The organism is Chelativorans alearensis (assembly GCF_010993735.1).
In the GTDB taxonomy this organism is placed as follows: Bacteria; Pseudomonadota; Alphaproteobacteria; order Rhizobiales; family Rhizobiaceae; genus Chelativorans; species Chelativorans alearense.
This window is the reverse complement of record NZ_WQNI01000001.1, coordinates 286,921-343,590: the sequence shown is the minus strand read 5'-3', so window position 1 is coordinate 343,590 and position 56,670 is coordinate 286,921. Positions and strand designations below refer to the sequence as shown.

The 56,670-nt window shown below is 64.7% G+C and carries 50 protein-coding genes (2 of these 50 cut by a window edge); 22 read left to right on the top strand and 28 right to left on the bottom strand.

The genetic code is table 11. The features are described from left to right. The 12 genes from GPJ75_RS01530 to ytfQ form a co-directional block, all read right to left on the bottom strand. Positions 1 to 396: the beginning of a carbohydrate ABC transporter permease gene (locus GPJ75_RS01530; protein WP_159585476.1), read on the bottom strand. Its footprint begins 477 nt before the window's first position; only the first 396 of its 873 coding nucleotides appear in the window; the start codon lies at positions 394 to 396; its stop codon lies beyond the left edge, outside the window. Positions 397 to 636: 240 nt separating this feature from the next. Further along, positions 637 to 1,944 carry an ABC transporter substrate-binding protein gene (locus tag GPJ75_RS01525; protein ID WP_163264385.1) on the bottom strand — a complete coding sequence of 436 codons (1,308 nt, stop codon included), beginning with the start codon at positions 1,942 to 1,944 and terminating at the stop codon, positions 637 to 639. A 199-nt stretch (positions 1,945 to 2,143) separates the two neighbouring features. Further along, a complete protein-coding gene (locus GPJ75_RS01520) occupies positions 2,144 to 3,097 on the bottom strand; it encodes a sugar-binding transcriptional regulator (protein ID WP_163264383.1) in 954 nt (317 codons plus the stop codon). 35 nt (positions 3,098 to 3,132) lie between these two features. Beyond that, complete coding sequence (locus GPJ75_RS01515; protein ID WP_163264381.1) at positions 3,133 to 4,032, bottom strand: NAD(P)-dependent oxidoreductase; 900 nt, start codon at positions 4,030 to 4,032, stop codon at positions 3,133 to 3,135. Positions 4,033 to 4,105: 73 nt separating this feature from the next. Then, on the bottom strand, positions 4,106 to 5,275 hold the full coding sequence (locus tag GPJ75_RS01510) for an acetyl-CoA acetyltransferase (RefSeq protein ID WP_163264379.1): 1,170 nt from the start codon (positions 5,273 to 5,275) through the stop codon (positions 4,106 to 4,108). Positions 5,276 to 5,316: 41 nt separating this feature from the next. Continuing rightward, complete coding sequence (locus tag GPJ75_RS01505; protein ID WP_163264377.1) at positions 5,317 to 5,790, bottom strand: DUF2269 family protein; 474 nt, start codon at positions 5,788 to 5,790, stop codon at positions 5,317 to 5,319. Continuing rightward, positions 5,790 to 7,079 (bottom strand): SDR family oxidoreductase, encoded by a 1,290-nt coding sequence (locus GPJ75_RS01500; RefSeq protein WP_163264375.1) that lies wholly within the window; start codon positions 7,077 to 7,079, stop codon positions 5,790 to 5,792. The genes GPJ75_RS01505 and GPJ75_RS01500 overlap by 1 nt, the downstream gene beginning before the upstream one ends. 730 nt (positions 7,080 to 7,809) lie before the next feature. Then, positions 7,810 to 8,550: a FadR/GntR family transcriptional regulator gene (locus tag GPJ75_RS01495; RefSeq protein ID WP_163264871.1), complete on the bottom strand. Its 741-nt coding sequence runs from the start codon at positions 8,548 to 8,550 to the stop codon at positions 7,810 to 7,812. Further along, a complete protein-coding gene (yjfF, locus tag GPJ75_RS01490) occupies positions 8,547 to 9,533 on the bottom strand; it encodes a galactofuranose ABC transporter, permease protein YjfF (RefSeq protein WP_163264373.1) in 987 nt (328 codons plus the stop codon). Before yjfF ends, GPJ75_RS01495 begins: the two co-directional genes overlap by 4 nt. Beyond that, entirely contained in the window at positions 9,530 to 10,564 is a 1,035-nt protein-coding gene (locus tag GPJ75_RS01485; RefSeq protein ID WP_163264371.1) for an ABC transporter permease, read from the bottom strand. Before GPJ75_RS01485 ends, yjfF begins: the two co-directional genes overlap by 4 nt. After that, positions 10,561 to 12,084 (bottom strand): galactofuranose ABC transporter, ATP-binding protein YtfR, encoded by a 1,524-nt coding sequence (ytfR, locus tag GPJ75_RS01480; RefSeq protein ID WP_163264370.1) that lies wholly within the window; start codon positions 12,082 to 12,084, stop codon positions 10,561 to 10,563. Before ytfR ends, GPJ75_RS01485 begins: the two co-directional genes overlap by 4 nt. Positions 12,085 to 12,300: 216 nt before the next feature. Next, positions 12,301 to 13,263, bottom strand: a complete 963-nt coding sequence (gene ytfQ, locus GPJ75_RS01475; protein WP_163264869.1) for a galactofuranose ABC transporter, galactofuranose-binding protein YtfQ — start codon at positions 13,261 to 13,263, stop codon at positions 12,301 to 12,303. Between the two features lie 252 nt (positions 13,264 to 13,515). On the opposite strand from ytfQ, the gene GPJ75_RS01470 reads away from it, so the two are divergent. Continuing rightward, positions 13,516 to 14,634 carry a Gfo/Idh/MocA family protein gene (locus tag GPJ75_RS01470; RefSeq protein ID WP_163264368.1) on the top strand — a complete coding sequence of 373 codons (1,119 nt, stop codon included), beginning with the start codon at positions 13,516 to 13,518 and terminating at the stop codon, positions 14,632 to 14,634. Here GPJ75_RS01470 and GPJ75_RS01465 read toward each other — a convergent pair. Next, on the bottom strand, positions 14,592 to 16,301 hold the full coding sequence (locus GPJ75_RS01465) for an alkaline phosphatase family protein (RefSeq protein ID WP_163264366.1): 1,710 nt from the start codon (positions 16,299 to 16,301) through the stop codon (positions 14,592 to 14,594). The genes GPJ75_RS01470 and GPJ75_RS01465 overlap by 43 nt on opposite strands. A gap of 197 nt (positions 16,302 to 16,498) precedes the next feature. On the opposite strand from GPJ75_RS01465, the gene GPJ75_RS01460 reads away from it, so the two are divergent. Together GPJ75_RS01460 and GPJ75_RS01455 are read left to right on the top strand one after the other, a co-directional pair. Continuing rightward, complete coding sequence (locus GPJ75_RS01460) at positions 16,499 to 16,771, top strand: hypothetical protein (RefSeq protein WP_205602438.1); 273 nt, start codon at positions 16,499 to 16,501, stop codon at positions 16,769 to 16,771. Then, positions 16,768 to 18,246 (top strand): methyltransferase, encoded by a 1,479-nt coding sequence (locus GPJ75_RS01455; RefSeq protein WP_163264364.1) that lies wholly within the window; start codon positions 16,768 to 16,770, stop codon positions 18,244 to 18,246. The genes GPJ75_RS01460 and GPJ75_RS01455 overlap by 4 nt, the downstream gene beginning before the upstream one ends. A gap of 15 nt (positions 18,247 to 18,261) precedes the next feature. Here the strand turns inward: GPJ75_RS01455 and GPJ75_RS01450 are convergent, their stop codons facing one another. Together GPJ75_RS01450 and GPJ75_RS01445 are read right to left on the bottom strand one after the other, a co-directional pair. Then, positions 18,262 to 19,011, bottom strand: a complete 750-nt coding sequence (locus GPJ75_RS01450) for a sulfite exporter TauE/SafE family protein (RefSeq protein ID WP_205602437.1) — start codon at positions 19,009 to 19,011, stop codon at positions 18,262 to 18,264. Between the two features lie 146 nt (positions 19,012 to 19,157). After that, complete coding sequence (locus GPJ75_RS01445) at positions 19,158 to 20,882, bottom strand: thiamine pyrophosphate-requiring protein (RefSeq protein WP_163264362.1); 1,725 nt, start codon at positions 20,880 to 20,882, stop codon at positions 19,158 to 19,160. Between the two features lie 218 nt (positions 20,883 to 21,100). On the opposite strand from GPJ75_RS01445, the gene GPJ75_RS01440 reads away from it, so the two are divergent. The 10 genes from GPJ75_RS01440 (at position 21,101) to GPJ75_RS01395 (ending at position 33,236) form a co-directional block, all read left to right on the top strand. Then, on the top strand, positions 21,101 to 22,054 hold the full coding sequence (locus GPJ75_RS01440; protein ID WP_163264360.1) for a TAXI family TRAP transporter solute-binding subunit: 954 nt from the start codon (positions 21,101 to 21,103) through the stop codon (positions 22,052 to 22,054). A gap of 7 nt (positions 22,055 to 22,061) precedes the next feature. Then, complete coding sequence (locus GPJ75_RS01435) at positions 22,062 to 23,978, top strand: TRAP transporter permease (protein WP_163264358.1); 1,917 nt, start codon at positions 22,062 to 22,064, stop codon at positions 23,976 to 23,978. Further along, positions 23,975 to 24,754, top strand: coding sequence for an IclR family transcriptional regulator (locus tag GPJ75_RS01430; protein WP_163264356.1), 780 nt, complete (start codon positions 23,975 to 23,977; stop codon positions 24,752 to 24,754). The genes GPJ75_RS01435 and GPJ75_RS01430 overlap by 4 nt, the downstream gene beginning before the upstream one ends. Before the next feature lie 84 nt (positions 24,755 to 24,838). Then, the gene (locus tag GPJ75_RS01425; protein WP_163264353.1) at positions 24,839 to 25,855 is read left to right on the top strand and encodes an amidohydrolase family protein; all 1,017 of its coding nucleotides are present in this window, start codon (positions 24,839 to 24,841) and stop codon (positions 25,853 to 25,855) included. Between the two features lie 386 nt (positions 25,856 to 26,241). Beyond that, positions 26,242 to 27,138, top strand: coding sequence for a methylenetetrahydrofolate reductase (locus GPJ75_RS01420; RefSeq protein WP_246248862.1), 897 nt, complete (start codon positions 26,242 to 26,244; stop codon positions 27,136 to 27,138). A gap of 35 nt (positions 27,139 to 27,173) precedes the next feature. Beyond that, a complete protein-coding gene (ligM, locus tag GPJ75_RS01415; protein WP_163264340.1) occupies positions 27,174 to 28,571 on the top strand; it encodes a vanillate/3-O-methylgallate O-demethylase in 1,398 nt (465 codons plus the stop codon). 120 nt (positions 28,572 to 28,691) lie between these two features. Further along, complete coding sequence (locus GPJ75_RS01410) at positions 28,692 to 29,435, top strand: GntR family transcriptional regulator (RefSeq protein ID WP_163264338.1); 744 nt, start codon at positions 28,692 to 28,694, stop codon at positions 29,433 to 29,435. A 460-nt stretch (positions 29,436 to 29,895) separates the two neighbouring features. Beyond that, a complete protein-coding gene (locus GPJ75_RS01405) occupies positions 29,896 to 30,855 on the top strand; it encodes an ABC transporter substrate-binding protein (protein WP_163264336.1) in 960 nt (319 codons plus the stop codon). A gap of 14 nt (positions 30,856 to 30,869) precedes the next feature. After that, on the top strand, positions 30,870 to 31,568 hold the full coding sequence (locus tag GPJ75_RS01400; protein ID WP_425483100.1) for a L,D-transpeptidase: 699 nt from the start codon (positions 30,870 to 30,872) through the stop codon (positions 31,566 to 31,568). Positions 31,569 to 32,105: 537 nt separating this feature from the next. Continuing rightward, positions 32,106 to 33,236, top strand: a complete 1,131-nt coding sequence (locus tag GPJ75_RS01395; protein WP_163264332.1) for a hypothetical protein — start codon at positions 32,106 to 32,108, stop codon at positions 33,234 to 33,236. Between the two features lie 91 nt (positions 33,237 to 33,327). Here GPJ75_RS01395 and GPJ75_RS01390 read toward each other — a convergent pair whose 3' ends face one another. Both GPJ75_RS01390 and GPJ75_RS01385 read right to left on the bottom strand, forming a co-directional pair. Then, positions 33,328 to 34,449, bottom strand: a complete 1,122-nt coding sequence (locus GPJ75_RS01390; protein ID WP_163264330.1) for a 5-methyltetrahydropteroyltriglutamate--homocysteine S-methyltransferase — start codon at positions 34,447 to 34,449, stop codon at positions 33,328 to 33,330. Positions 34,450 to 34,551: 102 nt separating this feature from the next. Beyond that, positions 34,552 to 35,244, bottom strand: coding sequence for a TetR/AcrR family transcriptional regulator (locus GPJ75_RS01385; protein ID WP_163264328.1), 693 nt, complete (start codon positions 35,242 to 35,244; stop codon positions 34,552 to 34,554). Positions 35,245 to 35,401: 157 nt separating this feature from the next. On the opposite strand from GPJ75_RS01385, the gene GPJ75_RS01380 reads away from it, so the two are divergent. The 4 genes from GPJ75_RS01380 to GPJ75_RS01365 all read left to right on the top strand — a co-directional run bounded on the left by GPJ75_RS01380 (position 35,402) and on the right by GPJ75_RS01365 (position 39,473). Next, complete coding sequence (locus tag GPJ75_RS01380; protein ID WP_163264326.1) at positions 35,402 to 36,409, top strand: efflux RND transporter periplasmic adaptor subunit; 1,008 nt, start codon at positions 35,402 to 35,404, stop codon at positions 36,407 to 36,409. Positions 36,410 to 36,416: 7 nt separating this feature from the next. Then, positions 36,417 to 37,658 (top strand): ABC transporter permease, encoded by a 1,242-nt coding sequence (locus GPJ75_RS01375; protein WP_163264324.1) that lies wholly within the window; start codon positions 36,417 to 36,419, stop codon positions 37,656 to 37,658. Continuing rightward, positions 37,655 to 38,365: an ABC transporter ATP-binding protein gene (locus tag GPJ75_RS01370; protein ID WP_163264322.1), complete on the top strand. Its 711-nt coding sequence runs from the start codon at positions 37,655 to 37,657 to the stop codon at positions 38,363 to 38,365. Before GPJ75_RS01375 ends, GPJ75_RS01370 begins: the two co-directional genes overlap by 4 nt. Before the next feature lie 424 nt (positions 38,366 to 38,789). Further along, on the top strand, positions 38,790 to 39,473 hold the full coding sequence (locus tag GPJ75_RS01365; RefSeq protein ID WP_163264320.1) for an outer membrane protein: 684 nt from the start codon (positions 38,790 to 38,792) through the stop codon (positions 39,471 to 39,473). A 221-nt stretch (positions 39,474 to 39,694) separates the two neighbouring features. Here the strand turns inward: GPJ75_RS01365 and GPJ75_RS01360 are convergent, their stop codons facing one another. The 8 genes from GPJ75_RS01360 to GPJ75_RS01325 form a co-directional block, all read right to left on the bottom strand. Then, positions 39,695 to 40,678: an alpha/beta hydrolase gene (locus tag GPJ75_RS01360; RefSeq protein ID WP_163264318.1), complete on the bottom strand. Its 984-nt coding sequence runs from the start codon at positions 40,676 to 40,678 to the stop codon at positions 39,695 to 39,697. 335 nt (positions 40,679 to 41,013) lie between these two features. After that, positions 41,014 to 41,775 carry a FadR/GntR family transcriptional regulator gene (locus tag GPJ75_RS01355; RefSeq protein WP_163264316.1) on the bottom strand — a complete coding sequence of 254 codons (762 nt, stop codon included), beginning with the start codon at positions 41,773 to 41,775 and terminating at the stop codon, positions 41,014 to 41,016. Continuing rightward, positions 41,772 to 42,884 (bottom strand): four-carbon acid sugar kinase family protein, encoded by a 1,113-nt coding sequence (locus GPJ75_RS01350; protein WP_163264314.1) that lies wholly within the window; start codon positions 42,882 to 42,884, stop codon positions 41,772 to 41,774. Before GPJ75_RS01350 ends, GPJ75_RS01355 begins: the two co-directional genes overlap by 4 nt. Next, entirely contained in the window at positions 42,885 to 43,886 is a 1,002-nt protein-coding gene (locus tag GPJ75_RS01345; RefSeq protein ID WP_163264312.1) for an ABC transporter ATP-binding protein, read from the bottom strand. It lies immediately after the preceding gene. Then, positions 43,883 to 44,893, bottom strand: a complete 1,011-nt coding sequence (locus GPJ75_RS01340) for an ABC transporter ATP-binding protein (RefSeq protein WP_163264310.1) — start codon at positions 44,891 to 44,893, stop codon at positions 43,883 to 43,885. The genes GPJ75_RS01345 and GPJ75_RS01340 overlap by 4 nt, the downstream gene beginning before the upstream one ends. Continuing rightward, on the bottom strand, positions 44,893 to 45,843 hold the full coding sequence (locus GPJ75_RS01335; protein WP_425483106.1) for an ABC transporter permease: 951 nt from the start codon (positions 45,841 to 45,843) through the stop codon (positions 44,893 to 44,895). Before GPJ75_RS01335 ends, GPJ75_RS01340 begins: the two co-directional genes overlap by 1 nt. Positions 45,844 to 45,851: 8 nt before the next feature. Then, entirely contained in the window at positions 45,852 to 46,808 is a 957-nt protein-coding gene (locus GPJ75_RS01330) for an ABC transporter permease (protein ID WP_163264306.1), read from the bottom strand. 117 nt (positions 46,809 to 46,925) lie between these two features. After that, the gene (locus tag GPJ75_RS01325) at positions 46,926 to 48,557 is read right to left on the bottom strand and encodes an ABC transporter substrate-binding protein (protein ID WP_163264304.1); all 1,632 of its coding nucleotides are present in this window, start codon (positions 48,555 to 48,557) and stop codon (positions 46,926 to 46,928) included. A 302-nt stretch (positions 48,558 to 48,859) separates the two neighbouring features. On the opposite strand from GPJ75_RS01325, the gene GPJ75_RS01320 reads away from it, so the two are divergent. The 5 genes from GPJ75_RS01320 (at position 48,860) to GPJ75_RS01300 (ending at position 53,092) form a co-directional block, all read left to right on the top strand. Further along, positions 48,860 to 49,624, top strand: coding sequence for an SDR family NAD(P)-dependent oxidoreductase (locus GPJ75_RS01320; RefSeq protein ID WP_163264302.1), 765 nt, complete (start codon positions 48,860 to 48,862; stop codon positions 49,622 to 49,624). After that, complete coding sequence (gene pdxA, locus GPJ75_RS01315; protein ID WP_163264300.1) at positions 49,621 to 50,625, top strand: 4-hydroxythreonine-4-phosphate dehydrogenase PdxA; 1,005 nt, start codon at positions 49,621 to 49,623, stop codon at positions 50,623 to 50,625. The genes GPJ75_RS01320 and pdxA overlap by 4 nt, the downstream gene beginning before the upstream one ends. A 2-nt stretch (positions 50,626 to 50,627) precedes the next feature. Then, positions 50,628 to 51,539 (top strand): dihydrodipicolinate synthase family protein, encoded by a 912-nt coding sequence (locus GPJ75_RS01310; protein WP_163264298.1) that lies wholly within the window; start codon positions 50,628 to 50,630, stop codon positions 51,537 to 51,539. Between the two features lie 40 nt (positions 51,540 to 51,579). Next, a complete protein-coding gene (locus tag GPJ75_RS01305) occupies positions 51,580 to 52,803 on the top strand; it encodes a sialidase family protein (protein WP_205602436.1) in 1,224 nt (407 codons plus the stop codon). Between the two features lie 94 nt (positions 52,804 to 52,897). After that, positions 52,898 to 53,092: a type II toxin-antitoxin system VapB family antitoxin gene (locus GPJ75_RS01300; RefSeq protein WP_163264296.1), complete on the top strand. Its 195-nt coding sequence runs from the start codon at positions 52,898 to 52,900 to the stop codon at positions 53,090 to 53,092. Positions 53,093 to 53,167: 75 nt separating this feature from the next. On the opposite strand, the gene GPJ75_RS01295 is transcribed toward GPJ75_RS01300, so the two are convergent. The 3 genes in view from GPJ75_RS01295 to GPJ75_RS01285 are tightly spaced (at most 41 nt apart) and all read right to left on the bottom strand, a layout consistent with a single transcriptional unit that may run on beyond the window. Next, positions 53,168 to 55,183 carry an aldo/keto reductase gene (locus GPJ75_RS01295; protein ID WP_163264294.1) on the bottom strand — a complete coding sequence of 672 codons (2,016 nt, stop codon included), beginning with the start codon at positions 55,181 to 55,183 and terminating at the stop codon, positions 53,168 to 53,170. Positions 55,184 to 55,224: 41 nt separating this feature from the next. Then, entirely contained in the window at positions 55,225 to 56,310 is a 1,086-nt protein-coding gene (locus tag GPJ75_RS01290; RefSeq protein ID WP_163264292.1) for an ABC transporter ATP-binding protein, read from the bottom strand. A gap of 11 nt (positions 56,311 to 56,321) precedes the next feature. After that, on the bottom strand, positions 56,322 to 56,670 hold the 3' portion of the coding sequence (locus GPJ75_RS01285) for a carbohydrate ABC transporter permease (RefSeq protein ID WP_163264290.1). The gene runs 488 nt beyond the window's last position; 349 of the gene's 837 nt are visible here — the last part of the coding sequence; the start codon falls outside the window, past its right edge; its stop codon occupies positions 56,322 to 56,324.

Here is a 56,670-nt window from a genome sequence, read left to right as displayed (position 1 = left end):
GTAGACGGGGTTCATGAACATGTTCTTCCACACCAGCGCGGAAACGGTCGGCATGACGAAGAAGGGCGCGATGACGAGAAGGCGCACGATGCCCTGTCCGAAGAAGGGCTGATCGAGAAGAAGGGCAAGCGCAACGCCGCCGCCGACCGAGATCAGGAGCACGCCTCCGACGAGCAGCAGCGTGTTGACCAGCGCCGTGCCGAAGGCGGGGTCGGTGAGGAAATAATAGTAGTTGTCGAAGCCGCTCCATTCCTCCATGCCCGGCATCAGGAGGTTGTAGCGCAGGAAGGAGAACCAGACGGTCATGCCGAGCGGCACGAGCATCCACAGAAGCAGAAGCACGACGGCAGGCGCCATCATCAGGCGCGCGGTCGACTGGGTGTGCAGCGTGGCCATCGTGCTCTCCACAGGTAGGGTTATCGCATTTGAGTCATTCTTGCCGGCTTCGCCGAACCCCCACCCCTTACCCCTCCCCTCAAGGGGGAGGGGGATTCTGAGACGTCGGCGTCCCCCTCCCCCTTGAGGGGAGGGGTAAGGGGTGGGGGTCCGAGCAAGGACTCAAAATCCATCGACATCGTCCAAGAGTGAAAAAGGGGGCCGCCCCGCGCTACCGAAGGCGGCCCAGGGAGGAGGAGGCTATTTGATGTAGCCGCTCTTCATCATCTCACGCTGGGTGAGCTGCTGGGCGCTTTGCAGCGCCTGATCGACCGTCACCTGCCCGGCAAGGGCCGCCGAAAACTGCTGTCCCACGGCCGTGCCAAGCCCCTGGAACTCCGGGATCGCCACGAACTGAACGCCGACATAGGGCACGGGATCGACCGTCGGGCTGTTCGGGTCGGCCGTGTTGATCGAGTCGATCGTCATCTTGGCAAAGGGGATCTTGGCGTATTCGGGATTCTCGTAGAGCGAGGTTCTCGTGCCGGGCGGCACGTTGGCCCAACCTTCCTTCTCGGCGACGAGCTCGAGATAATCCTTGCTGGTCGCCCAGGCGATGAATTTCTCCGCCGCTTCCGCCTTCTGCGTGCCGGCGGGAATGGCGAGCGACCAGGCCCACAGCCAGTTGCCCCGCTTGCCGAGGCCGTTGTCCGGCGCCAGCGCGAAGCCCACCTTGTCGGCCACGGTGGATTCTTCCGGGTCGGTCACGAAGGAGGCCGCCACGGTGGCGTCGATCCACATGCCGCATTTTCCGGACTGGAACAGCGCCAGGTTCTCGTTGAACCCGTTGGAGGAAGCTCCGGGAGGGCCGGCATCCTTCATCAGGTTGACGTAGAAGTCGAGCGTCTCCTTCCACTGCGGCTGGTCGAACTGCGGCTGCCAGTTCTCGTCGAACCAGCGCGCGCCGAAGGAGTTGGCGGTGGCCGTGAGGAAGGCCATGTTCTCGCCCCAGCCCGCCTTACCGCGCAGGCAGATGCCGTAGATCTCGTTGTCCTTGTCGGTGATCTTGCGCGCCGCATCGGCGACGAACTCCCAGGTCGGCGCCTCGGGCATCTCGAGCCCCGCCTCCTCGAAGAGGTCGGTGCGGTACATCACCATGGAGCTCTCGCCGTAGAAGGGCGCGGCATAGAGCTTGTCCTCGTAGGACAGCCCGGCACGGATCGGCGGCAGGAGGTCGTCGACGTCGTAATCCTCACCGAGGTTTTCCAGCGGCAGGAGCCAGTCCTGCTTGGCCCAGATCGGCACCTCGTAGGTGCCGATGGTCAGGACGTCGTACTGCCCGCCCTTGGTGGCGATGTCCGTCGTCACCCGCTGGCGCAGGACGTTCTCTTCCAGCGTCACCCACTCCAGATCGATGTCGGGGTTCTTCGCCTTGAAGTCGTCCGTCAGCTTCTGCATGCGGATCATGTCGCCGTTGTTGACCGTGGCGATGGTGAGCGTCTCGGCGCCGGCGGTAAGCCCGGAGACGGCAAGAAAGCTTGTTCCAAGGAGCAGGGCCTTGAGTCTCATGATTTCCTCCCACATGAGCGATTGAGCAAATGCTAATGCTATGGGCAATTACTCACAATAGCGCCGCCGAGTCAATGCGGTTTCGTCGCTGCGGCGCAATATTCGCGGAGTGGAGGGGGACAACCGAAGGGGACGGGTAGGGCCCGTAAAACGCGCATTTGCGCCTCGGCTACCCCTCGGTGACACGTCGGAGTGGTGCCTACCGGAGGCTTGGCGTGAGCAGCGCCTCCGCCGTTGCCTCGTCGGTCACCAAGCCATTGATTAATTTGCCTTCCAGCGCGATGCGGATGCCCGGAAGCTTCTTCTTTCCCATGGCGGAGGCGATGACGAGCGAGGTTTCGCGGCTGGGAATAGGCGCGCTGGCAACGCGTTCGTTGGTGATGCCTTCGACCAGCCGGCCCTGCGGATCGAAGGTCCAGCCGATGATCTCCGTCACCGCGCCGGCCCGCCTAAGTGCCTGTAATTCCTCGCGCGTAATGAAACCGTCGACATAAAGCGGCGCCTCGTCGTCGAGTTCGCCGATGCCGATAAACGTAACGTCCGCCTTGGCCGCCAGCTCCAGGGTCGGGCGGATCATCGGCTGCGCATGCAACGTCTCGCGCTCCTTTTCCGAGGAGGCGATAACAGGCAGCGGCATGGGGAAGAAACGTGCCTTCACCTTGTCCGCCATGGTGAAGATGACGTTGTAATAGGCCGCCGAGCCGTCCGGAGCGATGTTGCCCGTAAGCGAAACGATGCGGTGCTGCGGGCACTCCATGGTGCTCAGGTGCTCGACGGCGGCCCGCAACGTGCGCCCCGTGCCGATCCCCATGATGAGCGGCTCCGGCCGCCCGAGCCAGTTTTCGATCTCGGCCGCGGTGGCCTGCGCCACGCCGAGGGTGGTCGAGGTCGAGCCCGGATCCGTCGGCACGACCTCGCAGAAGGAGAGCGAATAGGTTTCGCGCAGCGCCTTCGAAAGGTCGAGGCAATGGGCGATCGGATAGTCGATATGAACCTTCACCAGCCCTTCGGAGACGGCGAGCGAGACGAGCCGCTGGGCCGATTGGCGCGAGACACCCAGCTTTGCGGCGATCTGGTCCTGCGTATTGCCGGCGACGTAGTAAAGCCAGGCGGCGCGCGCAGCCTCATCGAGCTTTCCGCCATTCACGGCCATCCGTCACCTCCCGCCGTCCGCAGCACATGCGCCTTCTATTTCTCGGTAAGGCTGACCCCGTTCAGCTCCGCCACGATGTCGGACAGCATCGGCACGTAGTCCTCGCCGCGCCCGGCGCCGACGGCAAGCGCGAAGGAATTGCGCACGGCCGCGCCCAGGGGATTGGAGAACTCCGCCGCATTGGCGAAGGCGGCGAGGTAGGACATGTCCTTGAGGCCATTCTTCAGCGTGAATTTATGGGCGTCGCGGTCCCGCTCCAGCACCCATTTGAAGAAGGTCTGGTAGAAGGCGCAGTCCATGCGGCCGCCGCTGATGACGCTGTCGAAAACGGCCGGCGTCAAGCCCGCCTTCGCCCCGAGCGCCAGGGCCTCGGAATAGAGGGCGGCATAGCCCATGGAGAGGAAGTTGTTGAGCAGCTTCATCGTGTGGCCGCTGCCCGTCGGCCCGGTCCTGACGATGCGCTCGCCGAAGGCCCCGAGCACCGGCCAGATGCGGTCGACCGCCGCCTCCTCGCCGCCGACCATCACGTCCAGCGTGCCTTCCTCTGCATCCTTCGGCGTGCGGCTGAGCGGGGCGTCGATCAGCGTGATGTCCTGCGCGGCAAGCTCGGCGGCGAGCTTCACCGTGGAGGAGGGGTCGGAGGTGGAGCAGTCGCAGATGAGAAGCGGCTTGCCGGCGGAGGCGAGGCCTTGCGGCCCCTTGACGATCTCTTCAACCTGCGGGCTGCCGGTCACGCAGATGACGACGATATCGCTCGCTTCCGCCAAGGCGCGCGCATTTTCCGCCTCCGCCGCACCGCGGCGTTTCAGGTCTTCGACCGGCTCGCGGTTGCGATGGCCAAGCACGGTCAGCGGCCAGCCTTTCTCGGCGATGTTCTTGGCCATGCCATGACCCATCAGCCCGACGCCGATAAAGCCGATCCGTTCCTTGCTCATTCATCCCTCCTGAAGAATCTGTGCGGTGCCGGACGTTAGTCGGAAATCGGCGGGGCGTCACGTGCCGGGCGTGCTACCTGGCGCGCTCCAGAAGCGAGACGTAGTTGGCGACCGCGGCACCGCCCATATTGAAGACGCCGGCCAGGCGCGCCTCAAGGATCTGCATGTCGCCGGCCTCGCCCATGAGCTGCATGGCCGCCATGATGTGCATGGAAACCCCGGTGGCGCCGATCGGATGCCCCTTGGCCTTGAGCCCGCCGGAGGGATTGACCGGCAGCTTGCCGTCCTTCTGCGCAATGCCGTCGCGCACCACGCGGTGGCCCTCGCCGGGTTTGGCGAGGCCCATCGCCTCGTATTCGATCAATTCGGCGATGGTGAAGCAGTCGTGCGTCTCGACCAGCGACAGGTCGTCGAGCGATGCGCCGGCGTCTTCCAGCGCGCCGGCCCAGGCGCGCCGCGCGCCTTCGAAGGCGGTCACGTCGCGCCGGCTCATCGCCAGGAGGTCGTTCACATGCCGGCGCGCACGGAAGGCGATCGCCCGCTCCAGGCTTGCCGCGGTCTCGGCATCGGCCAGCACCAGGGCAGCCGCGCCGTCGGAGATCAGCGAGCAATCGGTGCGCCTGAGCGGCTCGGCCACATAAGGGTTCTTGTCCGAGACCGTGTTGCAGAAGTCGAAGCCGAAGTCCTTGCGCATGTGGGCGTAGGGATTGGCCATGCCATTGGCATGGTTCTTCGCCGCAATCATTGCGAGCTCTTCCGAGCGGTCGCCATAGCGCTGGAAATAGTTTTGGGCGATGCGGGCGAAGAGGCCGGCGAAGCCGCCATCCACGTCCGCTTCCTCCTTACGGTAGCTGGCGCCGAGCAGGATGTCGCCCACTTGCGCGGTCGGCGTCGCTGTCATCTTCTCCGCCCCCACCACGAGGGCGATGCGGCCGCGGCCTGATTCGATGAAGTCCATGGCCGTATAGATGGCGGCCGAGCCGGTGGCGCAGGCGTTCTCCAGCCGCACCGCCGGCACATGGGCCAGCGCCTCGTTGCCCATGGCGACGAGCGAGCCCTGGAAATCCTGCCTGGAAAAGCCGTTGTTCATGACGCCGACGAAGATGCCGTCCACATCGCCGGTCTCGACGCCGGCATGGTCGAGCGCCGGGGTGGCGACCGAGGCCATCAGCGCCTCGGTGTCTTCCATCTCGGATTTTCCGAAGGGCGCATGCGCCCAGCCGACGATCTGTGCCTTGGTCATCCGACATCTCCTTGTTCATCAGATAGTCCGGCGCCCGTTCCTTACCAGATATCTACAGGACGGGCGATCATCAGCCAGAAAATGCCGAGCACGGCGGCGAAAGCGGGAAAGCCGAAGGCGAACCAGAGGCGGAAGAGGCGGTGGTAGCGTTTGGGCAGCGGGGTACCTTGCTCGGCGGCGGCAGCGGCAAGGCGGCGCATCTCCATCTGCATCCACACCACGGGAAGCCAGAAGGCGCCGGTGAGGAGATAAAGCAGGATCGACAAAACGATCCAGTCTTCGCCGGGGGGATAGCCCAGATGCCAGACGAGCGCCATGCCGGTGACCGGCTGCGCGACGACAGCGGTCGCGGTGAACAGGAAGTCGGCGATGACGACGATGCGCGCCACGGCGGCGATGACTGCGGCATTGCCGGTGCGATGGGCCAGAAGCATGAAGAAGGCGATGCCCGCGCCGGTGCCGAAAAGCACGGCGGCGCCGATGATATGCAGGTATTTGAGGAAGAAGTAGAGCATCAGCGCTCTTCCAGGATGGCGAGTGCCACCAGGTGCAGGACGAGAATGGGCACGACCTTCATCAACGGCCCGAGCGGTTCCCCCCACAGCGACGGCATGAAGAGCGTGCCGGCGGTGACATAGAGGAGGGACAGTGCCATCGCGCCGTAAAGTCCCAGCCGTGCCGTGGGGCGCCAGGCGATGGCGAGACCAACGGCGATGTCCGCAAGCGCGCCGGCGACAACGCCCGGAGCGGCAAGCGTGCCGGCACCCGTCCGCAGGAGCAGATCGACACCCTCGCGGAAGCCGGCAGTGAGCGAGACGATGCCGGTGCCGATCCAGAAGACGGCGAGGACAACGAAGATGATCGGTTTCAGGAAAAAGAGCTTGGCGAACCACCGCTCCTGCACGCCCGCCGGCTGCCTCTCTAGCGCCGTAGCAAGGGCGGTCGGGCGGATCCCCGTCACTTCGCTCCAGCGCGCGGGATCGCCCACGGAGCCGAGCGCGATCTCCTTCTCGGTCGTGCTGCGGATGGCCGGGCGCCAACCGAGCCGGCCCGCGAGGTCGCCCAGGCGATAAAGGAGGTGGGCCGGCGTGTCGGGCAGCGTGAAGCTTCGCGCCGGCCCCCAGCCGAGCCACTTGCGATAGACGGCAACCACCTCGCTCATCGACAGCCGCTCCGGTCCTGCAAGCTCCAGCGCCAGCCGGGAGGGTGCCGACGGGGCGAGGAAGAAGGCGACCGTATCGGCCACCTCGTCGAGCTGCACCACCTGCAACTGACCGGTGTGCCGCATCGCCGGCATGACCGGGAGAGCGGCAAGGCCGCGCATCATGGCGCTGCCGCCGAAGGCGGATCGCCCAAGCACCACCGAGGGCCGCAGGATCACCCAGTCCAGGTTCCGCGCCATGAGCAGGGTGTCGCCTTGGCGCTTGGTGGCCGAGAAGGCGGTTGGCCGCTCCTGGTCCACACCGAGCGCCGAGACATGGATCACACGGCGGACGCCTCCATTCTCACAGGCACGGAACAGGGCGTCCGCGCCGGTGACGTGAACGCCCTGGGTGCTGTCGCGAGGATTGTCCTGGAACACGCCGGCGCAGTTGACCACCGCCCCGACACTCTTCAGGTGCGGCGCCCACGCCTCCGGACCGCCGGCATGCGCCATATCGATCTCGACGGCTTCACGGGCGGCCATGGGCAGCGGGCCGCTTCCCGGCCGTATAGCGGCAACGATCTCGTGACCTTCAGCGGAAAGCCGGGCGCAGACGGCCGAGCCGATAAGGCCGCTGGCGCCTGTAACGAGCACCTTCATATGCCGCCATCCATGCGCCTGAATCCTCGCCAGTCCTAAAAATGCCAAGCACTCACGGATTCCCGGGTTACTGTCAAGCAACGGCCAACGGCGCGACGGAGCTTGACGGGCAGCGGTCGATCACACTGTTTCCGCGGGGATAAACTTCCGCCCCCTCAAAAAAACATTCGTTCCAAAACAATCGCTTATCATTTTTTTGCCCCGCCCAACCGCGCATTTTATCCCCGCTGCCCAAGCCGCCCTTATCCTGTGCCCGTCCCTCCCGCGGGAACGTGGATCGCGACGGCGGTCTCGCGGGGAGGGGCCGGCGCCTCCGGCGGGCCGCTAACGTGGCGGCCGGCCCGGGGAGGCTCCGCCCAAGGGTTCCCCTGCCGCCACTACGGGCGGCGCGTGCCGGACGGTGCACTTTAAAAGGGAGCCGGGGAGACGGGGGCGCGGAGCGCCCTGTCGTGGAAGGCTCAAGGCCTTCCGGATCCGGCTTCGTGGAAGCGGAACGGGCGGAGACTTAAGAACGCCGGACGGGCGGCCCGAGGGTCGCGAAAAAAAAATTGACTGGCGACACGAAGGCCGCCCGTCTTCCCGGTTCTTTGACATAGCCCGGCTTCGGATGAAGCGCGGCAACGGATAAGCATGTCTGTCGCGCCTTCCCAACCCTGAGCTTGCCGAAGGGCAAGCTCCTCGAAGGGGAGGGCGGCATGCGGGGCGCATGGCCTATACCGCCTCGAGGCGCCTAGCCGCCTTTCTCGTCGATCCGGTCGAGCGCCTGGGCGCGGCCGGTCAGGATGACCTCTCTCATGGTCTTGGAGGCCGCCTCAGCGTCGCCGCGGGCAATAGCCTCGGCGATCGCCTTGTGGGAAGCGCCGATCCTTTCCAGCTCACGCGAGGGGACGTTGGGGGAGCTGAGGCCGAAGGCGGCGACGAGGGCCGCCTCGATAAGGGTGCCGACGCCGTACATGAAAGGGTTCTCGGAAGCCTGCAGAACGGCCAGATGGAAGCGCAGGTCGGCCAGGATAAGCTCTTCGTGCGAGGGAGCCGAGGCCATGTCTCCGGCCAGCCGCAGGAGGCGGCGGGCCGTCTCCGGCCCGGCACGTTCCGCCGCCAGCCCCGCCGCATAGGGTTCGAAGGAAAGGCGCATCTCGCTCAAGTGGACGAGAAAGGTGCGGTCGACGCCGCGCTCCAGATGCCAGGTGAGCACGTCGGCGTCGAAAAGGTTCCACTCGCTGCGCTCCGTCACGCGCGTGCCGATGCGCGCCCGCGCCACGATGAGCCCCTTGGCCGAGAGCGTTTTCATCGCCTCCCGCAGAACGGTGCGCGAGACGTGGAAGCGCGCGGCCAGCTCGCTGTCGCCGGGCAGGATGCTGCCAACGGGATAGGTGCCGCCGATGATCGCCTTGCCCAGTTCGTTCACCACATGGGAGTGGCTCGTGCGCCGGGCGCTGCCGGATATGGCGGTTTCAAGCAGACCCATCAGCTTCCATGCGCGTGGTGCAGCGCCGCCGCCTTCCTGGCAGAAAGCCAGAGAATTCCCTTCTGCAGGAAGATGAAGACGAACAAAAGGACTCCGACCACGATCTTCGTCCACCAGCTCGACAGCGTACCGTCGAAGATGATGTAGGTCTGTATCAGACCCATGATCAGAATACCAACGAAGGTGCCGGCGACAAAGCCGCTGCCGCCCGTAAGCAGCGTGCCCCCGATGACGACCGCCGCGATGGCGTCGAGTTCGACGCCGACGGCGGAAAGCGAATAGCCGGCAGTGGTGTAGAGCGAGAAGACGATGCCGGAAAGGCCCGCCAGCAGGCCGGACAGCGCATAGATGCCGATGGTGGTGCGGCCGACGGAGACGCCCATCAACCGTGCGGTCGTGGCGTCGCCGCCGAGGGCATAGATGTTGGCGCCGAAGCGCGTGCGGTGGGCGATCAGGATGCCGACCGCGAAGACGAGCAGCAGGAGCCCGCCGATCAGCGTCAGGCGCCCGCCGCCCGGCATGCGCCAGTAGAACGACTGCAAAGTGTCGTAGAAGGGATGCGTGACGGGGATGGAATCGATCGACAGTACGAAGGCCATGCCGCGCGCCAGGAACATGCCGGCCAGCGTGACGATGAAGGGCGGCATCTCCAGATAGTGGATCACCGCGCCCATTGCCGCGCCGAAGGCCGTGGCGATGAGGAGCGCAAGGGCGAAAACGGCAAGCGGGTGCAGGCCCGTATTCGCCAGAACCACGGCGATGAAGACGCTGGTGAAGGCGATGACCGAGCCGACGGAAAGGTCGATGCCGCCCGAGAGGATGACAAAGGTCATGCCGACGGCGACGATGCCGAGAAAGGCATTGTCGGTCAGGAGGTTGCCGATGACGCGGGTCGACAGCATGGATGGGAACTGCGCGTAGCACAGCGCGTAGGCCAGGACGAAGATGAGGATGGTTGCCGCCAGCGGCAGATAACGGGACTTCATGGTGCCGACCGCTCCTTGCCTTCCGCGGCCATCGGCTCCGCCGTCCGGCCACGCCAGAACACCGTCGCCATGCGCAGGGCCGGCGACTGGATGATAAGGATCAGCATGATGATGACGGCCTTGATGATCAGGTTGAACTCTGGCGGAAAGCCGGAGAGCAGGATGCCCGTGTTGATCGACTGGATGATCATGGCGCCGATCAGCGAGCCGAGGATGGTGAAGCGGCCGCCGAGCAGCGACGTGCCGCCCAGAACGACGGCGAGGATCGCATCGAGTTCCAGCCACAGGCCGGCATTGTTGGCGTCCGCGCCGCGGATATCGGCGGTGACGATGATCCCGGCGATGGCCGCGCACAGGCCCGAGACCATATAGACCGTCACCAGCAGCACACCGCTGTTGACGCCGGAAAGCGTGCTGGCGCGGCGGTTGATGCCGATCGCCTCGATCAGAAGTCCGAGCGCCGTCCTGCGCACGATGAGGGCCGCGGCAATGCCGGTGGCCACCCACAGGAGGACGGGCACCGGCAGGCCGAGAAGCGCGCCGCTGCCGAAGAAGGCGAGACCCGCGTTGTTGAAGGTGACGATGATGCCTTCGGTGATGAGCTGGGCGATGCCGCGTCCGGCCACCATCAGGATCAGCGTTGCGACAATGGGCTGAATGCCGAGCACGGCGACGAGGAAACCGTTCCAGGCGCCGCAGGCCACGCCCACGGCGAGGGCGAAGAGGAGGGCTGTCGCCGCGCTGCCGCCGCCGGCGACGGTGGAGGCCGCCACCGCGCCGCAGATCGCCATCACCGCGCCGACGGAAAGGTCGATGCCCTTGGTGGCGATGACCAGCGTCATGCCGATCGACAGAAGAGCCACGGGCGCGCCGCGATTGAGGATGTCGATCAGGCTGCCGTAAAAGCGGCCGTTCTGCCACGTCAGGTTCAGGAAATTCGGGAAGACCGCCGTGATCAACGCCAGGATGACGAGAAGCGTCAGGACCTGGGGCAGGAAGCGGCGGAGGGCGGCGCTGCTTTCGCCGTTCATCGGGCTTGCTCCGGCTGGCTGTCGGCGGCGATGGCGCGGACAATGTTGTCGGTGTTGATCTCCTCGCCCGTCAGTTCCGACACATGCTCCCGGTCGCGCACCACGATCACGCGATGCGAATAGGCGACCAGTTCCTCCAGCTCCGAGGAGATGACGAGCAGCGACACGCCGTCCTCGCACAGGCGCTCGATCAGCCGGATGATCTCCGCGTGGGCGCCGACATCGATGCCGCGCGTCGGCTCGTCGAGGATAAGGAACTCGGGGTTGGTCGCCAGCCAGCGGGCGAGGATCGCCTTTTGCTGGTTGCCGCCGGACAGAAGCCTGAGCGGCTTCTCGCGGTCCGTCGTGCGGATGTCGAGAGCGTCGATGAAGCGGTCGGCGATCTCGATCTGCTCTTGCCTCGGCAGCGGCCGCGCCCAGCCGCGCCGCGCCTGCAGTGCCAGGACGATGTTCTCGCGCACCGAGAGGTCGCCAACGATGCCGTCGGTCTTGCGGTCCTCGGGACAGAAGCCGAGGCCCGCGGCGATCGCCTTGCGCGGCCCGCTGAGTTCGAGCTGCCTGCTGTTCTTCTCGGCGCTGCCGCTGGCGTGCGGGCGCACGCCGAAGATCGCCTCGGCGGTCTCGGTGCGCCCGGAGCCGAGGAGCCCGGCAACGCCGACCACCTCGCCACGGCGGACCTCGAGGTTGAAAGGCTCGATCGTGCCGGCGCGGCCGAAATCGCGGAAGCGGTAGGCAACCTCACCCTCGCTCTTGTGGGCTGCCCTGTGGGCGATGGTCTCCTGCGAAAGCTCGTGGCCAAGCATCATGGTCACAAGGTCGAGGCGCTCGATGTCGACGGCATTGCGCGTGCCGACCAGCCGGCCGTTGCGTAAAACGGTGATGCGATCGGAAATCTCGAACACCTGGTTGAGGAAATGGGTGATGAAGATGATGCCCAGCCCCCGCTCGCGCAGCGCCCGCACGATGTCGAACACCATGCGCACCTCCTGCGCGTCGAGGCTGGCGGTCGGCTCGTCGAGGATGAGGATCTTGCCGGACAGATCGACCGCGCGGGCGATGGCGATGATCTGCTGGACGGCGACGGAGTAGGAGGAAAGCTCCCGCGTCACATCGATATCGAGGCCGTATTGGGAGAGCAGCGCCTGGGCCCCGGCATTCATCCGCCGCGTGCCAACCATGCCGAAGCGCGTTGGCTGGCGGCCGAGATAGAGGTTTTGCGCCACCGTCAGGTTGGGCAGGAGGTTGACCTCCTGGTAGACGGTGCCGATGCCAAGCGCCTGCGCCTCGAACGTGTCGCGCGGGTCGACCTGGCGCCCGGAAAGCCGGATATCGCCGCTGTCGCGCCGGTAGGCGCCGGTGAGGCACTTGATGAGGGTGGACTTGCCGGCGCCGTTCTCGCCCAGAAGCGCGTGCACCTCCCCCGCCCGCAAGGTGAAGTCGACGCCGTCGAGCGCCAGCGCGCCAGGGAAGCTCTTGGTAAGGCTTGCCACGCTCAGCAGCGGTTCCTGAGGCTTTTCCACGGCATTTCCCCGAAAAGGAACCGAGTGCCCTTAAGGGACACCGGTTGCTGCAGCCGGAAGAGAAGGCGGGCCCGCGAAGGCCCGCCTGTCCCCCCGCCCCCTAGTGATCTGACCCAAACAGATGATACCCATCTGTTTGGAGAAGTCAGCCCACAAGCCATTAATCTGGTGGGGCGATTTGTCCTGACAGATGGACCATCTGTCAGGATCGCACCACTAGTAACCGAGGTTCTTCTTTTCCTCGTAGACCTTCATCGGGTCGTCGGCCTGCGTGTAGAGCTTGGACTCGGTCTGGATCCACTTCGGCGGCGCGGTGCCGTCGGACAGATAGGCTTCCAGCACGTCGAAGGCGGGGCCGGCCATGTTCGGCGTCAATTCGACCGTGGCGTTGGCCTCGCCGGCGGCGAGTGCCTGGAAGATGTCCGGCACGGCGTCGATGGAAACAACGAGGATGTCCTCGCCTGGCTTCAGCCCGGCCTCCTTGATGGCCTGGATGGCGCCCAGCGCCATGTCGTCGTTGTGGGCATAAAGCGCGCAGATGTCGGCGCCGCCATTCTCGGCCTTCAGGAAGCTCTCCATCACCTCCTTGCCCTTGGTACGGGTGAAGTCGCCCGTCTGGCTGCGGATGATCTTGAAATTGTCGTGGCCGGCGATCGCTTCCTCAAACCCCTTCTTGCGGGCAATGGCGGGCGAGGAGCCCGTGGTGCCCTGAAGTTCGACGATCGAGCAGTCTTCATCGCCGGCATTCTCGACCAGCCACTCGCCGGCCACCCGGCCCTCGTGCACGAGGTCGGAGGTGACGGCGGTGAGGTAGAGATCGTCCGAGGCGGCAACGGTACGGTCGAGGAGGATGACGGGGATCTCCGCATCCTTCGCCTCTTCCAGCACGGAGTCCCAACCTGTCTCCACCACCGGTGCGAGCAGGATCGCATCCACGCCTTGGGCGATGAAGGAGCGCAGCGCCTTGATCTGGTTTTCCTGTTTCTGCTGGGCGTCGGCGAATTTCAGGTCGATGCCGCGCGTTTCGGCTTCCTGTCTGGTGACCGTCGTCTCGGCGGCGCGCCAGCCGGATTCGGAGCCGATCTGCGAAAAGCCGACCGTCACGGCGGAGGCGACGGATGTAGTAAGGATAACCGACGCGAGCGCAGTCGCGCCAGCAAGAGCTGACTTGAGCATTATGTTCCTCCCAGTTGCTAGGCTGCGAAGCAGCGAAGGAGAAAAAATCATATAGTATGACTTTTGTAAAGCGGGTGTTGGAGAAGCCTCGGCCGAGCGTGCCGGCCTCCCCCCAGCCCGCCGCGAAGTCCCCGCGGTTCATGCCGTAGCGCGCGGATGAAACCCCTCCTTTACGACAGGGCGGCAACGGTCTACACGCGTCGTTAATGGTGGCCGCCATTGGTCGAAAATCATAGATTTGCGTGGAGAACCGGGATGGAGCTGGGACTGGGGCTGATCGGCTCGGGTTTCATGGGCAGGACGCACGCCTTCGCGTTCAACAATGTCGCCCGCGTATTCGATTTGCCGGTGAAGGTGCGGCCGGTCATGCTGGCCGACGTCGGGGAGGAGCAGGCCGCGCGTGCGGCAGCGGCTTTCGGCTTTGCCGAATCGACGGCCGACTGGCGCCGCCTCGTCGCCGATCCGCGCATCCATATCGTTTCCGTCACCTCACCCAATCTCCTACATAAGGAGATGGCGCTGGCAGCCATTGCCGCCGGTAAGCATGTCTACTGCGAGAAGCCACTGGCGCCGAAGGTGAGCGACGCCGAGGAGATGGTGCGGGCGGCCGAGGCGAAGGGCGTCGTCACCGCGGTCGGCTTCAACTACCTGAAGAACCCGATGATGCGTCTTGCCAAGGAGATCATCGACAGCGGCGAGATTGGCGAAATCCGCGCCTTCAGCGGCGTCCACGCCGAGGATTTCATGATAGATGCCGAGGTGCCGTGGACATGGCGGCTGGACCCGGCCGGCGGCGGTGGGGCACTGGCCGACCTCGGCAGCCACCTGATCGCCGCCGCGCGCTATCTTGTCGGGCCTGTGGCCGAGGTGTGCGGGGAGGTGGCAACGCTGGTCGCCACGCGCCCGGACGGCGCCGGCTCGACTAATCGAAAGCCCGTCGAGGTGGAGGATATCGGCCGCGCCTTTCTGCGCTTCGAGAACGGCTGCAGCGGCGTTCTGGAGGCGAGCTGGATCGCCGGGGGACGCAAGATGCGGCAGGATTTCGAGATCACCGGCTCGCGCGGCTCCATTGCCTATTGCGGCGAACGCATGAACGAGCTCGACCTTTACGTGGCCTCCGATAAGCCGGGCCGCGACGGTTTCCGCAAGATACTGGCCGGGCCCGCCAACGAGCCCTATGGCGCGTTCTGCGTGGCGCCGGGCCACCAGCTCGGCTTCAACGACCTGAAGACCATAGAGGTGCGCGACCTCTTGCGGGCGATCGCCGGCGAGGAGACCGGCCATGCCGATTTCCGCGAGGGGCTGGAGGTGCAGCGCACGCTCGAGGCGATCTACCGCGCGGCGGGAGGCGGTGGCTGGATCAAGGTGTCCTGATTAACGGGACCGGCGCGCGCGCCCGGCATCGTGTCGGCGATGCTTGCCGGCTCGCGAACCTTGTCCGTCACGTCGTGGAACTCATAGATCGTGCCGTCATTCGGGAAGGCGTAGATGCGGTCGGCGAGTAGCGGAAACTTCGCATCGAAATAGGTGTTGAACAGCACGCGGTAGCTGTTCACCGGCGTGATGTCGTCGGTAAGCTGGCGGTACTCTTTCCCGGGAAAATAATAGGCGTTGAGGATGCCGGTCTTGATCCGCAACTCCTCGGCCGGCGCATCCTGCCAGGGGACCCGTGAATCGCGCTGGGGAAAGGGGCCTTCATCCGCCTGCAGCAGGATGATCGGCGGCTCCCGGCCGTCCGCCTGGAGCGTGGTTACGATATCCTCGATGATGCGATTGGCATAGGCGACCTGGTCGACGAAGCCCTGCTTGTCGCCGCGCTTGGCCGCTTCCTTTTGGCTGAGGCAGCGCCCGTCGGCGGCAAAGGCATAAGGGCCGTGCGGCACCAGGAAGTGGGCGAAGACGTAGACCGGCCGCTCACGCGCGCCGATGGCCTTGATCTCCTCCACCTGGGCGGCGACGCGCTGGCACTGAGCATTGTCCCAGTCGAGCCGCATCGTCAGCGCCGTATCGGGCAGGGCGTGGAAGATCGGGCGCAGGATCGTGCGCCGCAGATAGAGCATGGCGAATTCGCTGAAGCCATGCGGCCGGTTCTCGTCGGCAAGCGGGCTGTTGTAGGTGCCGACCCACCAGGCGCCGAACTGGATGAAGTCGTACCCGCGCGACTTCAAGGCCCGCCCCACGCGATGGTCGCCCAGCATCTCGTAGATCGGATGCCAGTTGGCGCCCGTGACCCGCGCATCGTCTTCCAGGAAATCGAGGTAGTTCATATGGAAGGTCGAGGCGACGGAATGGCCGGTCTTCTGGTAGTTGGAGTTGCTGCGACGGGCGACGTAAAAGCCCCGCTCCTCCAGGAAGCGGCCGATGGCGCGGTTGTCGAGGTCGTAGTGGCGTTCGAGGATATCCTCCGAGGTGTAGCGGTCGAACACGAAATGATAGATGTCCGGCGGCCGGGCAGCGCTTTCTTCGGAAGGGAAATACTGTCGAATCTCCGCAAGGGCCTGTTCGGCATCGTAGGCGGCGCGTGCCGCGCCGTTGCGCCATTCGTAGACGCCGACCTGCCAAAGCGGCGTTGCCAACAGAACCAGCGCGACACCGTTGAGAATGCTATGGGCCAGCCGGGTGAGGCCGGGAAGGCGCAGCGCAACGAGCGTTAGAAGCGCCAGGATGGCGAGCGCGAGGGGTAGCGACTTCACCATCGGAAAGCCGCCTGCCACCATGTCGTTGAGGCGGCCGAACAGCCCGAGATAGAAGAGACTGCCGGCAACCCAGATGCTGGCGACCACCGCGCCGGCCGCATCAAAGCGCCGGCGCATCGCCGCGACCGCCAGGTAGACCGCGAGTGCAAAGGCGAGGGAACCCAGGAGAGAGGGCGCGACGTCGGCAAACGAGGTGAAGTTTAGGTTCCTCGCCATGAGGGCGAAGACCGCGGCGGCGGCGAGGAGAAAAGGATGGAGTGGATAGCTCCCGTCCCAGACTTTCCGACGGCGCTCGTGAGGGCGAGGGTCGCCGGCTGTTGCTCCCGCGTCTGAACCCACGGCCATCAAAGCACCTCCGTTCGGCGCGGCGCTCCATGATTCCGGGAATGCGTTCGGGAGCGATCCCAGCCTTCGATCTGCTACCGGTCAGCGTTTATGACAGATTTATGTCACTTTTTTGAAGCAACAAGGAACGTCTTCTGCTCGACCACGTTGACAGCCGTCAACCGCGTTCGTCTCCGGTCCGACGAAAGGGAGCTTCGATGCACGTTAGATTTTTCTCTCGTCTCTTTCCGCTTACCCTCTCTACTTTGTTCCTCGGCATGTCCGCTTCCGGCGCACATGCCTATCTGGATGCCGGCACAGGCAGCATGATCCTCCAGGTGCTTCTGGGGGGTATTGCGGGTCTGCTGATCGCCGGCAAGCTCTACTGGCACAAATTCCTTTCGCTCGTCGGGCTGAGACAAGACCCGCCTCAGACGGACGAGGCGGAGGACGAGCCTGTTGCGGAGTCGCAACCGCGGGCCGATAGGTGAACGAGACCCACGCGCTGAAAGCCGAGGCGCCGAACCGAGCCGAGGCCGGCGGGCCCGGCGGCGCGCCTTCCGATGGAGCGGGCGAACTGGAGCCCGGTTCCTATCGCGATCGCAACGGTGCCGTCTTCTATCGTGACGGGCGGGTGTTCCGCTATGTGAGCGAGCGGGCGCTGGAGAACTGGCGGCACCTGCGGGAAGCGCCTTTCTTCGAAGGCTTCCGCAGCGGGGGCCGGATCATTGAGACGAGCCTGGCCGACCCGCGGAAAGAGAACATCGCCCTTGGCGCCTGGGCGGGCGTTCTGGAGCATGCCCGCGTCCCCTATATCTCCTACCCCTACGAGTGGACCTTCGGCATGCTGAAGGACGCCGCGCTGCTGCATCTCGACCTGATGCGCAGCGCGCTTCGCGCGGACATGATCCTGAAGGATTCCTCGCCCTACAACATCCAGTGGAACGGCGTGCACCCGGTCTTCATCGACGTTCCTTCCTTCGAGCCGCTCAGACAAGGCGAGCCGTGGGTGGGTTACCGGCAGTTCTGCGAACTCTTCCTCTATCCGCTGATGCTCGCCGCCTATAAGGGCATCGACTTCCGCCCCTGGCTGCGCGGGCGCATCGACGGTATCCCTGCAGAAGAGATGCGTGCCCTGATGTCGGCGCGCGATCTCATGCGGCCCGGCGTGTTCCTGCACGTGGCCGCGCAAAGTGCGCTGCAGAAACGCTATGCCGGCGGCAGGCAGGACATGCGCGGCGCGCTTGCCGATGCCGGCTTCGGCAAGGCACTGATCGAGCGGAACGTGGAGAAGCTGACAGCCCTCGTCTCGAAGCTGGAGCCCGCACGCACGAAAACCGAGTGGTCCGAATACGATCGCACCCATTCCTACGAAGACGCGGAGCTTGCGCGGAAAGCCGATTTCGTGCACCAGGCGGCGGCAAGCCGCCGCTGGCGGCTAGCCTGGGATCTCGGCTGCAACACCGGAACCTTCTCGCGCATTGCCGCCGAGCACGCCGACTACGTGGTGGCCATGGACGGCGACTGGATGGCCATCGAGCACTTCTACCGCCGTGAGAAGGCCGGGGCGGCGTCGAAGTCCATCCTGCCGCTGGTCGTCAACCTGGCCGACGCCTCGCCCAACCAGGGCTGGCGCGGCGCGGAGCGTAAGGGCATCGCCGAGCGTGGCCGGCCGGAGCTGACGCTGTGCCTGGCGCTCATCCACCACATCGTGATCACCGCCAACATCCCGCTCGCCGATTTCATCGAGTGGCTGGCGGGGCTCGGGACGGCGGTGGTGATCGAATTCGTCGGCCGCGACGACGAGATGGTGCAGACGCTGCTCGCCAACCGCGAGGACCAGTACAACGACTATCACCCGGAAATCTTCCGCGCGTTGCTTGAAGCCCATTTCGACATCAGGGCCGAAGAGGCGCTGAAGGGCGGCAAGAGACACATCTACTTCGCCGAGGCGAAGGTGAGTTGAACCTATGGTGCCGGTTCAGCCCGCCAGGGCGTCGTAGACCAGCTTCAGCGCCAGCATGCTGAGCAGGACGAGGATGACGCGGTCGAAGTTTTCCTTCGACAGGCGCCTTGCCAGCACTGAGCCGACGGGCATGAAGGCGAGGATCGGGAAGATGGCGGCGAGGCTGATCAGGGCGCCGTGCCCCGACAGGATGCCGAAATAACCGAGTGCGGGAATCTGTAGCACGGTCATGACCGCGAAAAAGATTGAAACGGTGGAGATGAAGACCGGCCTTTCCAGCCGCATCGCATTGAGGAAGGTGATGGAGACGGGCGCCGAGATGCCGGAGGCGCCCTGCAGCACACCGGCGGTGAGGCCAGCTGGCAGGCGCAGCCGGCTGGCCAGCGGGTAGGCGATTTTCCAGTCCGGCCGCGCAAGCCGCAGAAGTACGTAGCCGAAAACCGCCGCCGCCACCATGAGCGAAAGGAGCCTCTGGGAGAAGAAGGCGAGCATCAGCGTGCCGGCGAGGACGCCCGCCGCACCTGCGGCGGCAAAACCCCAGACGAAGGAGGCCGGCAGACGGTGTCGGCGGAAAAGCCACCCCTGCCAGATATTGGTGAGCAGGTTCGGCATGATCATCACCACCACGGCAAACTTCACGTCGAACATCATCGCCAGCGCCGGCACCGCCAGCACCGGTGCACCAGCGCCGGTCGCCCCTTTGAGAATTCCGCCGCCCGCCAGACAGGCGAAGATGATGGCGAGTTGCACCGGTTCGAAAGCCACGTGGCGGGTCCGTTCTTGGGGGATCGTGGTCGGTTTGGGTTCATTACCCGAAAATCGATCTGGTTAAACCAGGAAAGCGTTCAGCGCGGCAACCCTCGGTTCCACCTGGGGGACACATGGTTGGGAAGCGCAATGTGAATCCCATCCTAGTACCTGTCGGAAACGGCGACCTTCAGGTCCAGCACAACCTGCCGCCGCTCCTTGCGGATCACCTCCACCGCTCGCCCAAGCGCGGCAGGCAAGTCCGCGCCGTGCTCCACGCGCTCCGTGTAGGCGCGGCTGGCGGCGGCCACCTGGGTGTAGTCGGGAGAGGGCTCCAGCGATATGAGCGGCATAAGGTTCGCCTTTGCGGCGGCACCACCCGGATAGCTGTTGACGACGGAGCGGCGTACCGCGTTCCACATGCCGTTGTTCTTGACGATGGTGAGCACCGGCAGTTCCAGCGCCTCGGCGATCTGGTGGCAGGCGACCGGATTGGCGAACATATAGGAGCCGTCGCCCATGCAAGCGATGACCAGCCGCTCGCGGTCGGCAAGCTGAGCGCCGAGGGCCGCCGGCAGGGCCCAGCCGAGGCCGCCCGAGTGCGGATTGCTGAAGATGCGGTTCGGCCCTTTCACGCGCATCGAGCCTGGCAGGATGCCGAGTTCGCTGAAGATTACCGCGCTCTCGCCCATGATCGCGGAAACACAATGGCTCATCCATTCCGTGCTTATGGGACTGTTGCAACCCGCCGCCGCGTCCTCGTCCGCCCTCTCCAGCCGCTCCCGGCTCAGCCGCGCGCAGCGGGAACGCCGCTCCTCGCCCACGCCCGCCGCCGGCGCGATGGCGGCCGCAAGCGCTCTGAGCCCGGCGGCGGCATCGCTGGCGATGGCGAGGTCGGCCTGGTAGCCGCGAACGGGCATGCGCTGGAAATTCGGGTCAGGGCCGAGATGGACGATCTTCGTCTCCGTAGCCGGGCGGTGCAGCGATTCGATCCATGGCACGCCGCTGTCGACCACCAGCACCACGTCTGCCTCGGCCAGCGGCTGCTTGATGTCGTAGCCGAGGAACATCGGGTGGTCGGAGGCCATCACGTTGCGGATCGAGAAAGGCTCGACGATAGGAATGGCGAAGGTCTCCGCCAGTTCGGCAAGGGCGGTACCAACGCGTCCATCGGGATCGCCGCGCTGGCAAACGATCAGCGGGCTTTTCGCCACCGAAAGCCATTGCGCGGCTTGTGCGATGGCCACTGGATCGGGGTAGGGCACCGTTGCCGGCATCTGCGGGCGAGCGCCATCGGTGGCGGAGGACGGCACGGTGTCCATCAGCGCCTCGCGCGGCAGGCTGATATAGACCGGACCTTTCGGCTCGCTCATGGCGAGTGCCGCGGCGCGCGCGGCGAGCAAGCCACCTTGCTCGGGATAGCGCATCTCGTAGTGGAACTTGACGACGTCGCTCACCAGCGAGGACTGGTCGTACATCTCCTGCCCGTATTGGATGGGCGAGACGCGGGCGCCGCGCCGCCCGTGCTCGGTAATCGGCGTGCGGCCGGACATGACGAGGACGGGGATGTTGTCGCTGGCGGCGTTGATGACGCCCATGGCGGAATTGGCAAGCCCGACATTGACATGGACCATGGTGGCCTGTGGCCGGCCGGTGAGGAGGTAGTAGCCATGCGCCATGGCCACGCTCGCCGTCTCGTGCGGCACGGTGACGGGCACCGGCACGGCGCTCTCGTCCAGCGCCGCGAAGGCCTCGATGATGGGCGGGAAATCGGTTCCCGCGTTGGCGAAGATGAAATCGATGCCGGCGCGCTTCAGCCCGAGGAGGAGGTCTTCCGCGCCTGTCCGACCTTCCGCTTCCCTCTTTCCTGCCGCCTGGTCGGGCGCCATCGCATCCTCCTTGCGATTCTCATAAATCGATACGGATACCCGCGGTTTCAGCGTCGCCGGCCCGTTTCAGAATATGGAAGGGCCATGGCGGCGGGCGATCCGGACCAGAATGCGCTTGAAAAATCGGCGAGCGCAAGTGCATGATGAAACAATAATCTCATTTTTAGGGATTTATGTCGCCTTTGCCGGCGACCTACAAGCAGCAGCGGAGGAGAATTATGAGACGCTTTATCGCTTCGGCCGTGCTTGCGGCCGGCTTCGCCTTCAGCGGCGCCGCGGCGGCGCAGACGGTGGGCATCGCCACATCCAACCCTGGATCGCTCTTCCACAACATCGGCACGGCGGTCGCCAACGCGGCCAACAAGGGCGGCCTCAACGCCACCATCCAGCCGGCGACCAGTCCCAACCAGTATATCCCCTTCGTGGCCTCGGGCGGCATCGAGTTCGGTGTCGCCAATTTGCAGGAGGTGAACTACGCGCTCGAAGGAGAGGCGTGGTTCGAGGGCAACGCCAATCCGGATCTGAGGGTGGTCGGGCTCATCATGCCGCTCAGGGAAGCGATCTTCGTGCGCGCCGATTCCGACATCGAGACGATCGCCGACCTGAAAGGCAAGCCGATGGTGGACGGATATACGGCGCAGAACACCATCCTGCCGCAGCTCGACGCGATGTATGCCTCAGTCGGGCTGACGCGCGACGACATGCAGCCGGTGCAGGTGCCAAGCGTGGTCGCCGGCGCGGATGCTTTCATCGCCGGGGATTCAGTCGGCTTCATCTTCGCCCATGGCGCCGGCAAGGTGCGCGAGGCCGATGCCGCCGTCGGTGGGCTGAGGGCGCTGCCGGTGGAAAACAACGAGGAGACGCTGGCCGCCATACGCGAGCACTGGCCGGTGGCCTTCCTTGTCGAGGTGGAGCCGGGCGAGGCGCCGGGTGTCTTGGAAAAGGCCCACTACATGGCCTATCCGCAGCTCGTCTTCACCCACGCGAACGCGCCGGAGGACGTCGTCTACGAAATGACCAGGATCCTGCACGAGAGCAAGGAGGTGATGGCCGAGACCTTCCCGCCCTTCAACCAGTTCGACCCGCAGGATATGGTGGGCGACACGGCGCCGACCGAGTACCATCCAGGCGCCATCCGCTTCTATCGGGAAGCCGGCCTCTGGAGCGAGTAGGGACGCGATGACGCCCGGCCTTCCGCCCGGCATCTGGCGCCCGATCGCGGGCGTCCTTTCTGTCTGCCTGACGCTCACGGCGGTGGCATGGTCGCTCAACCTGCCGCGCAGCTTTGGCATGGCGTTCTATCCGCAGCAGTTCCTGGCGGTCGTCCTGGCGTTCGCCCTGCCGATCGTCTTCCTCATGCTGCCGGCGCGACGTGGGGCGGCGCGCGAGGTCGCACCCTGGTACGACTGCCTCCTCGCGCTCGCCGCCTTCGCGGCCGTGGCCTACGTGGCGCTGCGCTATCCGCAGGTGGTCAATTTCATCTTCTCACGGCCGCCCAGCGCCTATGTGCCCGGCCTCGTCATCATCCTGCTTCTACTCGAGGCGCTGCGCCGCACGACGGGGTGGGCCCTTGTCGTGATCATCGCCGTCTTCCTCGTCTATGCCATGTTCGGCGACCATGTGCCGGGGCGGCTTGCCGGGCGCGCCCAGGACTGGCGGATGCTTACCGGCTACATGGCCTTCGATTCCAACGGCATATTGGGCATTCCAATGGCCGTGGCCGCCACCGTGGTGGTGGCCTTTATCCTGTTTGGCAACCTCCTCAGCCTTACCGGAGGTTCGCGTTTCTTCACCGATGCCTCGCTGCTTCTCATGGGGCGCTTTCGCGGCGGCTCCATGAAGATCGCGGTTCTGGCCTCCGGCCTGTTCGGCTCCATCTCGGGCTCGGCCGTGGCCAACGTCACCGCCACCGGCATCGTCACCATCCCGATGATCAAGCGTGACGGCTATCCGGCCCACAAGGCGGGTGCCATCGAGGCAGTCGCCTCCACGGGCGGTCAGCTCATGCCGCCGGTCATGGGAGCGGCGGCCTTCCTCATGGCCGAATTCCTGCAGATCTCTTATGCGCAGGTGGCGCTTGCAGCCCTCGTGCCGGCGCTGCTCTATTATGTGGCACTCTTCATCCAGGCGGATCTCGAGGCAGCACGGCTCGGCATTGCGCCGGTGCCGAAATCCGAGATTCCGCCGTTGAAGCCGGTGCTGGCGGGTCTGCACTTCGTCCTTGCCTTCGTGGTGCTCATCGGCGCGCTGTTCTCGCTGCGCTGGCAGCCGGAGCGTTCCGCGCTCGCAGCCGCGCTCACCGTCGTCGCGACCTCGCTTCTGTTCGGCTATCAATCGGTGCGGCCGGGCATCGGCAGGCTGCTTTCCTCCTTCGAGGAGACCGGCAGGGCGGTTGTTGAGATCATCGTCATTTCGGCCGCCGCCGGGCTGGTCATCGGCGTGCTCAACGTCACGGGGCTCTCCTTCAACCTCACCTATGCGCTGGTGCAGATCGGCGGCGGCAGCGCGCCGGTGCTTCTGGTGCTTTCGGCGGTGGTGTGCATCGTGCTCGGCATGGGGCTGCCGACGCTCGGCGTCTATGTGCTTCTGGCAGCACTCGTGGCGCCGGCACTGGTGGCGGTGGGCATCGAGCCGATCGCCGCACACCTCTTCGTGCTTTATTTCGGCATGATGTCGATGATCACGCCGCCCATCGCCATCGCCGCATTCGCTGCCGCCAGCATCGCTCACGCGCCGGCGATGAAGACCGGCTTCGCCTCGGCCAAGTTCGGCTGGTCGGCCTTCATCGTGCCGTTTCTGTTCGTCTTTTCGCCGACGCTGCTTCTGATCGGTGAGCCGCTGGACATCGTCTTTGCCGTCGTCACCGCGGGTGCGGGCGTGTGGCTTGTCTCGGCCGCGCTCGCCGGCTATGTCGCCACCAGGCTGTCGATGCCGATGCGGGTTCTGTTCGGTCTTGCGGGTCTCATGGCGCTGGTGCCGGCGGGGGCCTTTGCCGGCGCAATCTACAGTGATGTCGTCGGGGTTGGCGGCGGTGCGGCCTTGCTAGCCGTCGAGGCCTACCGTGCCCGCGAACAGAGGAAGAAGGCGCTATCTTGACCGAAAACGCGGGCAACAGTCTCAAGCGCGGCCTGGCCATCCTGGAAGTGTTCTCCGAGGATCGCCTGGAATGGACGCCGGAGGAGCTGATGGAGAAGCTGGGCTACAGCCGGCCGACGCTCTACCGCTACCTCAAGACGCTGCGGGAAGCCGGCCTTCTGAGTTCCTCCGCCAATGCCGGCTTCACGCTGGGTCCCAAGGTGGTGGAGATGGACTTCCTCCTGCGCAAGTCCGACGCACTCATTCTCAACGGCCAAAAGCATCTCAAGAATCTCACGGAAAGATACGCCTGCACCGCACTTCTTGTGCGGCGCTATGGCGGCCGCATCCTGTGCGTGGCCTCGGAACGCTCGGTCGCCAACCCGCGCAGCAGCTATCCGCGCGGCCGGCCCATGCCGCTCGGCCGCGGCGCCATCGCCCGCTCGCTGATGGCCTTCCTGCCGCGCCGCCAGCTTGTCCCCATGATCGAGCGGCACATGGAGGATCTGCGCTCCATCGGTCTCGGCAACACGGTGGAAGAGGTCTACGAAAGCCTGCGGCGGGTAAAGCGAGCCGGCTACGCCGTGGCCTTCGGCGAGGTGACGCCCGGCGTGGTCGGCATCGCCGCGCCGGTCTACGATGCCGGCCGCAGCCCCGTCGCCAGCGTATGCGTGACGATTGCCGGCCACCTCGTCAACGGCAACGACATCGACGAGATCAGCGCCCATGTGCGCCAGGCAGGCCGGGAGATCAGCGAGGCGCTGTCGCTGGAGCGGGAGAATGGGAAGGTTGGCTGACAGTTATCTCATTTAGTGAGATGATTGTTGACTTCACATGGTTCGCCACGCATCCTTGCCCCGGCAACCGGCGAGCGAGGACCCATGAAGAAGATCGACATTTTCAACCACATCTGGCCGAAACCTTTCTTCGAGGCGCTGATCGCGCATGTCGGCGAGATGACCGACATCACCATGCGCTCGGGCGCGGTGCCGATGATGACGGAGCTCGACCGGCGCTTCGAGGTCATGGACATGTTCGGCGAGGACTATCGCCAGGTCCTCTCGCTCGCCTCGCCGCCCTTGGAGAAGATCGCCGGGCCGGAAAAGGCGCTGGAGCTTTCCCGCATCGGCTCCGACTCCATGGCCGAGCTTTGCGAACGATATCCGGAGAGGTTCCCCGCCTTCATCGGCACGGCGCCGATGAACAATCCCGACGCACTGGTTGAAGAATCGAGACGCGCCGTCGAGACGCTCGGCGCGGTCGGCATGCAGATATTCACCAACATCGCCGGAAAGCCGCTCGACCTGCCCGAGTTCGAGCCCTTCTTCGACTATATGGCCTCGACCGGGAAGCCCGTGTGGATGCACCCCGCGCGGGGCGAGAGCTTCCCCGACTATCAGTCTGAGAGCCGTTCCGAATATGAGATCTGGTGGACCTTCGGTTGGCCCTACGAGACGTCCGCCGCCATGGCGCGTCTCGTCTTCTCCGGCATCTTCGACAGATATCCCGGCCTCAAGGTCATTACCCATCACGCCGGCGGCATGGTGCCCTTCTTCGAGGGGCGCGTCGGCCCCGGCTGGGACCAGATGGGCAAGCGCACCACCGACCGCGATCTTGCTGCCGCCTTGAAGGCGCTGAAGCGGCCGCATCTCGACTATTTCAAGGCCTTCTACGCCGACACGGCGTCTTTCGGCTCGCGCAAGGCCATCGAGCACGCGATCGCGTTTTTCGGAGAGGATCACGTGCTCTTCGCCTCCGATGCGCCTTTCGATCCCGAGGGCGGGCCGATGTATATCCGCGAAACGATCGGCATCCTGGACACGCTCGACGTGTCCGAGGCGACACGCAGGAAACTCTACCAGGACAATGCCGTCGAGCTTCTTGGATTGACCATCTGAGGGGAGGGGCGATGGATGCGCCCCGCTACTTGCGGTCCGAAGACACTCTAGAGCATTGATCCGTAACGGATATTCCAGAGATAAGCAGAATCGATCATCCGGTATACTGAAAATCGGCCGGTGAAGCGATCGTGTGCGAGGTCTGGAACTTCGGCGCGGTGTGAAGCGTTTCCGCGTTGGCATATTTTTCAAGCGCGCTCCACTCCAGAAGTCATAGTTACAAAGGAAATTTGGCACTAGAGGTGCTTTAGGACGCACTTGTGGACGGAGTGGTCAACTCTGTTTTCGAGTTCTAAGCACGATTGACAGGGCCTGGGAAGAAATGCAGATTGTATACCGCTAGGATGCATCGGTACCCGACATGTCTTGCAGATGAGGAGCGATTGATGGCGCGGGAGCACGAAGCTGAGGAAGAGACGGCGCTGGCAGCGCTGCTGCAGACTTATTCCGTCGAGGTGACGGCACGCGACGAGCGGTCGCTCGGTGCGGTTGCCGAGATTCTCCGGCCTGGAACGGAAGTGTTCGTCGCCAACCTGCCGAACGAGAGCGCCGAGGTGCTCGTCAGGGCGGCGGCAAGGCTGCGCCGTGCCGGCCTGACGCCGGTGCCGCACATCGTTGCCCGCAACATCGGCAGCCGGCGGGAGTTCAAGGAGATGCTGGCGGGCCTTGCCGGCGAGGCGGAGGTGCAGAAGGCGCTGGTGCTGGGCGGCGACCGCGACCGGCCGGCGGGCGAATTCGACACTGCCCTTCAACTCATTCAGACGGGACTTCTTCAAGAGCACGGCATCCGGCGGATCGCCGTCGCCTGCTATCCGGAAGGTCACCCGCGTATCGCCGACGACGTGCTGTGGCAGGCGCTTCGCGATAAACTCGATGCCGCCGCCGAGGCCGGGCTCGATGCAGCTTTGGTGAGCCAGTTCCTGTTCGATCCGCAACTTGTCGTGACCTTTGCCAAAGCGCTCCGCAGCGCCGGCATTGCGGCCCCCTTGCGTGTGGGCGTCGCCGGACCGGCCAACCGGACAAAGCTCATGAAATACGCCCTTCGCTGCGGTGTCGGCGCCTCCTTGCGCGTGCTCAGGGAACGCGGCAATCTGGCTCGGAACGTGCTTGCGGGTTTCACGCCTGATGAGCTTCTGGGCGAGATCGCGCTTGCCCAGGCGGTTGACCCGTCTCTCGGCATCGCCGGGGTCCACTTCTTCACCTTCGGCGACCCGGCACGCTCCGCCCGCTGGGCCGAGGAGCAGCGGCAGCCCAGCCGCCAGGACGCCATGGCCGGCGCGTAAGGATCATCGAACTCATGCATCGCAGGGAGGAAACCATGCAGAACCTGGAACAGAAATTGAAAAGCGCCGGCAATCCGGTGGAGATGCTGCGCCATTCACGGATCGGCGCCTACATCTATCCGGTGGTGCCGCCCGAGTTCACCAACTGGCGCGACGAGCAGCGCGCCTGGCGCGAAACGGCGGTGCTGTTCGACCAGTCGCATCACATGGCTGAATTGATGATCGAGGGGCCGGATGCGCTCAAGCTCCTGTCGTATCTCGGCGTCAACAGCTTCGCCAATTTCTCCGTCGACAAGGCCAAGCAGTTCGTGCCTTGCAGCCACAGCGGCCACGTCATCGGTGATGTGATCCTGTTCCACCTGGCCGAGAACCAGTACCTCATCGTCGGCCGCGTGCCGGCCATCAACTGGGTCGAGTTCAATGGCAAGACCGGTGGCTACGACGTCAAGCTCGACCGTGACGACCGTTCGCCCGGCCGCCCGATGGGTAAGCCGGTGGTGCGCCGGCGCTACCGCTATCAGATCCAGGGCCCGGCGGCGATGAAGATCCTGGAGAAGCTGAACGGCGGGCCGCTGCCCGAGGTCAGGTTCTTCAACATGGATACCATCCGGATCGGCGGCCGCACGGTGCGCTGCCTGCGCCACGGCATGTCGGGCGAGCCCGGGCTGGAGGTCTGGGGGCCTTACGAGGAGGGCGAGGAGGTGCGCGCCACCATCCTTGAGGCGGGAGCCGAGTTCGGCATCGTGCCCGTCGGCTCACGCGCCTACGCCACCAACACGCTGGAATCGGGCTGGATCCCCTCGCCGCTGCCGGCCGTCTACACGGGCGAGGAGATGAAGGCCTTCCGCGAGTGGCTGCCGGGCGACGGCTACGAAGGCACAGGTTCGATCGGCGGCAGCTTCGTCTCCGACAACATCGAGGACTATTATCTGACGCCATACGAGATGGGCTACGGGCCGTTCGTCAAGTTCGACCACGACTTCATCGGCCGCGAGGCGCTGGAGAAGATCGCCGACAGGCCGCACCGCCGGAAGGTGACCTTCGCCTGGAACGCCGACGACGTGGCCAAGGTCTTCCGCTCGCTTCTGGAGCCTGGTATCGACAGCTATAAATATATCGATCTGCCGCTGTCGAACTATGCCTCGTCGAACTACGACAAGGTGACGAAGAACGGCAAGACCGTCGGCTTCTCCATGTTCTCGGGCTACAGCTACAATGAGCGCTCCATGCTGTCGCTGGGCACGGTCGACCCCGATGTCCAGATCGGCGAGGTGCTCACCCTCGTGTGGGGCGAGGAAGGTGGCGGCACGGAGAAGACCACCGTCGAGCCGCACAAACAGCTGGAGATCCGCGTCAAGGTCTCGCCCGTGCCCTACTCGCGGGATGCCCGCGAAACCTACGCCGAGAGCTGGCGGACCAAGCAGGCGGTGTAGCCCATTTCCCTCCCCTGGAGAGCGTCTAGCCCCAGGGGAGGGAATACGCTTGACAAGCCGTTGTATACAGAAGGTATTCTTGGGCCCACCGAACAAGCTGCGAAGATCAGGGCGAGGGCGATGAGACGCACGGCGGACAAGAAGCGGGACAGCCAGACCTTCAAGGCGCTGCTCGGCGTGCGCGAGCTCGTGCTGGGCGGTGCGGTGCCGCCGGGCGAGCGGCTGTCGGAGGCGGTTCTTGCCGAGCGGCTCGGCATCTCGCGAACGCCGCTGCGCGCCGCCCTTGCGCGCCTTGAGCAAGAGGGGCTCCTGGAGCAAATCCCCTCCGGCGGCTACGCGGCCCGCAGCTTCACCATGGCCGACGTCTTCGACGCCATCGAGCTGCGCGGCGTTCTGGAAGGCACGGCCGCGCGGCTTGCCGCCGAGCGCGGCGTCCCGCCAGCTCGGATGAAGGCCATCAAGCAGCTTGTGTCCGAGCTCGACAAGACCTTTCGCGGCCGCCCGGAGGACATGCTGTTCGACCAGTATGTGGAGCTCAACGCCGAGTTCCACGCCATGCTGGCAACGCTTCCGGGAAGCGAAATGATGCGGCGCGAGGTGGAGCGGGCCGCGCACCTTCCCTTCGCCTCGCCCAGCGCCTTCCTGGAAAAGCAGGAGGATGTGCTCGCCTTCCGCCTTTCCTTGGTGCACGCCCAGCGCCAGCATCGGGAGATCGTCTCAGCCATCGAGATGCGCGAAGGTGGGCGCGCGGAGGCGCTGGCGCGCGAGCACGCGCGGCTGGCGCGCCAGAACATGGAGTTCGTGCTGGACGAGGACCGAAGCCTGATCCCCCGTGTGCCGGGGCTGGCGCTGGTTTCGGCTTGATTTGCAAGAGCCCCGCGCGGGCGAGAGACGAGGAAAGAAGACGCTGAGAAATTGAAGTGGGGGCGGCGCGAAATCGGCGGTTGCGCTGTTCCGACTGGTCCAATCGATGCAACGGCATGGCTCCATGCAGCACGCGAGTTGCCTACCTATCTCGAATATGCATCAGCGTTCTCCTCCCATTTCGCTGATGGTTCCCCTCTGGAGGTTTTCTGACCTTCATCTTGGCCGGGCCGCTGTGCCCGGCTTTTTTCTGCCAGTAAGACAACGTGTTCACAGCCGGCATTTCCCCTTACGGTTGCCACGAGCTTGGGTGCCCGGAGGAGGCTGAGAGCGAGGCGCGCTCCAAACGCGCCGTAGTGAGCTCGCGGCAGGATGAAATGACTTCATTTTGTATACGGGTTATGCTTTTGTATACAGACTATGATTATCTAGGTGGCGAAAATGCCAGAGGGGACAACAGATGCAGTTATGCGGCATCGCCCGAACAGTCTTGACCGCTGCGGCGGTGATCACAACACTTGCTTCAGCACGGGCGGCGGATCTGGTGATCGCAATGCCCAACTGGCCGTCCGGCCAGGCAACGGCCAATATCCTCAAGGTCAGTATCGCAGAGAAGTTTGGACTTGATGCCGAGGTCCGCGCGATGGGCACGCTGTCGGCATTCGGCGGGCTGGATTCTGGCGAAGTGGACATTCATCCCGAGGTCTGGCGTCCCAATCTTGATGACTTGATCAGGAAATATGAGAGCGACAAGGGAAGCGTGATCGTCAGCCTGGTCGGTGTGCCGGCATGGCAGGGTCTTTGCGCGACCCCGGAAGCCGCCACCGAGCTTGGCATCAAGGATGTGGCGGATCTTAGCGACCCGGAAAAGGCGGCCGCGCTCGACACGGATGGCGACGGGCGAGGCGAGATGTGGATCGGCGCGTCGACATGGTCTTCGACAGGCATCGAGCGGGTCAGGGCCAACAGCTACGGCTATGCAGAGACCCTGACACTCGTCGAGGCCGAAGAGGACGTGGGGATGGCCGCGGTCGATGCAGCCGTGGCGACCGGGCAGCCCATGGTTTTTGCGTGCTATGCGCCGCACCACGTTTTCAAGCTCCATGACATCGTCCGGCTCACGGAGCCGGCGCACGACCGGTCGAAATGGAAAATCGCGCCCGCGGATGACCCGCTTTGGATCTCCAAGTCAAGCGCGTCCGTGGCCTGGGGCATCTCGCATTTCCACATCGCCTATTCGACGAAGTTCGGCGAAGAACACCCGGATGTGGCGGCATTCTTGGAAAAGGTCAATTTCAGGTCGGCGGAGGTGAACGCCATGACCTATGCGCTCCAGGTCGAGCGCCAGGATCCGCACGACTATGCGAAGAAATGGGTCGCCGACAATGGGGCGCGCGTCGAAGAATGGGTGAAGCCATGACAGGGAAGAAGGCGATGGAAAAACGCTCCGCGGCTTCCCCCGTTACGCGCAACGCCCATTTGCATCGTCGGATCTTCGCGGCCGTGCTTCTGGTGGCCTTCGGTCTTGGAACCACGCCCACCCATGCCGAAACGCAGATATTCGATCCGCAAACCCGCAAATGGGTGAAATATGACCGGCAGACGGCGACGAGATATTTCGCCCGCAACAAGCAGCCGCCGGAAGCCTTTCGCCGTCAGGTCGTCAAGTTCCGCACCGCGGAGGAACCGGGCACGATCATCATCGACGGCAACCAGCATTTCCTCTATCTGGTTCAGCCCAATCACCAAGCGATCCGCTACGGCATCGGCGTCGGGCGGGAGGGATTCGGATGGGCCGGTATAGTCAGGGTAGGGCGGACGGCGGAGTGGCCGACCTGGACACCGCCGGCGGAGATGGTCGAGCGTGATCCCAATGCCCGGCAATGGGCGGCCGGCATGCCCGGCGGTCCGGACAATCCTCTCGGTGCGCGGGCGCTTTATCTTTATGAAGGCGACCAGGATACAATCTACCGCATCCACGGTACACCCGAGCCTTGGACGATCGGGCTTGATGTATCGTCGGGCTGTATCCGCATGAACAACGACGACGTTATCGACCTGCATTCCCGCATTGCGGTGGGGGCCAAAGTGATTGTGCTGATGCAAGGCGCAGCGCTCTACAAGGGTGTTTGAGAACAAGGACGTTCGAAGGGGACGTCATATTGGAGAGGGGAAACAATGCTGATGTCGCCGCTTCAGTTCAGGGGCCCAGGTGTGTCCGCCACCGGAGTCTTCATGGCAAGCCTGATACTGCTTGCCGGGTGTGCTTCGAGCCCCGAACCCGCGCCACAGGAGATGGCCCGGTCCAGTCATCAGACGGCACCCGCCGACTTACAGCTTTTGTGTGCGAGTGCCGCGGCGAACTCCGTGGGGGTAGAGGGTGCCAGGGTGCTCCCGGTCAGTTCGCAACAGCTTGACGCCGGCAACTACCAGGTCGAACTCGATGCCGCCGGCAGCAGGATGAGCTGCATCATCGATGGCGAGGGAAACGTCACGTCGATCCAGCCTTCGTAGGACAGGCACGCCCGCGCGTACGTCGCTGCCAAACTCGCCGCACCTGAAGTCGGCTTTTGAAACGCATTCAGAACAATTTGTTATTTCGGCGGTTACCTGATCGCGGGTACGATCCCTCGAAGAAGTAGAAGAAAAACGATTCAAGGGAGAGGCATCATGATTTCCCGCATACTCCTCATCGCCGGCTGTGCAACGGCCCTTTCGCTGACGCCCGTCATGACGTCCGGAACCGGCTTTTCGCCCGCCGCGCTCTCGATCGACGCTCATGCCAAGAACGGTGGCAACGGGAACGGCGGCGGCAATGGCGGAGGTGGCGGAAATGCCGGCGGCAAGAGCAGCAAAGCAAGCAATGGCAACGGCCACAAATCTGGCGGCAAAGCGCGCTCGACCGCCGGCATCGAACACCGCTCCACGAAGCGTGGAGGCCAGGGCAGCGGCGGGCCACGGAATCTGGGAGAGTTTGTTGGCGGTGTGTTCGGTGCGGCGCGCAATGCCTTGGGCGTCGGCCGCAAGACGGCGAAAAGTGAAAGCCGTTCGACAGGCAAGGTGCGCGGCAATGGCCCAGCGGCGGGCAACCGCGTACTTGCCCACAAGCCGATCCCGGTACCGCAGCCGAGGCCGGACCATGAGTCGAATTTCCATGCCAAGCTGGCCGGGCTCAACTCGCTCAACCGCAATTACCACGCCTATCTCAACGCCAATGATCCGAAGATGGCCGCCATCCAGGACTACGTCTTGGCTTCAGCCGAGTACGAAATCGCCACCGAGGATCTGGCCGCACTTCAGATCGAGCTCGCCGCCGCCGCGGAGGCTTTCGCCGCGCTTGTCGGCGGCATCGAGCCTTACGATGGTTTCAGCTATGACGACCTTACGGTCGAAGAGCTGCACGACCGGCTGGACGCTCTTCAGACGATCGACACCACGGGGTTGACCGTCGACGAGATCGCCATACTGGAAGCCGAACGCCAAGACCTGCAAACGGCACTCGCCAGCGAGGAGCTGGAGGCTTTCCAGGCGGCCGAAGCCGAAGCGATCGAGCTGGAGACGGACCTGACCGAGCTTGAAGGCGCGGTCACCGATGAGGCGCTCGAGGAAGCTCTGCTTGCCGGCGCCAACCCGAACCGCGTCGAGCAGTATGGTGCGGAGAACTACGTCGACCAGGAGATGCTGGACTGGGCGAAGGATCTCCTCGGCGTCGGCGATGCCCATGGCAAGATCGATGAGGTCCGTACCGTGCTGGAAAGCGAGGAACCGCCGAGGGACGAGGAACTCGTCGCGAGCGAATAAGCACGCCGCCGGTTTACCCTCAATCTTATAAAAGCGCTCTCGTTCGGCTGAATGAGAGCGCTTTTCCACTTTGCCAGCGGAGGGGTGCTGCTCACACCTCTCCCCAGATCGCCTCCGCAGTCTTCACCACCAGCTCCAGCTTGCGCTTCTGGTCGTCCTCGGTGATGAGATTGCCTTCCTCCGTCGAGGCGAAGCCGCATTGCGGGGCGATGCCAAGCTGGTCGAGATCGGCATATTTGCCTGCCTGGTCGAACTTGCGCCTCAAGTCGTCGAGAGGCTCGAGGTCGGGTACCTTGGTGGTGATGAAGCCCGGCAGCACGCGCTTCTTGCCCTTCGGCAAGAGGCGTAGCGGCTCCAGCCCGCCGGCGCGATCCGTGTCGTACTCCATGAAATAGATGTCGACGCCCGTCTTGTTGAATACGGCATCGGCCGCCGGATCGTAGGCACCCTCGGCAACCCAGGTGGACTTGAAGTTGCCGCGGCACATATGCATGCCGATCAGCATGTCCTCCGGCCGATCCTTGATGGCGTCACGCATCATCTTGGCGTACTGGTCGATGAGCCAGTCCGGGTCGAGCCCCTCCGCCTTCTTTTCGGCGCGGATCTTCGGGTCGCACAGATAAGCGAAGAAGATGTCGTCCATCTGCAGATAGCGGCAGCCTGCCTCGTAGAATTTTTTCACCGCCTTGGCATAGGTGCGGGCGAGATCGGCGAAGAGAACTTCGAGATCCTGATATTCCTTCGGGTGGACGTCCTCCTTGGCCACCCGAAAGTGGCAGCAGCTCGGGCCCGGAATGGAGATCTTCGGCGTTACCTTGGCCACCGACGCCAGATACTTGAAATGGTCGAGCATCGGGTGATCGTCGGGAAAGTCCAGCTTGCCGGTGATGGTCGGGAAGATTGGCCGCACGGTTGCGCCGTGGAACTGCAGGCCCTGCTCTCCTTCCCGCTCCTCCAGATCAAGGCCTTCGAGAGCACCCATGAAGTCGAAGTGCCAGAAGGAGCGGCGCAGCTCTCCATCGGTGACGGCCTTCAGGCCTAGGTTCTGCTGCATCTTCACCACGTCGGTGACGGCGGCGTCCTCGACGTCCTTGAGCTCTTCGGCCGAGATGGATTTGTCCTCGTAGAACTTCTTGCGCGCCTCCTTGACGGGAACCGGGCGCAGAAGCGAACCGACATGGTCGGCGCGATAAGGCGGAGTATGGGTCGTCATGGCTTCCTCGATTTTCGGGACTTGGCGAGCGCCTGGGAGCACCCTTTGGATGATGCCCATGTTTACGCCTTTGGCCGCGTGCTGCAAGGCACCGAAAGCGGTTTATGGCCCGGCTTCGAGCAATGCGCGGGAAAATCCGGGCTCGGCCATCCGGATCGTGCCGTCGGGCAGCTTCAGGAGCCGGTCGACGGCAATGCCGTAGTACCGCAGTCGCATGTCGAGCGTACGGACGGCCTCGTCGATCCTGCCGCTATCGGCTTCGCGGAGGGCCTGGTGCATGATTTTTCCCAGCCCCAGGCGCATCTGCAACAGCATGTCGGCGAAAGCGTTCGGATCGGGCGCATCCAGCACGCCTTCCCTGGCGCCCTCGGCCAGAATGTCGGCGATGAGAGGTGCGACGACGGCGCTCACCGCCTGATCGATGCGGTGGAAAAGCACGATGTTTTCCGGCCGGAAGATGACGTCGAAGGTGCTGCGCATCTGTGGCGCCAGCTCCACCTTCAGGCGCCGTGAGCCGGCGAACAGGGCGTTGAGCCGCTCCACCGCGTCGAGCGACGGGTCGTCGATGATAGGCTGGAGCTCGGCAAGGCTCTCGCGTGCCAGCCGGGCCGACAAGGCCTCCAACAGCGCCTCCTTGGAGGCGAAATAGTGATAGAAGGCGCCCTTCGAGATGTCCGCTTCGCGGATAATGTCGTTGACGGTCGTGTTGTCATAGCCGTGCTTGAAGAAGAGGCGCTGGGCGCAGTCGAGAAGCTCGGCGGAGCGGATTTCCGGCGGCTTGATCACACGGGTCACGCAACAACTCTCCTTGCGGCATGTCAAAGACGGACTGCCAGGCACGTGGAACCCGTGCGCGGCAAACCCGCTTCGGGACGACATTAGACCGACGGTCGGTCTAATGCTATAGCTACCGCCGCCCAATGCCGGAATCAACCGCCACCAGGAGACGACCATGCCACTGATGCGCCTTCTGATCGGGCTTTTGGCCCTGGCCGTCATTGCGGCCGCGGCCATATGGTATACGTGGCGGCCGGCTGAGGTTTCGGTCGTGAGCCCGACGCGTGGTGACGCTGCGGAGATCGTCTATGCCAGCGGCGTGGTCGAGCCCCGGCGCTGGGCGAAGGTCACGCCCCTGGTGCGGGAGCGGATCGTCGAGCAATGCGATTGCGAAGGCTCCAGGGTGGAAAAAGGTGACGTGCTCGCCCGACTGGACACCGGGGAGGCGGAAGCCGCCCTTGCCGAGCTCGAAGCGCGGCTGTCGCTGGCGCAGGGCGAGTTGAGGCGCCTTTCCGTGCTTGCCGAAAGGAATGCGACCAGCCAACAATCCGTCGATAGGGCGCAGAGCGAAGTGAACCAGCTCGAAGCGCTGGTGGCGGGGCAGAAGGCACGGCTCGAAAGCTATGTCTTGCGCGCGCCCAGCGCCGGTGTCGTCTTGAGGCAGGATGGCGAGGTGGGCGAGGTGGCCGACCTTGGCACGGTGCTTTTCTGGGTGGGCGACCCAAGCCCGCTCCTCGTCGTTGCCGACGTCAATGAGGAGGACATACCGCGCGTCGAGCCGGGCCAGCGCGCGCTGCTCAGCTCCGACGCCTTTCCCGGCCGGCAGCTCGAAGCGGTCGTCGACAGCATCACGCCCAAGGGCGATCCCGTCTCGAAGACCTATCGGGTACGCTTCCGCCTGCCGGAGGAGACGCCGCTGATGATCGGCATGTCGGTCGACGTCAACGTCGTCGTCCGCGTTTCGAAAGACGCGCTGCTGATCCCCTCGGTTGCCGTTGAGGGAAACCGCGCCTTCGTCGTCGAAGAAGGCGAGGCGCGGCTGCGGGAAGTCGAGATCGGTATTCGCGGTACGGAGAAGGTGGAGGTGCTCACCGGCCTTACCGAGGATGCACGCATCGTCTCACCCTACCCGCAGGACCTCGATGACGGCGCGCGGGTGAGCGTTTCCGCCGAGGACGGGTGAGAAGGCCATGCAGCTCATCCTGGAGATCGCCTTCACCCATATTGCCGGGCGTGGACGGCAGACGCTGGTCGCCGTCATCGGCGTTGCGGTCGGCGTCGGCTTCTCCATCGCCATGGCGGCGCTCATGGAGGGCGGACAGGACGACTTCGTCGAGCAGCTCGTCAACACCATGCCGCACGTCGAGGTGACCGACGAGGAGCGTTCGGCGCGCAGTCAGCCGGCAGAGGCCCTCTTCGCCGTCACCGAGATCTCGGGCCTCAGGCCGCGCGAGGACCGTCGCGGCATCATCAATCCGACGGCCGCCCTTGCCTGGCTCGAAGGATGGATTCCCGGCCGCTTCGCGCCCAGCTTGAACGCGCAAGGGGTAGTGCGCTTTTCCGGCCGTGAGGTTGGCGCCACAATCATCGGCGTCGACCCGCAGAGCGAACGCGGCGTTTCCCCCATCGTCGGCGAATTCGTCGCCGGCGATTTCGCAGCGCTGACGGCGGGCGGCAACAACGTCGTCATCGGCGATACCATGGCCGAGCGGCTGGGCGCGGAGCTTGGCGACACCGTCACCGCCGTTTCCTCGCAGGGGCTGACACGCAACTTCAGGATTGTCGGCCTTTTCCATACGGGTACGACGGCGCGCGACGAGGGCGAGGCCTATGCGCTTTTGAAGAACGCGCAAATCCTGGCGGAGCGGCCGAATGCCGTCAACAAAATCCGCATCAAGCTCGATGATCCCAACAAGGCGCCGATGGTGGCGCGCCGCGTCGAGGCCGAGCTTGGCTACAAGGCCGTGGCCTGGCAGGAGGCGAACGAGTCGATCCTTGAAGCGCTCGTCGTGCGCAACGTCATCATGTACACGGTCGTCGCGGCCATCATGCTGGTGGCCGGCTTCGGCATCTTCAACATCATCTCCACGATCACCCACGAGAAAGCACGCGACATCGCCATCATGAAGTCGCTCGGCTTTGCCGAGAGCGACATGCGTCACCTCTTCCTGCTCGAAGGCGTGGTGATCGGCTTTGGCGGCTCCGCGCTCGGCTGGGTGCTCGGCTTCGGCCTTGTCTACGCCCTGTCGCTGGTGCGGTTCGAGCTTGCCGCCACGGGCCAGGAGATGACGCAGCTGCCCGTCGCCTGGAGCATCTGGCACTATCTCATCGCATCCGGCTTCGCGCTGGCTTCGGCAGCGGTGGCCGGTTATCTGCCGGCGCGGCGCGCGGCCAGGCAGAATCCGGTCGACATCATACGGGGCGCGACATGAGCGCGCTGATCGAAGCGGAGAACCTGACGCGCATCCTGCACGAGACAGTGCCCGTTACCCTGGTCAAGGACGTCTCTCTCACTGTCGGCGAAAGCGAGTTTATCGCCGTCACCGGCCCGTCGGGCTCCGGTAAGTCGTCGCTGCTTTATCTGCTCGGCCTGCTCGACCGGCCAACGAGCGGGACGCTCAAGGTAGGCGGACGTGACGCCGAGCCGATGGGCGAGGGGGAGCGCGCCAGGACCCGCCTTTCCATGCTCGGCTTCGTGTTCCAGTTCCATTTCCTGCTGCCCGAATTCTCCGCGCGCGAGAATGTCGAAATTCCCATGCGCAAGCTCGGCCGGTGGAGCCGTTCTGAGATGCGCGCGCGGGCGGCGGAGATTCTGGAATCGCTCGGCCTCGAAGGTCATATCGATAAGCGCCCAGACCAGCTTTCGGGCGGACAACGCCAGCGCGTGGCGGTGGCGCGGGCGCTTGCCAACGACCCGCCACTGATCCTTGCCGACGAGCCGACGGGCAGCCTCGACACCAAGAGTTCCGAGCAGGTGTTCAAGATCCTCGAGGCGCTGGTGCGCGAACGTGGCAAGACGGTCGTCGCCGTCACCCACGACCTCGGCATGGCCGCCCGCATGGACCGCCGCATCCATCTGGTGGACGGCATGGTCGAGGCCGGTGAAGATGTTGCCGGCGCACAAGCGCAGAAGACCTGAGGGAAAGGGCAAAAAAAAGCGCCTGTCGGGGGAGGAGGTCCGACAGGCGCCTTTTTGGGTGGCCAGCACTTGGGAGGAGGATAAGGCTGGCCTGGCTCGACAGGGTTTGGGAGGAGGAGAACCCCGTCGAGAACTTGAGGCTTACATAGTCCGGTCACGGCACGGTTTAAAGGGGCGAAACGCATATCTGCCTTGCATTTTTGTGCAGTGCGGCATTCGGGCGCAGCCAGCGCGGCCCTTCCGCAGCCATAACACCAGTTGGGTAGGGCTATGCTCAACCTATAGGTGTTGATTCTTACCCGATTCCCTCCGCAACAATACGGTTAAATCCCAAGTATCTTGCCTTCTCTGATCACCTCAGGGTTGAGAGAATCATTTTCGTCCGCTATGGAGATTACAACTATAGGTATAAATCGAGGTCCTCATGCGACTGCGCCTGCTAATCCCCCTGGCAATATTCCTCACGTCTCCTGCTCTTGCCGCCGACATGATCTATGAGGAGCCGACGCCCGCTCCCGCCGTCGTAGCGCCGATGCCCACCTATGACTGGGGCGGTTTCTACATCGGCGTCGATGGCGGCCATGGTTGGGGAAAAACCGATACTGACCTGTATCTCGACCCCAAGGGCGCGTTCGGGGGCGCCTTCGTGGGTTACGATTACCAGTTCGACGATTGGGTTCTCGGCATTGAAGGCGACTTTCAATACGCCAATATCAAGCACGAGATATCGGACGGCGACGACACACTTCGCACCAGGATCGGCTATGATGTCCAATGGTTCGGAAGCGCACGCATGCGCGCTGGCACTGCAACAGGCCCTTTCCTGCCCTATGTGACGGGCGGTGTGGCTTTCGGCAAAGGAGATGTGCTGCAGAACGTGGGGAGCATCGTCGATGGCATAGAACTCGACTATAAATACAGCGATAAGGCTGTCGGCTACACGGTCGGCGCGGGCGCCGATTACGCCTTCAACAAGAGGTTTTTCGGCAGGGTCGAATATCAGTACCTGGATTTCGGTGAATTCCACTATTCCTACGACAACCGAAGCCAAGAGGACATTTCTGTCACAATGCACACCGTGCGCGCGGGACTCGGCCTCAAGTTCTAGGGCAATCCGCAGAGGTGTAGTTCCGCGCGGCTGCACCTGGAGCAATTCCAGGAAAAGTGGAAACCAGTTTTCCGTCCGAAATTGCGACAAAACAAGGAGTTAGACAAGTTCATCGCTTCATGGAATCGATGAACTGTTCTATTCCCTGCTCGGCAGGGCGGCTTCTCGCCTTTTGCATCGCTGTCCGGAACACATCGGACGAGCGTCCTCATTCCCGCCGTTCAGGCCACCTTGTCCGAGTGGACCGTCGCCGGCGCCATCAGCCTATGGCTTACCCACCGCCGCACATAGGCGTTCGTCTTGACGGCTATTGGGGTCTTCAGCCGATTGAACGCATGCGGCGCCTCCGGCACGACCGTCAGTTCTGCGTTTCCGTTGGCGGCGTTCCAGCGTTCGGCCATCTGCAGGGTGTCGTCCAGCAGCGGGTCAAGAGCGCCAACCAGAAAGAGTGCCGGCGGAAGGCCTGTCAGTTCCCCGTAGAGCGGAGAGATATCCGGTCTGCGCCGTTCTTCCTCGCTCCTGTTCGCTGTCAGCCGCTTGAGGTTGCGAAAGGCTGACGGGCCGTGCAGCACCAGTGTCTCGGGCCCCGCGGCGCGCAGGCTCGGGCTGCCGCTCAGGTCATAGGCGCCGTAAAACAGCACCGCCCCGGCAAGCCCGGAAACCTGCCCCGCATCGCGTAGGGCAAGCAGCGCGCACGCCGCCAGATGCGCGCCGGCCGATTCGCCGCCGATGACGATGCGGTCCGTCCCGAATTCGCTCTCGCCGTTCTCCACGAGCCAGAAGGCCGCCTTGCGGCAGTCCTCGATGCAGAGATCGAGCCGGTTGTCGAGCGCCAAGCGGTAATCGACACTCACCACGGCCATACCGCATTCCGCGGCGATCATCGCGTTGCATGGGTCGTCGCAGCGCGCGTTGCCGACGATCCACGCGCCGCCATGGATATCGAGATAGACACCCCTGGGCCGGGTGTTTGGACGCAGGATCCGAACCCGGACCCGCCCGCCATCGAACGTCACCTCGCGCATCTCGACGTCTACGTTCAAGCGCTGCAGATAGGGCTGCGGGCGAAGCTGCCCCATCCGCATAACGCCGTGCATGAGAAAGGCCTTGATCCGCCCACGCGGGCGGAACTTCGGCATCCAGGCGAGCTTCCGGTTCAGGCGTCTGGCCTCGGTGATATCGGCGGGGTCGAGACGAAGAAGCATGTCTGAATTCAATACGCCGGGGCAGGACACGTCCAGGAGGTTGGTTGGGCCACCTATGGGTTTTCGATAGGATGCCCGCTTTTCCAAGATCGCGGAACCCTTGAGAAGCGGCCGTTGCAGCTTCAACCGAACCAGATCAGCAACCGGTGGCCGGCAAAAAAGTTCCGGCAGCAGCGTCGACCGCCACACTGGACCTTGCAGCATCATTGTGCGATTCTCCGACTCACTGCGGACCGTCAAAGGCAACCGCAGGGCCGGCATTCAGGCAATGCCCCTGACTCCCGGGGGCGCCGGTCTCAGTTCTCCCAGCGGGGGCGCGGGGAGAAGTGCGGGCGTTACAGCGACAGGTCCAGGATGCGGCCTTCGAACAGGCGGTCGCGCGAGCCTTCGAGGTGTTTGCGCATGGCCTCACGCGCGTCCTCGGCACGGCCCTCCACGATGGCGTTGTAGATGGTGCGGTGCTCTTCGAGCACATGCTCCAGCCCTCCGCGCGTGGGTCCCTGCAGCGACAGGCCGTGCAGGTGCATGCCGACCGCGATGTGCCGCTTCAGCGCCTCCATGGAGGAAGCATAGAAGTGGTTGTTCGAGGCGTCGGTGATGGCCTTGTGGAAGCTGAAATCGGCGTCCTCGCGGTGCAGCTTGTGCTGGGTCGCGTCCTTCATCTGGTTGAGGGCTGCGGCGATCTTGGCGATAGCCGCCTTGTCGCGCCGCTTGGCGGCGTAATAGGCCGCGTCCGGCTCCAGCGTCAGGCGGAATTCGTAGCAGCGCTGGATGTCGGCGATGTTCTCCACCGGCGCATAGGCGAGCACGGCCGCCGGCGGCAGTTCGCCGCGCACGAAGCTGCCTGCACCCTGCCGCGAGTAGATGATACCTTGCTCCTTCAGCCGGCTTAGAGCATCGCGCACGATGGGCCGCGAAACGTCGAACATGGCGGCAAGGTCGTGCTCGGCCGGCAGGCGGCTTTCAGGCCCGTACTCACCCGTTTGAATGCGCTCCAGAAGCTTGCCGTAGACGAGATCGACCAGCTTGACGGGGCGCCCGCGCGGCGACGGCGCCTCTGCGCCCTTGTCCGCACCGGTGGTTGCATTCTCCGTCATCGGCCTGTCCATTCCCGTTCCCGGCTCCTAAGCGTCCCGGCTATATCCGCCGACCTCTCCGCGAGCAAACCGCTCAACACGTCCACGCGTCCGAATCCGCCTGACTTTACCACACAGGGCAAGACGACGCCTGTTTCACCGGTCAATTCGAACCAGGGTAGTCCCGGCGCGGCTTCGCCCAAGGGCACGGCCACGCCCGCGCCGAGCGCCGTACAGACCGCCAGGGCCGTGTCGCCGCCGCCCAATGCCAGGAGATCCGGCCTCACCTGGCGGACAAGCCTGACGACACCCTCGGCGAACTGCGCGGCCACCTCGTCCGGCCGCGCCGTCATCCCGCCAGTACAATGCAGGAGGAGCGGCAGGCGCGGATTGTCGATCCGTGGCAAGCGGCCATCCGGTGCCGTAACGACCATGAGGTCGGCCCGTGCAGCCTTGAGATGGGCGATCTGAGCTTCGGTAATCGGATCGCGGGAACCGAAGGCGAAGACAACAGCACCGGAGCGTGGCATCGGGGCGGAGGAGGGGCGGCGCTCTGCCTCCAGCATAGCCGCAAAGGCCTGGCCCAGCCCGCGGCCCCCTATCGCCAGCGTCTGCGACCAGTCCGTCCCGGCAGCGATGTCCAAAAGGTCCCGGTCGTGCTTGGCATCGGCAACATCCACAGCCAATCCCGCCCCGTCGAACAGCGCGGCAACCGGTATGCGATGCTCCACGCCCCGGCCGATCACCGCGCCCTCGACCGTCCAGCGCCCCTGATCGGGCACCGCCGGTGCGGCAACGGCACGGGCAAAGCCGAAAATTTCGGCAACCGCAACAGCCTCGACCGCGATGTTGCCCTTGAGCCGCGAGTCGATCTTCTTCAATACGACGGCCGGTCGGCCATGACCGAGAATGTGCTCCGCCGCCTCCGCCGCCCGCCCGGCAGCGGCTTCCGGCGAAAGGCCGCGCGAGGCCGTGTTCACGGCGACGATCTCGGGATTGCCCTGAAGTGCTGTCTTCAGTGCTTCGATACCGAGCGCCACGCGTACCGACAGTCCCCTTGCCGCGAAAGGTGCGCTGGTATCGAGCGCGCCCGTCAGGTCGTCTGCGATGACGGCTAGCCTAACGCCCATTCATTCGCCCCCGCCCTCCGCCAGGTGGCAGGCAACATGGTGGCCGGGCGATGCCTCCCGCCATACCGGCATCTCTACGCGGCAGCGGTCGGTAGCGAGCGGGCAGCGCGTGTGGAAGCGGCAGCCCGCCGGCGGTGCCATCGGGCTCGGCACATCGCCCTGAAGGATCTGCCGCTGGCGCTTTCGCTCATAGGCCGGGTCCGCCTCGGGTACCGCGGAAAGCAGCGCCCTGGTGTAGGGGTGCAGCGGGCTGCCGAACAGGCGGTCGCGCGGGGCGAGTTCGGCCACCCGGCCGAGATACATCACCGCCACCCGCGTGCTGATGTGGCGCACCACCGCCAGGTCGTGGGCGATGAAGAGATAGGTAAGGCCGTATTTCCGCTGCAGCTCCAGAAGCAGGTTGATGATCTGCGCCTGTATCGACACGTCGAGCGCCGAGATTGCCTCGTCGCAAACGATGAACTTCGGCTCGCAGGCGAGCGCCCGGGCGATCGCCACGCGCTGGCGCTGACCGCCGGAAAGCTCGTGCGGGTAGCGCATCGCAAAACGCACCGGCAGGCCGACATCGGCAAGCAGCCGCTCAACGCGGGATTTCACCTCCCCCTTCGGCGCCAGCTTGTGGAACAGGATGGGTTCGGCGATCGCCTCGCCTATGGTCATGCGCGGGTTGAGGGTGGAGTAGGGGTCCTGAAAGATGATCTGCAGTTCGCGCCGATAGGGTCTGAGCGCCTTTTCATCGAGGCCCGCAAGGTTGCGGCCCTGATAGCGGATGCGGCCCGCGGTCGGCCGGTGCAGTTGCAGGATCGTGAAGCCGGCGGTGGACTTGCCGCAGCCGCTCTCGCCGACGACACTCAGCGTCTCGCCGGGCATGATGTCGAAGGAGACGTCGTCGAGGGCATGCACCACCGCCTCGCGCTCCCCGAAGGCGCCGAGGCGTACGTGGAAATGCTTCGTCAGTCCTTCGATCTGCAGCAGAGGCTCGGTCTTCGCCAGCGCGTTCATGCCACCGCCTCCGCGATTTCGCCGGCCGCGAAGCAGGCAACGCGATGCGGGCCTCCCCCCTTCAGCGGCTCGAGCGCAGGGGCGGCCCGTTCGCATTCGGCCCGCGCAATCGGGCAGCGCGGCGCGAAAGCACAGCCTGCCGGCCGGCGGCCGGGCTCGGGCGGCGTGCCACCGATGGAGCTCAGCTTCTCCGCCCCCTCGTCCTTCAGCCTCGGGATCGAGGCCAAGAGCCCGCGCGTATAGGGGTGTGCCGGGTTTTCGTAGAGCACGTCGACCGGCGCATCCTCCACCACGGTTCCCGCGTAGAGCACCACCACGCGGTCCACCAGCCCGGCGATCAGCGCCAGGTCGTGGGTGATCCAGACGATGGACATGCCGAGCTTTGCGCGCAGCTCCTTCACGATATCGACGATCTGCGCCTGGATGGTCACGTCGAGGGCGGTGGTCGGCTCGTCGGCGATCAGAAGCGCGGGATCGCAGGCAAGGCCGATGGCGATCATCACGCGCTGGCGCATGCCACCCGAAAGCTCGTGCGGGTAGTTGTCCAGCCGCTCCTCCGCGCCGGGAATGCCGACAAGCTTCAAAAGCTCGCCCGCCCGCTTGCGCGCCTCGGCGCGGCTCATGTTCCGGTGATAAAGGAGCGGCTCCATCACCTGCTGGCCGATCCTGACCACCGGGTTGAGCGAGGTCATCGGGTCCTGGAAGACAAAGCCGATCTCACCGCCGCGCACCTTGCGCAACTCCCTGTGCGGCATGGCCAACAGATCGCGGCCCTTGAAAATGGCGCTGCCGCCGATGACCGAGATCTTGTTGGGCAACAGGCCGAGCAGGCTCAGCATAGTGAGGCTCTTGCCGCAGCCCGATTCGCCCACCACGCCCAGCGTTTCGCCCTTGTCCACCGTGAGCGATATGCCGTCGACGATGCGCGCCGGCCCGTTGCGCGTGGCAACCTCGATGGAAAGGTCGCGCACGTTAAGCAGCGGCTCTTGGGGCTTCTCGCCGGCCATCACTTCTGCCCCTTCGGGTTGAGCGCGTCGTTGAGTCCATCGCCGAGGAAGCTGAAAGCGACGGTGGCGAGGGCCAGCATCATGGCGGGCGCCAGAAGCAGGTGCGGATAGTTGCGCCACACCCTGAGACCATCGGCGATCATGTTGCCCCAGCTCGGCATGGGCGGATTGACACCGATCCCGAGGAAGCTGAAGGCGCTCTCCAAGACCATCGCCGTGCCGAGCCCGGCGCTGACGGCGACGATCAGCGGCCCCAGCGCGTTCGGCACGATGTAGCGGGCGATGATGACCGGCGTCGACAGGCCGAGGGCGCGGGCCGCGGTGACATAGGGCCGGTTGCGCACGCTCAGCACCTGGGCCCGCACCAGCCGTGCGTAGGGCGGCCACGTGATCAGCGCCATGGAGCCGAACACGAGAACGAAATCGATGATGATCGAATTGCGGTAGATCGGGTTCAGCGTTTCCAGATATTGCGCCTCCATCCAGCGCGCGAGCGGCGGCTTCAGCGAAGCGTTGATGACGACCACCAGGAGAAGCTGCGGCACCGACATGGTCATGTCCGTGAACCACATCACGAAGCGATCGAACAGGCCGCCGAAATAGCCGGCGAGCGCGCCGAGAACGATGCCGATGAGGGTAGCGACGGCGGTCACCGAGATGGCGACGATGAAGGCGGTGCGCGTGCCGTAGATCACGCGCGAAAGCACATCCCGGCCCAGTTCGTCCGTGCCGAAGGGATGCGCCCATGTCGGCGGCTGGTTGCGGGCGATCAAATCCTGGCTCAGGAAGTCGTAGGGCGTCAGCCACGGCCCGAAGACGGCGATGAAGGCGAGCGCCAGGATGATGACGAGGCTCGTCAGCGCCATGCGGTTCTGTTTCAGCCGGTACCAGGCGTCGCGCCAAAGGTTGACCGGCGGCTCCCCGCGGACATCCTCTTGCTTGAGGGCCATATCGCTCATCACTGTGCCCTCCGCATGTGGGTCGCCCGCGGATCGAGCAGGGGATAGAGCACGTCCACCAGAAGGTTCGACGCCATGACGAGGAACGAGCCGATGATCGTGATAGCCAGGATCAGCGGATAGTCGGAATTGAGCAGCGCCGAGACGGTGAGCCGGCCGAGACCGGGCAGGCCGAACACCAATTCGACGAAGATCGCGCCATTGACCAGCATGATCATGATGAGCCCAAGCTGGGTGACGATGGGGGTGAGCACTGGCCGCAGGATGTGGCGCAGCGCCACCATGATCTCCGGCACACCCTTGGCCCGCGCCGTGCGGACGAAGTCCTCGCTCAGAACCTCGATCACCGCCGCCCGCGTCTGCCGCACGGTGAGCGCGATGGGCTGGAAGGACAAGACGATGAGCGGCAGGATGATGCGGAGATCGAAAACGCCGCCCCAGCCATAGGGCACGCTGCTCGACGGCAACACGACGAGAAGCAGCACCATCAGCACGGGCCCGGCCACATAGGCGGGGATAGACCAGAGAAACAGCGCCGAGCCGAGGATGGCATAGTCGAGGCGCGTGTTCTGTTTCAGCCCGGCGATCATGCCGAGCGGGATCGCCGTGACGGCGGCAAGCAGGATGGCCAGCACGCCGAGCTGGAAGGAAACGGGCGCGGCCGCCGAAATCATGCTCCACACGGAGCGGCCGGAGAGCAGCGAGTTGCCGAAGTCTCCGTGCAGCACGTTCCAGAGATAATTGCCGAACTGGACGATGAAGGGCCGGTTGAGCCCGGCGCTCTCGCGGATCGCCTCGATGCGCACGGGGTCATAAGCCACATCGCCCGGCGCGCGCAGGAAGATCAGCTTGATCGGGTCGCCGGTGCCATAGAAGGCGAGGGCGTAGACGCCGAGCACGATGAGCAGCACTGACGGGATCCAGATAGCCAGGCGGATCAGTATGTAACGCAGCATTGCGGCTCTCTTCCTGTCGTGCGGCTGGGAGAAATGCGGACAAATCGCCGGCGCCCCTTCGCGCCGGCGTCTCCAGCGATCAGATCGCAACGAGGCGAACGAACATGCTGGCAGAGCCTACCCGATCTCCACCGCCCAAGGCGTGGCGACCTGCCAGTCGAGGTTCTTGTCGATGTTCTTCACCGAAGGCAGCGCCCAGCGCGACATGGCCTCATGGTACCATGGGATGAAGCAGTAATCCTCGCGGAACAGCCGCTGCGCCTCCTGCGCCTTGGCGATGCGCTCGGGATCGTCCACCGGCAAGGCCGCGGCCTCCTCCAGAAGCGCGTCGACCTTTTCGTTCTTGTAGCCGCCCAGCTTGTTTGTGGCGGTGGACGAAGACGAAGCGATGGCGCCGGCAAGATATGCAACCGCGTCGGGCACGCGGGTGCCCACGTCGTCGCGCATCACCTGCACCTGCGAGCCTTCCGGCCCGAAATCGTCCTGGCTGGGCTTCATTTCGACGGCGGTGATGCCGAGATTCTGGCGCCATTGCTCGGCGATGTACTGCCCTGCTACCGCGCGCGCCGGCGAGGAGATGCCGGCGATGAGGATCTTCGGCAGCCGCTCGGGCCCACCATAGCTCGATTCGGCAAGCAACTGCTTCGCCCGTTCCGGATCGTAGGGATAGGGCTTAAAGCCGCTGTCCTCGGAGCCGGGAACGGGAAAGATGATCTGGTCCGCCTTCTTGTGCGGTCCGTCGGGGAAGGTGGCCTGGAAGAGACCGTCACGGTCGACGGCGAGGATCAGCGCCTCGCGCACCTTCGGATCGTCGAAGGGTGCGCGGCTGGTGTTCAACCAGAAATGCTGACCGGTCGGGATAATCGGGCCGGCGGAGAACTCCGCGCCAAGGTCCTGGATGATGGTCGACGTCACGAGTTCCGTATGGGCGTTGTAATCGCCGGCCTGCAGAAGTGCCGTCGCCGCCACCGCGTCCTCCACCGTGGTGATGTCGACGCGCGCCAGCTTCGGCGCCGGGCCGAAGAAATTCTCGTTCGGCTCGAAGACGAGCGTGCCGGCATCGAGATCGACGCTGGTCATCTTGAACGGACCGGAGACGGAGCCCCCGTTTTCCGGCATGTACCAGTCCAGCACCTCGTTGCCGCTCTCATCGCGCGCTTCCGATGCCTTGACGATGGGCGCGATGTGGTTGGCGATGCGCATGTGGAAGACCGGGTCGGGCGCCGTCAGCGTGACCACCACCGTGCTCTCGTCGGGCGTGGCGATACCCGGTATCTCGCTGGCGCTGCCGCCGACAACCGCGTCATAGCCCTCGACGCCGGAAAGCAACTGGGCCACGCGCTGGCTCTTGGACGCCGGCATGGCGGCAAGCTCCCACGAGCCCTTCACGTCGGCCGACGTGATCGGGCTGCCATCCGAGAACTTCGCGTCGTCGGCGATCTTGAAGGTCCATGTCCTTGCGTCGTCCGACGGCTCCCAGGAGGCGAAGACGTAAGGCTGGAGCGCGCTTTCGGCATCGAAGTACATGGGCGCGGCCCACCACAGCGAGTTCCAGCGGAAATGGTGTCCCCCGCCGCGCAGCGGCGACCAGTCCATGGTGAAGACCGGATGGGCGACCTTGAGCACCTGCTCCTCCTGCGCCCCCGCAAGGCGCAGGCCCATGGAATAGGCGGAAAGGCCGGCAAACGCCGCTCCGCCGACCTTCAACAACGCTCGCCGCGAAAGGCGCGACAGATGTTCCTCTGACATGATTTGCTCCTCCCTGAAAAAACTCCGTACCCGCACTCCGGCGGCGGTTCCTCGCCTTGCCGTAACGCCGGTCTGCCAATCGTCAAAGCCTCTCATAATCTGCAAACATGTCAATATATAATCCCAAGCTTGCATCGGAAAAATTCATCTACGCTACATATATTCATTTAATTACAACATGTTGGTTCGGATCTGGCAGATAATACAAGCGCGAGAAGCAAAATATCAACTTGACAAATTTGAGGATAAAAAACACCCTCGCCGGCACATTCCGCAGACGAGGCTGACATGGGAGCGAGACGGTGAGCACGGACTTGAAGGGTAAGTCAGCCTTGATTTTCGGAGCCAGCTCCGGCATCGGCGCGGCGGTTGCACGCCGCTTCGGCGCGCTGGGGGTCGATCTCGTCATCCATTGCAACGCCAATCGTGACGGCGCCGAGACGGTAGCCGCCGAGGTCGCGCAAAGCGGCGTAAAGGTGCACGTCGTCCAGGGGGATGTCGCGGCGCCGGAGGCTGGCGGCCGGTTGGTGGACGAGGCCGCGAAAGCGCTTGGCCGGCTCGATATCGTCATCAACAACGCCGGCTCCATGTTCGGCCGCACGGCCATCGCCGAGGCGGCGGACGAGCAGTATCACAGGGTCGTCGACGTCAATATCGGCGGAGTCTTCTTCGCCGCGCGGCGGGCGGCAAACATCATGCGCGAGCAGCGCTCCGGCACCATCATCAACACCACCTCCGTTGCCGCGCGCACCGGCGGCAGCGACGGGGCAGGGCTCTACGGTTCAGCCAAGGCCTTCGTCAGCACGCTGACGCGGGTTCTCGCCAAGGAGCTGGCGCCCTATTCGGTGCGCGTCAACGCGGTGGCGCCCGGCGTGATCGTCACGCCCTTCCACGAGCGCTACTCGACGCCGGAGCAGCTCGCACAGGTGACGAAGGGCATTCCGCTCGGCCGTCTCGGCACGGCGGAGGACTGTGTCGGCGCTTATGAGTTCCTGGCCAGCGAGCGCATGAGCGGCTACATCACCGGGCAGGTGATCGAGGTCAACGGCGGACAGTTGATGCCATGAGTGAAGGTGCTGAACGGCCGATCGGCATTACCCTCGGCGACCCCGCCGGCGTCGGTCCAGAGATCATCTGCAAGGCGCTGGCCGACATGGAAGCGGCGCACCGCCGCCAGGTGCTCGTGATCGGCAGCATCCCGGTGCTGAAGGCGGCCGCGGAGATCACCGGCACCGATCTGAAATTCGTGGAGGGAAGGCCGGGGGAGGTGATCGAGGGCACCGTTGCCGTCGACCATATTCCGGTGGACGGGCCCGTCACCTTCGGCCGGCTCGACCCGCGCTGCGGCGACGCCGCCTTCCGCTTCATCGCATCGGCGGTCGAGCATGCCCGTGCCGGCCGCATCGGCTGCATCGTCACCGCACCCATCAACAAGGAGGCGCTAAACCGCGCCGGCCACCATTACGACGGACATACCGGCATGCTGGCCGCGCTCACCGGTTCGCGCTCCTCCTTCATGCTGCTGGCGTCCGAGCGGCTGTCGGCGGTGCACGTCTCCACCCACGTCTCGCTGAAAAAGGCGATCGACCGCGCCACGCCGCAGCGCATTCTGGAAACGATCCGCGCCGGGCATAAACACCTGCGCCGGCTCGGCCTCGCTGCGCCGCGCATCGCGGTTGCCGGCATCAACCCCCATTGCGGCGAGAACGGCCTGTTCGGCCGCGAGGACGACGAGCAGGTGGCGCCGGGCGTCGAGATGGCGCGGGGCGAGGGCATCGACGTCACCGGGCCGGTTTCGCCCGACACGGTCTACCACCGCGCTTATCACGGTGCGTTCGACCTTGTGGTGGCGCAGTATCACGACCAGGGCCACATCCCGATGAAGCTGGTCGCCTTCGACACAACGGTCAACGTGTCCCTCGGCCTTCCCATCGACCGCACCTCGGTCGATCACGGCACGGCATTCGACATTGCGGGCACCGGCAAGGCGAGTCATATCAACATGCATGCCGCGATTGCCTATGCGCGCAAATTGGCGGCGCATCCGAAACCCTCACCCGGAGCATGATGATGAACTCGCGCTCGCCAAGAATTTCCGGCGTCTTTTCCGCTGCCGCCACACCCATCGGCAGAAACCTCTCCCCGGACCTCGACCTCTTCAAGGCCCACTGCCGCCGGCTGATCGAAGAGGGATGCGACGGTCTTGCCGTGCTGGGCACGACGGGAGAGGCGAACTCGTTCTCCCGCGATGAACGCAGGCAGATCCTCGAAGCCGCCCTCGAAGCGGGCCTTAAGCCCGGCCAGCTCATCCCCGGCACCGGCACGCCGGCGATCCCCGATACCGTGGCGCTGACGAAGGATGCGCTGGCGCTTGGCATCAACCGCGTCCTCATGCTGCCGCCCTTCTATTACAAGGGCGTTTCCGACGATGGCCTCTTCGCCGCCTATGCCGAGATTATCGAGCGCATCGGCGATGCGCGCTTGCAGGTGCTGCTCTATCACATCCCGCCAATGTCGGCGGTACCGCTGTCGATCCCTCTCATCGAGCGGCTGGCCGCCGCCTATCCGGACACGGTGGTAGGCATCAAGGATTCGGGCGGCGATATCGCCAACATGAAGGCGGTGCTTGCCGCCGTGCCGGGCTTCGCGGTCCTGTCCGGAGCCGACCCGTTGATGCTGCCCTTGCTCGAGGCCGGCGGCGCCGGCTGCATCACCGCGACCTCCAACCTCATCGCCGGCGAATTGAGAACCGTCTTCGACCATTTCGCGGACCCGGAGCGCAAGGTCGAGGTCGCCGCCGCGCAGGAGCGCATCACCGCCTGGCGCACCCTTGCCAACCGCTTCCCGCAGATCCCCACCGTCAAGGTGATGCTGGCGCTGAGGACGGGCGAGCCAGCCTGGCGCAATGTGCGCCCGCCGCTCACGCCGCTCGACGATGCGCAGTTGGAAGAGCTGAAAGCCGCCATGGCCGCGCTCGGCTGAGCCGGGCAAGGGGCCATCGGCACGAACGAGGAGGAACCCGATGACCCCTATAGATCGGTCACACCCGGTGTACCCGGTGCACCCGCCGCTCGCGCCGGAGGCAGTGCGCGATGCCATGGACGGCGTGCTGCGCCCCAATCCGGGTGACAGCGAAAGGGAGGAGGCGTGGCTGGCATCGCCCGTACCGCAGAGCCATGCCGCCAACCTCCTGGAGCTTGCGAACGGCGATCTTGCCTGCGTCTGGTTCGCCGGCTCCCAGGAGGGCAGGGGAGATGTCTGCATCTTCTTCGCCCGGCTCAAGAAAGGCAGCCGCCGCTGGTCCGAGCCGGTGCGCCTTACCGACGACATGGAACGCTCGGAACAGAACCCGTTCCTGTTTTCGGCGCCGGATGGCCGGCTGTGGCTGGTCTATACGTCTCAGATCGCCGGAGACCAGGCGACGGCGCTGGTCAAATACCGCGTCTCCGAGGACAACGGCGAGACCTTCGGCCCCGTCGGCGTTCTTTTTGACGAGCCGGGCACCTTCGTGCGCCATCCGATCGTCGTCAACGGCGCCGGCGAGTGGCTGCTGCCCGTCTTTCTATGCCGCGCGGCACCCGGCAAGCGCTGGCGCGGGCACAACGACAGCAGCGCGGTGATGATCTCCAGGGACGCGGGCAAGAACTGGCGGCGGGTGGAGGTGCCGGGCAGCCTCGGCGCGGTCCATATGGACATCGTTCCCCTTCAGGACGACCAGTACATTGCCGCCTACCGCTCGCGCTTCGCCGACAGCATCAAGCGCAGCATCTCGCGCGATGGCGGGCATAGCTGGACGGCGCCGGAGCCGACCGATCTGCCGAACAACAATTCGTCGATCCAGATGATCAAGCTCCAAAGCGGCCGGCTGGCCATCGTCTACAACCACATCAGCGCCGCCGATTCCACCGAGCGGCGCGCCGGGCTCTACGACGAGATCGAGACACACGGCAACGAGGATCTGCCGCCGCCCGGCCAGCCGCGCGCCATCTGGGGCACGCCGCGCGCGCCGATGACCATCGCGCTATCGGAGGACGGCGGCAGGACATTCCCCATCCGCCGCGATATCGAGACAGGCGACGGCAACTGCCTCTCCAACAACTCGGCCGAGCTGCGCAACCGCGAGTTCTCCTACCCCACCATCTGCCAGGGAAGCGACGGCACCATCAATGTCGCCTTCACCTACTACAGGCAGGCGATCAAGCATGTGCGGTTTTCTGAAGAGTGGGTGCTGGCGGCGGGGAGCTAGCCGCTACGGCACAGGGTGTCCGCGGATTGGCGTATAGGCGTTGAAATCAGCATCAATTGATGCTGTTTGTGATGACGCTCCACGGGAGACGCACATGCGCACAACCATCAATATAGACGATAGCCTCATGGAGAAGGCGAGGGCCTTGACCGGTACGAAGGAAACAGCGGCGATTGTCCGTCAGGCGCTGGAAACGTTGGTTCGCATGGAAACAGGCAAGCGTCTGATCGCCTTGGGCGGCACGATGCCCGACGCCGAAGCTGGTCCGCGCAGGCGAGCTGAAAATTGAGGCTAGCTAGCTCCTCATTCGCCGAAGGGTCGAAGAGCGAGGAACGGCCGTTGACAGCTGCCAACCGCTCCTAGCTCACCGCTCCCCCGTCTCCAGCCATCGCACATCCGCCGCCGACAGCTTCAGCGACAGCGCGGTCAGGCTGTCGTCGAGTTCCATCAGCCGCCGCGGCCCGATGAGCGGCACGACGGGGAAGGGCTGCGCCAGGGCATAGGCGAGCGCGATGTGGATCGGCTTCACGCCGCGCTCTCCCGCCATCTCCTCGGCGCGGTCGCGGCGGGCGAAGTTGTCGTCGGAGTACCAGCAGCGCACCAGCTCCTCGTTGTCGCGCTTGTCGCGGCCGGCGCGCTCGGTGAAAAAGCCGCGCCCCTGGCTCGACCAGGCAAAGTTGGGGATCTGGTGCTCGGTGAGCCAGGCCTTCCACGCCGCATCCGAAGCGCTTACGCAGCCGGCCCAGATCGGGTCGATCATCTCGGCCAGCGAGAAGTTGTTGGACAAAACGCCGGGCGCTGTCTTGCCGTTCTTTCTTGCGTAATCGATCGCCTCGCTCATCCGCTCCATCGACCAGTTGGAGCCGCCGAACAGCCCGCGGATGCGCCCCGCCTTCACCTCCGCATCCATCGCGTCGACAAACTCCCCCACCGGTACGTCCGGGTTGTCGCGGTGCATGAAATAGACGTCGACATGGTTCGTCTTGAGCCGCTCCAGCGACTGGTCGAGCTGCTTGGCGATGACGTCGGGATAGGCGAGTGGCGAATGCGCGCCCTTGCCGATCACCACCGCCTCCTCGCGCACCCCGCGGCTTGAAAGCCAGTCGCCGAGGATCGCCTCGGTGCGCCCGCCGCCATAGACGAAAGCAGTGTCGAAGACGTTGCCGCCAGCCTCGTAAAAAGCGTCGAGCAGGATGGCGGCACTGGCGAAATCCGGGAAATCCTCGAAGCCGAGAGCCACCTCGGAGAGCGGCTTGCCGATGCCCGGCAGGTTGCGGCGGCCGATGGTCTCCGCACGCTTTTCCAGTCTATCGCCGGAAAGCGTTGCCTTGCGCAGCGCCGGCTTCTCGACCTCGTAGGTGAGGCCGGCGGCCGCACGCCAGCGGTCGAGCGTGCGCATATTGCCCAGCGTGTCGTCCCAGCTCTTGCCGGGAGCTGCGAACTCCTGCCGCCCGGCGCGCACGGCCCCGGCCACCGCGTCCACCTCGAAAGCATAGAGCCAGCGGTCCTCGGCGACGGAGACGGTTTCCCTCGAACCGTCGGGCCTGACGATCTCGATGTTTCCGACACCACCTTTCACGCCGCTCGCAAACCAGAAGTCGGCCACTTCGATGCGTCCCTCGGTGCCGAAGACGCGCAGTATGTTGTCCTGCTTCAGCGAGATCGAGCAGGAGGCCTCGGCGATGATGCCGTTGTCGAAATGCAGAATTGCCGACGCCCACTCGTCGACGCCCGTCTCGCCCAGATGCGCCGTGCCGACCACCTTGACGGGATCGAGGAACGGCTTGCCCTCCACCGCACCCGCGAGCAGCCGCGCTATGGAGACGGGATAGCAGCCGACATCGAGGATGCCGCCACCGGCGAGATGATTGGCGTAAAGCCGGTGATCGGCCATGACGGAGGGCATGGCGAAGCCGAAGCTCGACCTGATGAGCCGCACTTGGCCGACCGCCCCGCCGGCGACAAGCTCGATGAGCTTCGCCGTCTGCGGGTGGAAGCGGTACATGAAGGCCTCGCCCATGAAGGTGCCGGCCTTGCGCGCGGCGTTAAAGGCGGCGTCGGCCTCGTAGGCGGTAAGTCCCATGGGCTTTTCGCACAGGACATGCTTTCCGGCCCGCGCCGCCTTGATCGCCCATTCGGCGTGCAGCGGGTGTGGCGTCGAAATGTAAACCGCCTCGACTTCGCTATCCTCGAGCAGCGCCTGATAGCCGTCTAGCACGCGGGCGCCGGCGAAATCCTCAGCGTAGCGCGCCTTGTCCGGCCGCCGCGCGCCGACGGCGACGAGCTCGCCCGTCTCGGAATGGGCGATGCCGCCAGCGAAGGCCTTGGCGATGTTTCCGGGCCCGAGAATGCCCCAGCGCAGTTTGGGTGATAAAGTCATGAAAGCTGCTTTCTTCTCTTCTTCAAGTGGTTGTTGCGTTGTCAGCGCAGGCGTGCGCCGGAGGCATCGAACAGGTAGGCCTTGGCCGCCGGAATGGAGACGGTCAGACGCTCCATGCCGATCTCGCCGCGCGACTCCTCCCGTTCGATGACAAGCTGTTCGCTGGATGCGGTGTTGGCGTAGATGTAGCTGGTCGACCCCAGGTGCTCGGCCATGTCGACCTTGACGGACAGGTCGCAATCGCCCTCACCCTGGCGCCGGAAATGCTCCGGCCGCAAGCCTACGGTGATACGGTCTCCGACGGCAAAGCCGTTTTCCACCGGCACCGTCAGCCGCGCGCCGCCGTGGTTGACGAGAGCGACCGTAACGCAGCCGTCTTCGAGGGATGCGACCTCGGCAGCCATGAAATTCATCTTCGGCGAGCCGACGAAGCCGGCGACGAACTGGTTGGCCGGATCGTCGTAGAGGTCGAGCGGCTTGCCGATCTGCTCGATGCGGCCCGCGCGCAGGACGACGATCCTGTCGGCCAGCGTCATCGCCTCCACTTGGTCATGGGTAACATAGATCATGGTAACGCCGAGTTCGGCATGCAGGCGGGCGATCTCCACCCGCATCTGCACGCGCAGTTCCGCATCGAGGTTTGAGAGCGGCTCGTCGAAGAGGAAGACCTGCGGCTCGCGCACGATCGCCCGGCCGATGGCCACGCGCTGGCGCTGGCCGCCGGAAAGCTGGCGGGGGCGGCGGTCGAGCAACTCCTCGATACGCAGGATCTGCGCCGCCTTGGCGACCCTGCGCGCGGTGTCGGCCTTGTCGTTGCCGTTCATGCGCAGGCCGAAGGAGAGGTTCCGTTCCACCGTCATGTGCGGGTAGAGCGCGTAGGTCTGGAACACCATGGCGATGCCGCGGTCGGCGGGCTCGACATCGTTGACCGCCATGCCGCCGATGGCGATCTCGCCGCCGGAGATGTCCTCGAGCCCGGCGATCATGCGCAACAATGTCGACTTCCCGCAGCCAGAAGGGCCGACGAAGACGATCAACTCGCCATCCTCGACGTCCAGGCTCGCCCCGTGCACGACCTCCATTGTGCCGAAGCGCTTGACCACGTTCTTGAGAGATACGCCTGCCATGAATTCCGCCCTTACTTTACGGCGCCGGCGGCGATGCCGGCGATGAAATGACGCTGCAGGAGAACGAAGACGGCGATCATCGGCGCCGTCAGCAAGACCGCTCCCACCATGATGCCGCCCCAGGAGACCTTGGTAAGCCCGATCAGCGAGCCGAGCGCCACCGGCGCAGTCATCATGTCGGGCCGGTTGTTGATCAAGAGCGGCCAGAGATAGTTGTTCCACGAGGCCAGGAAGAGGATGATCGACAACGCAGCCAGCGTCGGGCGGGCGAGCGGCATGCCGACGAACAGGAAAATGCGCCACTCCCGCACACCCTCGACGCGCGCGGCGTCGAACAATTCCGCCGGCATCATGGAGAAG

Excerpts from the sequence above, each read along its gene's own strand:
- GPJ75_RS01525 (WP_163264385.1), bottom strand. The coding sequence starts at position 1,944 with ATGAGACTCAAGGCCCTGCTCCTTGGAACAAGCTTTCTTGCCGTCTCC.
- GPJ75_RS01520 (WP_163264383.1), bottom strand. The coding sequence starts at position 3,097 with ATGGCCGTGAATGGCGGAAAGCTCGATGAGGCTGCGCGCGCCGCCTGG.
- GPJ75_RS01515 (WP_163264381.1), bottom strand. The coding sequence starts at position 4,032 with ATGAGCAAGGAACGGATCGGCTTTATCGGCGTCGGGCTGATGGGTCAT.
- GPJ75_RS01510 (WP_163264379.1), bottom strand. The coding sequence starts at position 5,275 with ATGACCAAGGCACAGATCGTCGGCTGGGCGCATGCGCCCTTCGGAAAA.
- GPJ75_RS01505 (WP_163264377.1), bottom strand. The coding sequence starts at position 5,790 with ATGCTCTACTTCTTCCTCAAATACCTGCATATCATCGGCGCCGCCGTG.
- GPJ75_RS01500 (WP_163264375.1), bottom strand. The coding sequence starts at position 7,079 with ATGAAGGTGCTCGTTACAGGCGCCAGCGGCCTTATCGGCTCGGCCGTC.
- yjfF (WP_163264373.1), bottom strand. The coding sequence starts at position 9,533 with ATGAAGTCCCGTTATCTGCCGCTGGCGGCAACCATCCTCATCTTCGTC.
- GPJ75_RS01485 (WP_163264371.1), bottom strand. The coding sequence starts at position 10,564 with ATGAACGGCGAAAGCAGCGCCGCCCTCCGCCGCTTCCTGCCCCAGGTC.
- GPJ75_RS01470 (WP_163264368.1), top strand. The coding sequence starts at position 13,516 with ATGGAGCTGGGACTGGGGCTGATCGGCTCGGGTTTCATGGGCAGGACG.
- GPJ75_RS01465 (WP_163264366.1), bottom strand. The coding sequence starts at position 16,301 with ATGGCCGTGGGTTCAGACGCGGGAGCAACAGCCGGCGACCCTCGCCCT.
- GPJ75_RS01460 (WP_205602438.1), top strand. The coding sequence starts at position 16,499 with ATGCACGTTAGATTTTTCTCTCGTCTCTTTCCGCTTACCCTCTCTACT.
- GPJ75_RS01445 (WP_163264362.1), bottom strand. The coding sequence starts at position 20,882 with ATGGCGCCCGACCAGGCGGCAGGAAAGAGGGAAGCGGAAGGTCGGACA.
- GPJ75_RS01440 (WP_163264360.1), top strand. The coding sequence starts at position 21,101 with ATGAGACGCTTTATCGCTTCGGCCGTGCTTGCGGCCGGCTTCGCCTTC.
- GPJ75_RS01435 (WP_163264358.1), top strand. The coding sequence starts at position 22,062 with ATGACGCCCGGCCTTCCGCCCGGCATCTGGCGCCCGATCGCGGGCGTC.
- GPJ75_RS01425 (WP_163264353.1), top strand. The coding sequence starts at position 24,839 with ATGAAGAAGATCGACATTTTCAACCACATCTGGCCGAAACCTTTCTTC.
- GPJ75_RS01420 (WP_246248862.1), top strand. The coding sequence starts at position 26,242 with ATGGCGCGGGAGCACGAAGCTGAGGAAGAGACGGCGCTGGCAGCGCTG.
- ligM (WP_163264340.1), top strand. The coding sequence starts at position 27,174 with ATGCAGAACCTGGAACAGAAATTGAAAAGCGCCGGCAATCCGGTGGAG.
- GPJ75_RS01410 (WP_163264338.1), top strand. The coding sequence starts at position 28,692 with ATGAGACGCACGGCGGACAAGAAGCGGGACAGCCAGACCTTCAAGGCG.
- GPJ75_RS01405 (WP_163264336.1), top strand. The coding sequence starts at position 29,896 with ATGCAGTTATGCGGCATCGCCCGAACAGTCTTGACCGCTGCGGCGGTG.
- GPJ75_RS01400 (WP_425483100.1), top strand. The coding sequence starts at position 30,870 with ATGGAAAAACGCTCCGCGGCTTCCCCCGTTACGCGCAACGCCCATTTG.
- GPJ75_RS01395 (WP_163264332.1), top strand. The coding sequence starts at position 32,106 with ATGATTTCCCGCATACTCCTCATCGCCGGCTGTGCAACGGCCCTTTCG.
- GPJ75_RS01390 (WP_163264330.1), bottom strand. The coding sequence starts at position 34,449 with ATGACGACCCATACTCCGCCTTATCGCGCCGACCATGTCGGTTCGCTT.
- GPJ75_RS01380 (WP_163264326.1), top strand. The coding sequence starts at position 35,402 with ATGCCACTGATGCGCCTTCTGATCGGGCTTTTGGCCCTGGCCGTCATT.
- GPJ75_RS01375 (WP_163264324.1), top strand. The coding sequence starts at position 36,417 with ATGCAGCTCATCCTGGAGATCGCCTTCACCCATATTGCCGGGCGTGGA.
- GPJ75_RS01370 (WP_163264322.1), top strand. The coding sequence starts at position 37,655 with ATGAGCGCGCTGATCGAAGCGGAGAACCTGACGCGCATCCTGCACGAG.
- GPJ75_RS01365 (WP_163264320.1), top strand. The coding sequence starts at position 38,790 with ATGCGACTGCGCCTGCTAATCCCCCTGGCAATATTCCTCACGTCTCCT.
- GPJ75_RS01360 (WP_163264318.1), bottom strand. The coding sequence starts at position 40,678 with ATGCTTCTTCGTCTCGACCCCGCCGATATCACCGAGGCCAGACGCCTG.
- GPJ75_RS01355 (WP_163264316.1), bottom strand. The coding sequence starts at position 41,775 with ATGACGGAGAATGCAACCACCGGTGCGGACAAGGGCGCAGAGGCGCCG.
- GPJ75_RS01350 (WP_163264314.1), bottom strand. The coding sequence starts at position 42,884 with ATGGGCGTTAGGCTAGCCGTCATCGCAGACGACCTGACGGGCGCGCTC.
- GPJ75_RS01345 (WP_163264312.1), bottom strand. The coding sequence starts at position 43,886 with ATGAACGCGCTGGCGAAGACCGAGCCTCTGCTGCAGATCGAAGGACTG.
- GPJ75_RS01340 (WP_163264310.1), bottom strand. The coding sequence starts at position 44,893 with ATGGCCGGCGAGAAGCCCCAAGAGCCGCTGCTTAACGTGCGCGACCTT.
- GPJ75_RS01335 (WP_425483106.1), bottom strand. The coding sequence starts at position 45,843 with ATGGCCCTCAAGCAAGAGGATGTCCGCGGGGAGCCGCCGGTCAACCTT.
- GPJ75_RS01330 (WP_163264306.1), bottom strand. The coding sequence starts at position 46,808 with ATGCTGCGTTACATACTGATCCGCCTGGCTATCTGGATCCCGTCAGTG.
- GPJ75_RS01325 (WP_163264304.1), bottom strand. The coding sequence starts at position 48,557 with ATGTCAGAGGAACATCTGTCGCGCCTTTCGCGGCGAGCGTTGTTGAAG.
- pdxA (WP_163264300.1), top strand. The coding sequence starts at position 49,621 with ATGAGTGAAGGTGCTGAACGGCCGATCGGCATTACCCTCGGCGACCCC.
- GPJ75_RS01310 (WP_163264298.1), top strand. The coding sequence starts at position 50,628 with ATGAACTCGCGCTCGCCAAGAATTTCCGGCGTCTTTTCCGCTGCCGCC.
- GPJ75_RS01305 (WP_205602436.1), top strand. The coding sequence starts at position 51,580 with ATGACCCCTATAGATCGGTCACACCCGGTGTACCCGGTGCACCCGCCG.
- GPJ75_RS01300 (WP_163264296.1), top strand. The coding sequence starts at position 52,898 with ATGCGCACAACCATCAATATAGACGATAGCCTCATGGAGAAGGCGAGG.
- GPJ75_RS01295 (WP_163264294.1), bottom strand. The coding sequence starts at position 55,183 with ATGACTTTATCACCCAAACTGCGCTGGGGCATTCTCGGGCCCGGAAAC.
- GPJ75_RS01290 (WP_163264292.1), bottom strand. The coding sequence starts at position 56,310 with ATGGCAGGCGTATCTCTCAAGAACGTGGTCAAGCGCTTCGGCACAATG.